The organism is Thermotalea metallivorans, from assembly GCF_001562415.1.
Lineage (GTDB): Bacteria > Bacillota > Clostridia > Peptostreptococcales > Thermotaleaceae > Thermotalea > Thermotalea metallivorans.
This window is the reverse complement of record NZ_LOEE01000031.1, coordinates 1-57,671: the sequence shown is the minus strand read 5'-3', so window position 1 is coordinate 57,671 and position 57,671 is coordinate 1. Positions and strand designations below refer to the sequence as shown.

The window sequence follows — 57,671 nt, the reverse complement described above, 5'->3', positions numbered from 1 at the left end:
ATTCGCCATGATGACAAGCTCTCGGGAAAAGGTATCATATCTGGCTTCCCCTTTTATTTTCACAAATTTTCCTACAACCAGGGACTGGCTTAATAATTCCCCTTGTTCCTTCTTGGCAAATACTTTGACCGCAATCGAACCGCCATAATCCGTTACGCTGCATGTAAACAAGGTCTTGTTGTTCTTCAAATCCTTTATTTCGATATCAAAAATTTCGCCTTCAATGGCAACAGTTCCGGACTCCTCTGTAATACCAGAAATAGGTATGCTAACATCTGTTATTTTTTTACCGAATATGATACCGGACGTGTTGTGGGATGCATCCTTCGTGCCTTTCCCTTCTGTAAATTTCTTTTCCCCAAGATTTATGGAAGGGTGGATCAATTCCTTTAGCAAATTTTGCGTCTCTTCTTCTTTTTGTCTTAGATATTCCTCACTGCATTTTTCTTCCGATGGAGTTTCACCAATCAATACGACTTTAATCGGCAGATTCAACTCTCGTAGAAAAATCATCTCTATAAATTCGTCTACTTTCTTTTCCTTTAAATTTTCTACACCCAACGCACTTTCTATATGGATATACAAAACATTGCCTTCAAACTGAAAATCCGCATAATTTAGCCAACCTAATGTAGAAGGCATTGCCCGGTTCAATTCATACAGGATATTCTCCTTGTATTCCTTCAGAATTCTGTGCCTATCTATCTCTATATTTTTATATACCGTAAAAAAGTTAACCTCCCGAACAAAGGGAATATTTTTTGCGATTTCCTCTTTTAGGCATTCAAGGCTCTGTTTTGGAATGATTCTATCCGGTACAATGATGAAATCCAATCTCTTTTTTTCTTTACTGTATCGTATTCTTTCAATGGTAGCTTCCCATGGCACGGGTATATTCGGCAATAAGCCACCGATAACCTCACTGAGTAAACTGCTCATTTAAACCACCCTTAGCTATGAAATTGATAGAAAAAAATAACGCTAGAGTTTATCGATTTCCTCTAATAAAACTTGTTCAATTTGACTTTCCTCAATTTTTTTTATGATTTTTCCTTTTTTAAACAACAGAGCTGAGGATTTGCCTCCGGCAATACCGATATCTGCTTCCCTAGCCTCTCCGGGCCCGTTTACCCCACATCCCATGACGGCTACCGTAACGGACTTGTTGATTTTTTGCAGTTTTTCTTCTATTCGATTTGCCAATTGGATTAAATCAATTTGGCATCTTCCACACGTAGGACAGGATACCAACTTTACGCCAAAGTTTCTCAAACCCAGTGATTTCAAAATTTCCCTGGCAACTTTAATTTCTTCTACAGGGTCCCCTGTCAAAGAAACCCTAAGGGTATCCCCTAAACCGTCCAGCAAAAGGGCTCCTATGCCAATGGCAGACTTGATGGTTCCTCCCCAGATAGTTCCGGCTTCTGTAATGCCGATATGGAGAGGATAATCTACTTTTTGTGAAAGCAGTCTATAGGCATCTACCGTAAGCTGAATGTCTGACGCCTTTAAAGAAACGACAATATCTTCAAAATTTAATTGTTCTAGAATCCCAATATGTTCCAAAGCGCTCTCTACCAGAGCTTCTTTGTTGACCTCTCCATACTTGGCTAGAATTTTTCTATCTACAGACCCTGCATTTACGCCGATTCGGATGGGAATCTTCCTCTCCTTGGCTTGTGCCACTACCTTCTTTACCCGTTCTGCATCTCCAATATTGCCCGGGTTAATTCGAAGTTTGTCGATACCATTCTCTATACAGATTAATGCCAATCTATAATCAAAATGTATATCTGCCACAAGAGGAATATGCACCTGGGATTTAATCTCTTTGATAGCCCTGGCTGCCTCTTCGTCAGGTACAGCAACCCTTATGATTTCACAGCCCGCTTCCTGAAGACGCCTGATCTGGGACACAGTGGCAGGGATATCTCTGGTATCTGTATTCGTCATGGACTGAATGGTAATGGGTGCATCTCCGCCGATTTTTATATCTCCGCATAGCACAGTTCTTGTTTTTTTTCTATGGATCGTCACATCTCTCCACCTGCCTAAAATAAGTCAAATCTATTAATATCCTTATAGACGATAAAAATCATCAACATCATCAGCAAAATAAAGCCCACCAAGTGTATAAACCCTTCCCTTTCCGGATTCACAGGCTTACCGCTTATCCCTTCGAAGATTAAAAAGAGCAATCGCCCTCCGTCCAGTGCAGGTATGGGAAGCAAATTTACAATCCCTAAGTTAATACTGATGAGGGCTGCAAAGGACAGCACACTAAATATGCTGACCTTCGCTGCCTCACCTACCAGATGAATGATCCCCACAGGACCAACCACATCCTCTGCAGATGCTTTTCCCCTAAATAAATTACCCAAAAAGTCTAACATACCCTGCATTACAAAGATAGTTCTGTTAAAGCTTGCCTTCACCGATCTGGGAAAGGATTTTTCAATCACAGGTGAAATCCCTATCACCGCTTGTTTCATTCCTGCTTTCATCACAGGCTGAACCTGTACCTCCTTTTCCTCTCCTTTGGGACTTATCAAAGCTATATGCAGCAATCGATTGTTGCTGCTGTTAATGATTTGAACGATTTCATCCCAACTATCAATAGTTTTTCCGTCAATGCGCAAAATTTGGTCTCCAGCTTCTATGCCGGCTGCCTCTGCTGGAAGACCAGGTGTAACTTGACTAATTTTTGTAGTAGGAAATCCGATGGCATAAAAAATAATGATAAACAGCAATACGGCCAGTATAAAATTCATCAACGGGCCTGCCACAATCACAGACATCCTTGCCCATAAAGGTTTGTTCCCAAAACTTCTTTCATCTTCCGAGGATTCATCTTCCCCCTCCATTTTTACATAACCACCGATCGGCAATATTCTCAAGGAGTATTCCGTTTCTTTGCCTTTTATTTTCAAAAACCTGGGTCCCATGCCTACTGCAAATTCATGCACTTTAACTCCTGCTAATTTTGCCGCAATAAAGTGACCCAGTTCATGAAATATAACCAAGAGACCAAATACAAGTATCGCCGTAATAAATGTTCCCATATTCACACCACCTAAATTGTCATGTTTTGAATCCATTTTCTGGTCCAAAGATCAATTTCCATAATCTCATTTACATCGAATCTATGCACCACTTCATGTTTCTCCAGTACTTTTTCCAACCTCTCGGAAATCTCATGAAATCCTATCTTTCCTTGAAGGAATAACTCCACCAATACCTCATTGGCAGCATTCAGCACCGTGGGCATGCTGCCGCCGATTTTTAAAGATTCGTAGGCAAGCCTTAGGCAAGGAAAACAGTCTGTGTCTGGTTTTTCAAAGGTTAGACTGCCTACCTTCAACAGATCCAATTTTTCATAATGATTTTCCAAGCGATTCGGATAAGTCAATGCATACTGAATCGGTACCCGCATATCAGGATATCCCATTTGGGCCAAGACAGAGCTATCCTTGTATTCAACAAGGGAATGGATAATGCTTTGGGGATGAATTACAACTTCAATCTGTGCTGCATCCACATCAAACAGCCATTTTGCTTCAATTACTTCCAATCCTTTATTCATTAGGGTCGCCGAATCAACGGAAATTTTCTTGCCCATATTCCATCTGGGATGCCTTAAGGCTTCTGCAACAGTAACCTTTTGCAGTTCATCCTTGGAGTAACCTCGAAAGGGCCCTCCCGATGCAGTTAAAATGATTCTCCTTATATCCTTCATCCGATATCCTTGAAGACATTGAAATATGGCACTATGCTCACTATCCACAGGGATAATTTTTACCCCGTGTCTGCGGGCTTCTTCCATCACAATCTCACCGGCAGCAACCAAAGTTTCCTTATTCGCCAAGGCAATATTTTTCTTTCCTTGTACTGCCCTAATCGTAGGCAGAAGACCAATCATCCCTACAACAGAGGTTAATACCAGATCCACCTCCTCTAGGGTAGCAACAGCAATCAACCCATCCAGACCCCATACAATTTCTGTTTTGCTTTTTCCTAGCCTTTTCCATAATTCTAAGGCTTTTGCCTCATCCATTACGGCAGCAATCCGGGGGCGGAACTCCCGTATCTGCTGTTCCAGCAATTCAATATTATTGTTTCCACTTAGTCCCGATATATGAAATTCTTCTTTGTTGGATCTCACTACATCTATCGTTTGTCTTCCAATGGAACCTGTAGATCCTAAGATGCTTATATTTTTCATTCCATCATCCTTTCATTTCTCGTAAAACAATTGCAATCTGGGTAAGAAGATAAACTCCATCATTTTTTTGTCGCTGCTGTCTTCCATCTATTATTTATTAGCTATCAGCCATTTTGAATAAATAGAATGACATAATAATATACGACGGGAGCCGTAAAAAGTATACTGTCAAATCTATCTAATATGCCGCCATGGCCGGGCATTATTTTTCCATAGTCTTTGATTCCTACATGCCTTTTAAAAACAGATGCCGTTAAATCCCCTGCTTGTGCAAATATACTGCCCAAAAATCCTAAAACCATGCCATGAAAAATAAGATCTGGTACAAAATATTTTGCAAAGATACCACTCACCATGGTGCTTCCAATGACTCCTCCAATAGCGCCCTCCACCGTCTTTTTGGGACTGATGGTGGGGCAAAGCTTTGTCCGTCCAAAGAAAACGCCTGTAAAATAAGCTGAGGTATCTGTTGCCCATGCAGTAATAAAAACCATCCAAACAAGGTTAGGATAGGTACTGTCTGCAATAAAGATAATATGGAACATAAAAAACACAATATAATATATCCCCAAGGCAGTAATCCCTGAAGACAGGACATTGACACTTCGATTGAATAAATTATAAGCTAGAATGAACATCATATTGATAAAAAACCAAAGCAAAATCCATTCCCTTTGTGTTCCAACATATGTAAAAATCCCAAGCAAGATAGCACTCGAAATCCCTATCATTTTTGAAGGGTAAACACCGATATTGCTGAAGGCGTTAAAAAACTCATCCATTGCTATGATCGTTAATGCCAGCAGGGAAACTTTTAATGTAATCCCACCTTTCGTCACTACAAATAATAATAGGGGAATCCCTAAAAGAGCGGATATAATTCTTGTCAACATTTGAATCTCCTCCTATTTAACGCCTCCGTATCTTCTGTCTCTCTTTTGATAGTCAATAATGGCTTCCACTAGATTTTTCCCGGTAAAATCAGGCCAATATATATTGGAAAACCAAAACTCGCTATAGGCAATCTGCCACAGCAAAAAATTGCTGATCCTTAATTCTCCACTGGGCCGAATGACCAGATCCGGGTCCGGAATGCCCTTTGTATATAAAAATTTAGAAAAAATTTCTTCGTCAATTGCCTCTATATCCAGTTCGTTTCTTTTTGCCCGTCTGGATATTTCTTTGACTGCCTGTATGATTTCAGCCCTTCCCCCATAATTTAATGCAATATTTACGACCAATCCATCATTATTCTCGGTTCTGGCCACTGCAGCCTCTACTTCCTGCCGGGCATTCTCAGGCAAACCTTGAATGTCCCCAATCACATTGATTTTTACATGATTCTCATGGAGCTCTTCTACTTCCTTCCTTAAATACAATACCAAAAGCTGCATGAGCCCATTTACTTCTTCCTGGGGCCTTTTCCAATTTTCTGTAGAAAAAGCATATAAGGATAAATACTTGATTCCTAATCGCGAACAGGTACGGATGATATCCCTTAATGCTTCCACTCCTGCCTTATGCCCTGCCGTTCTGGGCAATCCTCGTTTTTTCGCCCAGCGACCGTTTCCATCCATGATAATTGCAATGTGAACAGGTAAATTTTCTAAATCTATATTCCCTACATTGTATGTATTTTCTTGTTTCCAAAATAAATTTTTAAAAATCTTCATGCCGATATGCCCCCAATGCCTTTCGTTAAAACAAATAATGGGAAACCCCCTTGAAACGGGGGCTTAGAAAAAACTTACAGTCAGTTCAATTTGATCACTTATTTGTGTTTGTTTCACTACTCTACATTCACCGATAGGTTCCTTTTCTTTCGGTGAAAAGGTTTCTAGGATAACAACCCCAAGACCTAATTTTGTTAACTCATCCTGAGCTTTTTCCAAAGGAAATCCAACCACATCCGGTATATACACGTAGCGTTATACCTCCATAATTTCTTTTTCTTTTTTCTCAATTAATTCATCAATAATATCAATATATTTATTTGTCATTTTTTGTACTTCATCTTCTGCTTTCTTTAAATCATCTTCTGTAATCTCGGCATTTTTCTGCATCTTCTTTAGTTTATCGTTGGCTTCCCTTCGCTCATTTCGAATAGCAACCTTCGCATCTTCTCCAATTTTTTTTGCTAATTTTGTCAGTTCTTTTCTTCTTTCTTCCGTTAATTGGGGAATGGCCAGCCGAATAATCTTTCCATCGTTAGATGGATTGATGCCTAAATCCGATTGGGTAATGGCTTTTTCAATTGCTTGCACAGCAGATTTATCAAAGGGCTGAATCACCAGCAATCTTGGCTCCGGTGCAGAAACTGTAGCAATCTGTTTTAAAGGGGTAGGTGTTCCGTAATATTCAACGGTAATTCGATCCAATAATGCCGGATTTGCCCTCCCGGCCCTGATGCTGTGCAACTCTTCTTTTAATACTTTAATAGTTTTTTGCATTTTTTCATCCAGTTCCTTGTGAACGCTCAAATTCATTTGTTATTCCTCCTTTACCAAAGTTCCAATTTTTTCCCCTAAAATCACTTTTTTAATATTTTCCGGTTCGTTTAGACCAAATACCACAATGGGAATCTTGTTATCCATACATAAAGAAGTGGCAGTGGAATCCATAACACCCAATCCTCTATTCAATACATCGATATAAGTTAATTCATGGATTTTTTGAGCATTTGGATTGGTTTTCGGATCAGAATCATACACGCCGTCCACTTTTTTCGCTAGCAAAATCACTTCTGCCTCAATTTCAGCAGCCCTCAGTGCAGCCGTCGTATCTGTTGAAAAATAAGGATTTCCTGTACCCGCAGCAAAGATCACAACCCTACCCTTCTCCAGATGCCTTACTGCCTTTCTTCGAATATACGGTTCTGCAATTTGCCGCATTTCAATAGCCGTTTGTACCCTTGTTAACACACCAAGGCTCTCCAATGCATCTTGTAAGGCCAAAGCATTAATGACCGTTGCCAACATTCCCATGTAATCTGCTGTTGTTCGATCCATCCCCTTGCCACTTCTGCCACGCCAGAAATTGCCTCCCCCAACGACAATGGAAACTTCAACCCCTAAATCAAATATTTCTTTTACCTGAGCGGCAATTGAATCTAAAGTTTTTTCATCCAATCCAAAACCTTTTTCTCCAGCCAATGCTTCTCCACTTAACTTCAATATAATTCTTTTATATTTTGGCCTCACAATTACAGCCTCCGTTCTAATTATTCTACACTTATTTGAAAAACCCTTTTTCAGCATGCTCAACAGTATATTTTAAAAAAGAGAACACGGCCAGTGTTCTCTATGTTTAATTGTCGGATTAGCTATTTATTTGTTTCGCTACTTCTTCTGCAAAGTTTTCTTCTTTCTTCTCAATACCTTCTCCAACTTCATAACGAACAAATCTTCGTATGGATAAATTTTCCCCGATTTTTGCTATCTTTTCATTCAATAAATCCTGAATAGTAATCTCCGGATCTCGAATGAAGGCTTGTTCTAATAAGCAAACTTCCTTAAAGAACTTCTCAATTCTTCCTTCTACCATCTTATCAACAATCTTCTCCGGCTTGCCTTCGTTTAGGGCCTGAGCTCTCAAAATCTCTCTTTCTTTTTGAATAACCTCTTCCGGCACTTCTTCTCTTCTTATGTAAAGGGGATTCGCCGCTGCTATCTGCATGGCCACGTCCTTTACAAATTGCTTAAATTCTTCATTTTTCGCAACAAAATCTGTTTCGCTGTTTACCTCTACCAATACGCCGATTCTTCCGCCATGGATATATGCTTCCACTAACCCTTCAGCGGCAATTCTGCCAGCCTTTTTAGCGGCTTTTGCCAATCCTTTTTCCCTAAGGATCTCAATAGCCTTATCCATATCGCCATTGGATTCTTCCAGTGCCTTTTTACAGTCCATCATACCGGCTCCGGTTCTTTCTCTCAAATCTTTAACCATTCCTGCTGTAATCGCCATAAGAACGCCTCCTCACGTGTTTTCAGTGTATATTATAAATGGTAAGAGCAGTAAGGGATAAAATCCCTTCTTAACCCTTACCATCCTTCGTTACTCTTCCATTTGTTCGCCTTGTCTGCCTTCAATCACTGCATCAGCAATCTTCGCAGTGATCAGTTTTACAGCTCTGATCGCATCATCGTTGGCCGGAATTACATAGTCAACTTCATCAGGATCACAGTTTGTGTCAACGATGCCTACCACAGGTATGCCTAATTTTTGAGCTTCCTGCACAGCGATTCTCTCTTTTCTTGGGTCTACAACAAACAGTGCCCCTGGAAGTTCATTCATTTCTTTAATTCCGCCTAGGAATTTTTCAAGTTTCTCTTGCTCATTTTTCAGCTTGATTACTTCCTTCTTCGGCAGAACATCAAACATTCCTTCCTCTTCCATTCTCACTAGTTCGTGAAGACGGTCAATTCTTCTACGAATTGTCTTGTAGTTTGTCAACATTCCCCCGAGCCATCTTTGATTGACGTAATACATGCCACATCTTTTTGCTTCCTGCTCGATGGATTCTTGAGCTTGCTTCTTCGTACCTACAAATAGAATTGTCTTATTGCTTGCTGCAATTTCTTTGACAAATGCATAAGCTTCTTCAACTTTTTTTACAGTCTTTTGCAAGTCGATAATGTAGATACCGTTTCTTTCTGTGAAAATGTACTCAGCCATTTTAGGATTCCATCTTCTGGTTTGATGCCCAAAATGAACACCTGCTTCCAAAAGCTGTTTCATTGATATTACTGACATTTTCTTCACCTCCTTGGTTTTTTCCTCCACTCTGTTCATCTTTTTAAAAGACCCGCAGGCACCAATTTAAAAATTCCAGAGCGTGTGTATTCAATCACCTTATGTAGTATAACATAGGAAGAATGGATTTGGCAATAAAAATTTGCTTATAGATGTATCACCATTTTTCCCTGTCAATTCTCTAAATATACTATATATGGAATAGGTTTCCCGCCTATTTTTTCACAAATATACCCTGTGGGAATGCTACAGGGCTGATGCATAGACTTTTTCCATATTTACTCAAAGTCACCATTGATGATTTTTTCTATAATTTCATCCTCAGAAGAATCCGATGAAAATTCATATTTTCCCCATCTTATTTTGCCCGTCATCCCTTTGGCATATACTTTATTCAGAAAATTTTCCTCTGAGACAATCAAACGATTTTCTTTTAATATTTTTGCGATTTCCTTGCTGGTCGTTCCTTTGGGGATCTTGATGGTAATCCTGTGATTGGCAGCAGGAAAAGCTAAGTCATTCCTTTTTTCCTGTGATGGGGATTCCTTCTGTTTTTCCATGGCCGATTTGTCAAAATAATCCTTAGGGTCAATCATTCCCAGTTTTCTTGCTTCCCGTCTGATAAAATCTTCAGTAATTTTCGGTTGCGTCAATACATTAAGAGAGGAAGAAATTATGATCCCTATGCCAATACCAAGCATCCACACCCATAATATCCTGTTTTTCAACCTTTCACCGCTTTCTCAAATTTAATATTAACTGTACTTCACCAATCCCCTTGTTTAATTGTTTTGCTATTTGAGAAGAAGTATACCCTTGATCATGGAGGCTGAATATTTTATTGACTTCCATGGCATCAGCCATTTCTTCTTCATTCTCTCGATCTCCTTTTTCTATTCCCAATCGGCCCCCTCTCCCTTCGGTTACTTCGCATTTTACGGCTGCTATATGCCCTAATGGCTCAGATATGTTTTCCAAAAAAAAGTCTGTCTGGTTCTTTCGGATTTTATCTGCTTCTTCTAATATTTGGCATATTTCCGCTGCCTTTGCATCAATGTTTTGAATAATATGATCGCTGACTGCATTTAATTCCTTGATAATATCTTCAGCGATCTCTATGCAGTCTATCAATTTTTTTTCCTCTTCTTTGAGAGCAGCCATAGGATCGGAAAAAAAAGAACCCTTATATTTTTTTAAAAAAAGAAAAGATACCAGCACAATCAATGCGCCTATAAAAAAAAGAATATAGTTCAATAAAGTATTTGTCATTTCTACCCCCAACATCAGATTGTGATATCAATTTTTATACCTTTTCCATCTGCAGACTTTGGCCTGTCTTTGAAAAAATTTTTTTCTTCCTTTTCCTGTTTGCCGTCATCCTTTGAAGGATGATCTCTCCCCTGTTTACCTTTATGGCCCTCTTGGTTTTTAATTTGGGGATGATCTTTTTTCTCAAAGGCATTGACTCTTTGAAGCTGATTTTCAACATTTTTTTTGTCCGCCATGACAAGGTGTTGATGTTCCATTCTTTCTTTATTATTTAGCCATTGATTTTCTTGAGATAGTCTGATATTTTTAGGAATCATTGGTTGAAGGTCTACGGGTCTGATAGCCATACATATTCCACCCTCTTTTTTTTATTTCAAATAGGGGATGATTTTGATCTCACCATCTTCCCGAAGAATGGTGGCCCGTTGAATTTCATCCCTCACATAATAAAAGGAATTTCCAATAGAAATCTTTACTCCGGGATAAATAACATTTTCAGCATGAATTCTTCCATTGGACAAAGACTGAAGGATCTGCTTCAAATTGACAAGCTCCTGGCTGACACTTTCTATTTTCACTTCTAAATATTGTTTGGTATTCAGCGATTTTCTCAATATCTCTTCCTTGTCGGGAGGAAGGGCAGCAATCTTAGCCATTTTTGTCAGTAAATCAATGGCCTTGTTTACATGATCCATATTTTTCGTCAAATGATCCATTTCTTCTTTCAGATGATCATATCGTTCTTTCATTTCAGGGTCGATGCCTACTTCCAGCTTCGTTGCCGTCGCCATACTGGACCCTATAATTTTTGCGGAAATATCCTGATTTGCTCTTATTTCCCCCCCTACAATCAATCCCTTCTTGCCTGTAACAATGACCTGCCCTTTCGATTCCAATTTGCAGTGCATCACTACCTCCGCCTGAATATTGCCATAGGCCTTGGCATAACAATTTTCCATATAGCGGGCAATAATGTCTTGCCTGCTGAATAACCTGCCGCTGTTATTTCCCTGGATTCCCTTGTGCAATATAATATTCCCTTCCGCATGAATCATAGCTCCTTCGACTACACCATATACTTCCACATCTCCATCACAATGGATTTCAAAACCCGTTGCCACATTTCCTTTTACTATCACTTTTCCGTTAAAATGGATATTCCCCGTTGAATTATCCACATCCCCGTTGATTTCACAGACTTGCAGGACCGTCACCTTATCGTCCAACAGTTTTACTTGTCCGTTTGCATCTGCAATCAGTTGCAGTCCGTCGGGACTTTCCACTACATTTTTTCCCCTTTTAAAATGCACAGGCTTTCCTGGCTTTGCCGGCAATGCCCGCCCCCTTACGGTTATGCCTTCAATACCGTCTGTGGGCAAGGTTCTAATGGCCAGTACATCTCCTTTTTTTACATTCTGAATCAAATTCAGTTCTTTAAAATTCACCGATCCGTCTTCTAAAATTTCAGGCTGTATTTTTGCATGTATATCAAAAAGATACTGTATGGTTCCATCTAAACCATGGATTGCCTCTTTTCCCCGGGCTACCTCAATCTTATGATGAAAGTTGTTTTGTATAATGGCATTTTCAATTGCCATGGAATCTATTCCATAAACGACATCCGCCGCAATAAGCGCATTTGTTACATCTTCCTTTGTAATCATTTTTCCGCCTTCAGGCGGTATCATGGTCATAAAGGCCTTCATTTCATCCTTACTCACTTCAATCACTACTTGACCATCCGTGCATTCCTTCTCCCTATCCCTAAGCGCATCCTTCGTTAAAGGATCTTCTTGAATATTTTTTTTCTTTATTTGAATTTTATAATGTTTTGTGGTGAAATGAAATATTGATTTTCCTTCTTCCAAAACTTCAATGTCCACATTTTCTAGGGTTGTGTTCAGTTCTTTTAAACCCTTTTCCACTGCTTCTTCATAAGTCTTTCCCTCGGTTATGATATACTCTTTTTTCAATTGCAATCACCACCTTTTTATGAATTAACCTGTTTTTTCCAATTTTGCCTTCAGTCGCATGATTGCCTTCGTATGCAATTGTGAAATCCTTGATTCTGATATCCCCATAATGTGAGATATTTCTTTATAAGTCAATTCTGAGTAGTAGTATAAACTGATAATTTTCCTTTCCCTCTCGGGAAGGCTATTGATCGATTCAATTAAAATCCGTTTCATCTCCTCCTTTTCAAAATATTGTTGCGGCTCATTATTTATATCGTCATCAATGACAGAAAAGTTTGCATTATTTAAAATTTTTTCTTCCAAGGAGACGACGGTAAAAGAATGAACATCCGCTAACATTTCATTCAGCTCATCTAAAGAAATTCCCAGTATTGCTGCAACTTCTTCGTCATCCGCACTTCTTCCCCTTTGATTTTCAATGGACTTGTAAGCATCTTCTAATTTTTTGTATTTTTGCCTGACAGACCTGGGAATCCAATCTAGATTTCTCAATTGATCGATAATCGCCCCCCTGATTCGGATATATGCATAGGTTTCAAATTTTACATTTTTTCCCGGGTCAAATTTATCGATTGCATCCAAGAGTCCAAATATGCCATAGCTGACAAGATCCTCAAACTCTATCTGGTTTCCATAATTATTATATAGTCTCCCTGCAACGATCTTCACAAAATCGATGTAGGACAAGATCAATTGATCCTTAATGGATTTATCTTTCGTTTTGGTATATTGATCCCATAAACGATGATTCGACATAACTCTATTCCCCCTTAAGACCCATTGGTTTTCCCATAAGGTTTCGAAGAATAATTTGTATCATAATTCTTAAAGTCTATCGGTATAAAATCTGTTTGTTCGTCATCTTTTTTGTTATATAATTCCGGTTGTTCAGAGGGAATAATAAGGTCTATCTGTTGTACAGAACTGTCTTTAGCCGTATTCTGTGTTATTTTTGCTTTCAATACATTGGATACACCCATATAAGATCCTAAAAATATTACTACATAAAACAGGATGGTTCTTTTTAAAAATGAAAGAAAAGTTATATTTGCCAGCATCCCGACCAATGTACTGATAAAAATAGATAAAAACAGCAAAATATAGGGTATTTTTCTTAAGATCTCCATATAATAACTCCATTCATATTTGTTTCATTCCATGGCCTATGGTTTTTACAAGAAGTATTCCTGTATCAGAGTAAAGTTCTATGGTTCTGCCAAAATTGCCCCCCGTATCCTCTGCTATAATTGGAATCTTCAACTCGCCCAAAACCTCTTTGGTGGCCTGTACATTTCTTTCCCCAATCTTCATGATATCGTTTTTATTTGAAAAAGAAAACATCTGTGCCCCACCGGCAATTTTACTGACAAGTCTGGATTTACTGGCACCTAACTTCAATACCTCTTCTAAAAGCAATGGGATACCTGTGTCGGCAAACTTAGCCAAATTGCTGTTGTTTTTAATGGCTTTGCTGGAAGGCAACATAATATGAACAAGTCCGCATACCTTTGTCAAAGGGTCATAGAGGGTGATTCCTACACAAGACCCCAATCCCAAGGTCGTTAATACTCCCGGATGTTTTGTCACATTGAAATCTGCCATTCCAACCTTTATGATTCCCGCGGTCATTGTAATACACCCAAGCTTTTCAATAGAATTTCAAATGACTCGGCATCAGGTATTAAGAAGAAAAATCCTTTGACATCATTTTTGTCCTCATGAAATTCTGTTTCAATGAGCAAAACATGATCTCCTACTTGTCCAAATTGAATGATGGGTACGCTTAAAATAGCACCTGCCATATCGATGGCCAGGGAAGGAATTGATATCTTTATACTTAATCCTGTCAATGAAGAAAGGGAAGAAACATAGGAACCTGATAGTATGTTTCCTATTTCCTGCAAGGCCGATTGATCAATTTCATCAAATATTTCCGATTCATCTTCCTTCAGCATAATCATATTGGCTAAAACCTTAGACGATTTTAAAGGCAGCAAAAACATAATACTTCCGCTGATATCTCCCTCTACGCGGAAATAAATGCCGCAAACAGGCACTTCGGCCCCCCCTAGGAGTTCTGCTACTTCTTTAAATTCCAAAATTTCTACTTTCGGGACATTCATATCAATTTTTCGATCCAACATCTTTGCAAGGGCAGTTGCTGCATTGCCGGCACCAATATTTCCGATTTCCTTTAATACGTCAATTTGCATGCTATTCAGCTCTTCAATTGAAATACCCATGGGCCACTCTCCCTTCTTTATTCCATAGGGTCACTATGTTCAGCGATATCCAACACCTTTTTCAGATCAAGCAATATAATCATCCGATGACCATTTTTGCCGATTCCTTTCACAAACCCATTTCCTGTGTTGTCAGCAATATTGGAGGCATCATCAATTTCATCGCTGCTTAATTGCAAAACTTCTGAAGATGCATCCACCAATAGACCCACAACAATATCTTCTACAGAGACAATAATGATTCTGGATTCATCGTTGACAGATACTTCGGGCAGATTGAATCTCTTTCTCAAGTTAACCACCGGTACAACTTCTCCCCTTAAGTTAATCACACCTTGTACATAATCTAAGGCATGGGGTACCCTTGTAATATCCATCACCCTTTCAATGGTTTCCACTTGAAGGATATCAATGCCATAGTATTCATTATCCAGTTGAAATAATACATATTGATTTTCTGATGCACCTACTTTGTTTTCCATATATCTTCTCCCCTTTTACCCAGGATTCTATTTTAAAAAAGTGAGTTTGTATCAACGATGAGTGCCACCTGTCCATTGCCCAGGATTGTTGCCCCAGCAATAACTTTTATGCCTGAGAGGAACTTTCCTAATGATTTGATAACAATTTCCTGCTGTCCTATTAAGTTATCAACAATAAATCCCGCCGTTTTTTCCCCTTTTCTGACCACCACCACGGTTAAATCTTCTTTCTCGTGATTGGATGCAGGTACTTGCAATATTCGATTCATTCTTAGAATTGGCAGCGTCGTATTTCGATAAAGTACAACCTCTTGGTTTTGAACTTTTCGGATACTGGAAGCCTTCATGGTAATAATTTCCTTAATCCCATTCAAAGGAATGGCATATTTCTCCACGCCCACATTTACCAATAAAGCTTGAATAATGGCTAATGTCAAAGGCAATCGAATAATAAACTTGCTTCCTTTGGATTTGAGCGTCTGGACTTCCACAACGCCGCCAAGGGATTCAATTTTTGTTTTCACCACATCTAAACCGACGCCTCTGCCGGAGATGTCCGAAATCTTATCGGCTGTGCTAAAACCAGGGCTGAACAACAGGTTTACAGCCTCCTTATCATCCAGATTTTCAGCCTGTTCTTTTGTTAATAGTCCCTTCTGGACAGCTTTATTTTTTACTTTTTCGATATGAATCCCTTGCCCGTCATCTTCCACTTCAATCACAACACTGTTTCCGTCTGGGTAAGCTACAAGCTTCACCGTTCCAAACTCAGGTTTGCCGCTGGCCCTTCTGATTTCAGGTTCCTCAATGCCATGGTCTATGGAATTTCGAATCAAATGAATCAACGGATCTCCTATTTCATCTATCACAGTCCTGTCTACTTCCGTCTCCTCACCGGACATGAATAATTCTATCTCTTTTCCTAATTCCTTGGATAAGTCTCTGACCATTCTGGGGAATCTGTTAAAGACCCTTTCAATGGGAACCATGCGGACCTTCATGACCGCATCATGAAGACTGGTGGTAATTCGCTCCAAATATTCGATGGCCTCATTCATATTATGCTTTTTCCCTGAATCGTCAATATCTTCCAGTCTTGTCTTGATAATAATCAATTCACTTACAAGATTCATCAAGTTGTCCAGACGGTCAATATCTACCCTTACAGTCTTTCCTACCTTAGGTTTTTTCGATTTTGCCATCTTTTTTTCATCCGGGGATTCTTCCTGCTCCTCATGTCCATCCACGTGATACTGTTCTGCAATGGCGTCTTTTCTTTCTTCTTTTAATTTCACCAAAATAGGTTCAATATGCACTTCTTCAATTTCAGAAATCGATAATATTTCCTTTTTTATATCTTCCATTGACAGTTGTGTAATAACGATCAATTCAAAGGACAAATCAAAATTTTCATCTTCTATATCCTCTACGGAAGGACTTGATTTAATAATTTCACAGTCTCTTTCCAGGGTATTGAAAACAATAAAGGCCCTTGCCGATTTCAGCATGCAATTAGGATTCAATACAATTTTTAATTTAAAGCAATGGTATCCTTCCCGGGATGCCTTTTCAATTGCACTTTTTGAAAAATCTTCAACTTCAATACCAATTTCATCATGCACGGAAGAAGTATCGAAAGGTTGGGTTTGTATCCCATTATTTTCCGTTTCCTCGTCTTCCGACATGATCTGATTCAGTTTTTGAATTAAATGGCGGGAATCCCCGTCTCCTTCATCCCCTGTTTTTTCAACTTCCCCGATATATTCTTCCAGTGTATCCAGACACTCAAAGAGGACATCGATAATGTTTTCAGAAATTTGAAGCTCACGATTCCTTAAAGACTGCAGTACATTTTCCATTTCATGGGTCAGCATTGCAATCTTGTGAAACCCCATAGTACTTGACATGCCTTTCAGGGTATGGGCAACTCTAAAAATTTCATTCAAAAGATTTCCATCTCTATGATCATTCTCGAGATCCAATAGGCTTTGATTCATGTTTTGCAGATGCTCTTTGGATTCTTCAATAAATATTTCTAGATATTGGCTCATGTCCATAAATTTACACCCCCACAGCTTTTATGATTGATTCTGCGATATCCTCTAATGGAACTAATATATCTACACAGCCTAAACTAACTGCCGATTTAGGCATCCCGTATACAACACAGGTCTCTTCATTTTGCCCGATTGTGATGCCCTTTTGAAGTTTTATGTTTTTCATCCCTTCCGCCCCATCGGATCCCATGCCTGTCATAATGACGCCGATGACATTGCTTAATTCCAACTGTGCCAGAGAATTCATCATATAATCGACAGAAGGCCTGTGCCCGGATACCGGACTATCTTTGGTAAGCTTTATTTTAAAAACATTGGATGATCGAATAATTTTCATATGATAGTCCCCAGGGGCAATATATGCATGTCCCGGTAGCAGTATACTCCCGTCTTCTGCTTCTTTTACTTCAATTTCCGATAAATTGTTCAATCTTTCAGCCAATGACTTCGTAAACCCCGGGGGCATGTGTTGAACGATTAAGATGCTGGCCGGAATATTTTTCGGCAAATATGGAATTACGCTTTGCAAAGCCCTAGGTCCTCCCGTAGAAGTACCAATCGCCACGATATACTTTACATTTGTGTTTTTTTCTTGGGCAAATGCGTTTTTGTTGATGGTTGCAATATTTTGGGGTTTCAGGACATGTTTTGACTTCATATTTGCCTTCGAAGCCATCTTTAACTTTTCATGAAGCTGTGCCTTTATCTCCTCTGTATTCATCTTAAATATACTGGAAGGCTTTGTAATAAAATCTACAGCCCCCAGTTCCAAGGCTTTCACCGTAGCATCGGCGCCTTCCTTCGTTAGGCTACTAAGCATTAAAACAGGCAAAGGCATTTCCTCCATAATGGTTTTCAGTGCTGTAATCCCATCCATCACGGGCATCTCAACATCCATCGTAACAACATCAGGCGAAAGCTCCTTAATTTTTTCAATTGCTTCCTGTCCGTTTTTGGCAGTGCCTATCACCTTGAGGTCATCGTCCAATTGAATTATATCTGCAATGACCTTTCTCATAAAAGCAGAATCATCCACAACCAGAACGTTAAGTTTTTTCATCTAAACCAATCCTTTTTTCTTCATTTTTCTTTGATAGCCAAATATAAAGGATATAATTTGCGTTCTTACACTTTCAGAGATATTCTCGAACATGATGGCAACATCATATTCATCCCGGGAGCCGTCATAGGACGCGCAACGAATGATTCTTCCCCTTGCACGAATAGGATTTTCGCCGGTCTTTATGATAATATCCGCAACATCATTGGCAGATAGTTTTGTTTTGGCGATAACCCTTAACCCGCCTCCACTAATATCTTTACTAAGTCCATGGATAATTTTTTCATGATCGGCATCGCCAGGCTTGATGATTTTCATCTGAACATCCAATACTACTTCCAGCCGGTAGTAATCCCTCCTTTGTACTTTTTCTACATCACTGATCCTTTCAATTTTCATATATGCCAACTGCTCACTATGTTTTCGAGAAACCACCCTCGCCCGAAATACAAATATCCCCACGTTTTTTTGGGCATATTTGATTCGAATAATTTCCCCCACAGGGATCGGCACCATCACATTATTGATAATGGGCATGGCAATAAACATTACCTGTTCGTCAACTTTGTCCAATACCTGGCTGATCAGTGCTGAACCCCTCTTAGAAATTGGCGTGTTTTCTATTTCAATTCTGTCACCAACCTTTGGCAAATCATAGCTGCTCATAAGTACGCATCCTCTTCCCCCTTCTGCAAAAAATTCCTGTGCCTTTTCGCCTATGGAAGCCTATCTAAATAGATTTCATATGTCCATAAAAAAGTTTGTTGATAAACTTTTTGAAGCCGCTTGCCTTGAAAATTTCCGTTGTTTGTTCATTAATAATTCTAGAAGCAATAGATTCTACCCCTTGACTGATTAAACTGTTGGGATAGCTTAAAATAAAAGGTTTTTGGGATTTAACGGACTTCGATACAACCACATCATCATACAAGTAGCCCAACCGCTCCAGAGTAACATTTAAAAATCTCTGGGCAGCCGTATTCAATTTATTATATATTTCTACGCCTTCCTGATTATTTTCCACGCGATTGATCAGCACCCTGATTTTTTTCTCCCTATCTTCCGCCACAATATTTTTAATCATGGCATAGGCATCTGTAATGGCCGTAGGTTCCGGAGTAGTAACCAAAATCACCTCATGGGTAGCTTTTACAAATGAAAGTACAGAATGATTAATGCCGGCACCCGTATCAATCAAAATAAAATCCGTAGTTTTCCCTAAAATTTTTAGATTTTCAATTAAATGATTGAGTTGCTCCTCCGAAAGATTGACCAGTTCCCTCAATCCTGAGCCACCGGAGATGATCTTTATCCCCTGGGGTCCTTCTGCCATAATTTCCTCAATTGTCTTTTCTTTCCTGATCACGTGGGCCAGGGAGTATTTCGGGATTAATCCTATGATCACATCAATATTGGCCAGACCTAAATCCGCATCCAGAATTGTTACCTCAAAACCAAGTTTTCTTAAGGCCAAGCCTAAGTTAATGGTAAAATTTGATTTGCCCACGCCGCCTTTGCCGCTGGTAACTGTTATAACTCTGGCATCCTTCCTGCCCGGATCGCTTATCTCATCGGGCCCGTGACTTTGAAGATGCCGATTCTGTTTCTTTATATTACTTACAATCTCCCTTAATTTCTGTGCTTGATCATTCATTGCTTTCACCTACTATAATACTGGCAATTTTCTCTGGATTTGCAAGCTCGATATCATCCGGCACACTTTGTCCTGTGGTCAGGTAGGAAAGATTCTTTCCCGTGAATATTTTTGTGTTCAATATATTCCCCTTTGTACTGCATTCATCCAGCTTGGTAAATAATAGTTTATAATCTTTAATAAATCCATAGGCATGAACAATATTCTTAATATCTTTATACCCCGTTGTTGCACTAATGACCAAAAATGTCTCTGGATTGGGAATATGGCGGATTAGTTGTTTTACTTCTTCTAACTGTTCGCCATTTTTATGATTCCTTCCTGCCGTATCCACCAAAATAATATCTTTTTCTTTAAAATTCTCCAGGGCATCTTTCATTTCTTGAGGTTCATATACAACTTTCAAAGGAATTCCCAATATTTCACTATATGTTTTTAATTGTTCTACAGCCGCAATTCTATAAGTATCGGAAGTAATGACTCCTACAGATTTCATCCCGTTGATCGACAGTTTTGCAGCCAATTTTGCCAACGTTGTCGTTTTTCCTACACCTGTAGGACCTATAAAAACAATTACTTTTTGCCCGTCCCTTATTTCTTCTACCGGTGACGGATATCCCAGATATTCTCTTATTTTGATTTTGATTGCATTTTTCACTGCCTCTTCGTTTTCCTTAGAAAAGCTCATTTGCTTCTTTACAATAGACAATATTTTTTCTGCAACTCCTGTATCCACATCATTTTGCAAAAGTATATTGTAATATTTTTCATATACTTCATCCTTTTTAGGGGCTTGAAAGCTCTTGGACGTATCTATATGCTCCATTTTCGTCAACATATTGTTTAAAAGCTCATGGATGCTGCCCATCTGATTTTGCAACTGATCGATTTTACTTGATTCAAGAACGCCCTGCCAGTTGGTTCTATGAGAATTCTCCAATAAAGGGTTCACCTTTTTTTCGCCATTTTCTTCTATGGCAGCCACCATTTCAATGAGTGGCTTTTTAAAAAAACCAAGAACGCCAGGTCTTCGAATCTTTCTGGAATGCAAAATTACCGCATTGTTTCCCAATTCTGCCTTCACCTTCAGCATCGCTTCCTGGGCATCATTGGCTATGTATCGTTTTACTTTCATTTTATGCACTCACCACCCCTACAGACTGGACTTCTACTTTTGTATCAATTTCATTATAGGATAAAACGATCAATTCCGGTGCCAATTGTTCAGACAATCTTTTAAAATAAAATCTGACAATAGGAGATGTCAAAATAATGGGTTGTTCTCCTATAGACATCAACTTTTGCACCTGCTGGGACAAGTTCGTGAGAATCCTTTGGGTAAGCATGGGATCCAAGCTTAGGTAGGATCCGTGTTCCGACTGCTGGATGGACTCCATAATTTTCTGTTCCAAGCTCGGTTCCAATGTAATGACCTTTGCCTTTTTCCCTTCGATAAACTGTTTGGTAATAGCCCTTGACAGGGATTGGCGCACATATTCCGTCAGCATATCCGGATCCCTGGTAATGGGTCCGTAATCAGCAAGGGTTTCTAGAATTGTTACCATATCTCGAATAGAGACTCCCTCTCTTAACAGATTAGCCAATACTTTTTGGATTTCTCCGATCGATAATATTTTCGGAACCAATTCATCCACAAGGGCTCCATGATGTTCCTTCACGCTGTCCAATAAAGTTTTGACCTCTTGTCTGCCCAATAATTCAAAGGCATGTCTTTTAATAATTTCCGTCAGATGGGTAGAGATCACAGAAGATGGATCTACCACTGTGTAACCGAATATTTCAGCTTTTTCCCTTTCTTCCTCGGAAATCCATTTCGCAGGCAGCCCAAAGGCCGGCTCAATCGCATCAATTCCCATAATATCTCCTTCGGCTGTTCCAGGATTCATTGCCAGATAATGATCAAATACGATATTTCCGTCGGATACCTCTACCCCTTTAATCTTGATGACATATTGATTTGGCTCCAACTGGATATTATCTCTTAGTCGAATCATAGGAACAATGATCCCCAATTCTAGGGCACATTGTCTTCGGATCATCACCAGCCGATCAAAAAGATCGCCTCCCTGGTTCGGGTCTGCCAAAGGAATAATTCCATATCCAAATTCAAGCTCGATAGGATCCACTTGAAGCAACGGAATTACATTTTCAGGTTTTCTGATCTCCTCTACTTCACTACCTTGAGCAATCTCCTGTTCTTGGATTTCTGTTTCCTTCATCGTCTTTCGCAAGACAAATCCCAAATAAAAGAACATTCCGCTTAAGGCAAAATATGGCACCTTCGGTAACGGCGTTAAACCTAAGACAAGTAATACGCCGGAGATAATAAACATAATTCTTGGCTGGTTGAACAATTGCTTGATAACGTCATTTCCCAGATCAGAATCTGAAGCAGCCCTCGTTACCACTATGCCGGTACCCGTTGAAATCAAGAGTGCAGGAATCTGTCCCACAAGTCCGTCTCCGACGGTCAGCAGTGTATATTTGGCTAATGCCTCTTGAAAGGTTAAGCCCCCGCCTGCCATCCCCAGTACAAAACCAGCAACAATATTGATAACAGTAATGATGATGCCTGCTATGGCATCCCCCTTTACAAACTTGCTGGCACCATCCATAGCTCCATAAAAGTCTGCCTCCCTCTGGATGCGCTTGCGCCTTTCCCTGGCTTCTTCTTCACTGATCAGACCGGAATTGAGATCTGCATCAATGGCCATCTGCTTTCCTGGCATGGCATCCAGGGTAAATCTGGCAGCTACCTCTGAAACCCTTTCAGCGCCCTTTGTAATGACAAGAAACTGAATGATGGTAATAATTAAAAATATAATAAAGCCCACAATCGCATTTCCGCCGATCACAAACTCCCCAAAGGCCTTGATGACATCTCCCGCATATCCACGGGAAAGAATATTTCTTGTGGTAGAAATATTTAATGAGAGCCTGAATAACGTAGTCAACAGCAACATGGAAGGAAAAATTGCAAATTGCAGGGGTTCTTTATTATAAATGGCTATCAGGAGGATCAGCAGCGATAACGATATGTTGAAGCTTAGCAGTATATCTAATAATGGCAATGGAATAGGAATAATAATGATCATAACAACTGCGATAATGGCAAGTGATACAACAATATCACCAAATTTCATTTTTTTTCCTCCTAAATCATGTTTTTCAATTTATAAACATAGGCTAAAACTTCAGCAACAGCTTGATATAAATCTGGAGGAATATAATCTCCGATTTCCACCGTATGATATAAAGTCCGTGCCAAAGGCTTATTTTCCACAATGGGTATTTCATATTTTTCTGCGATCTCCCGGATATTAGAAGCAATGAGATCCTGTCCCTTTGCTAAGACAATGGGCGCATTATCTGTTGTTTGGTCATACCGGATGGCCACAGCATAATGGGTAGGGTTTGTAATGATCACGTCTGCTTTCGGGACATCCTGCATCATTCTTCCCATGGCCATTTGCCGCTGTTTTTCTTTAATTTTCGATTTGATTTGAGGATCCCCTTCCGTCTGTTTATACTCTTCCTTAATTTCTTGCTTGGACATTTTTAACTCATTCTCATATTCCCATTTTTGATAAAAATAGTCCAATACGGCCAAAAGGATTAGCACAATTGCAGCCCTCAATCCCACATTTATTGTAGCTTTTCCTAAAAACGATATGATGCTGATTAATTCCATATCCAGAATATTCATTACAGATCGAGATTGTTTCAGAACATAATTAAAGGTTACATAGCCCACGGCGCCAATTTTCATCAGTGACTTTACGAACTCCACAATAGATTTCTTGGAAAATATTTTTTTAAATCCGCTGATGGGGTTGATACGATCCCACTTCGGCACCAAGGGTTTCGTTGTAAATAAAAACCCTACTTGCATATAACTGCTAAATAAGCCGATGACAAAGGCACATCCCGCCATGGGAGCAACCAGTTTTACCGATTCCCCCACCATGAGAAGAAATAGTTTGTGCACTCCGTTAATAGTAAATAAATTCTCATCATGGATGGTATCGGTAAATATCCTTTGCATATATAGGGACAAATTGCTGTAAATATATTTGCCGGCCAGTTGTAAAGTGAAAAAAGTAAACAATAGGATTAGGGCTGAGTTTATTTCCCTGCTCTGCAAAACCTGTCCCTTTTCCCTTGCTTCTTTTCGCCTTTTGGGCGTAGCCTTTTCAGTTTTTTCTCCTGTAAACAGCTGCAAGTTTATATCAAAAAGGTACATTCTATCATCCTTTTCCCATGGCATTGAGAAAGTCTTTTAAATTTTCAAACATACGATCGAATATATACTCGAAAAAACCAGCATATAGGGGCATTATGATCAAAAGTACCAAAAGGCCCAACAATATCTTCAGAGGCATACCTACTACAAAAACATTCATTTGGGGCATTGTCCTGGCCAATATTCCCAACAAAACATTTGCCAGAAATATAGACACAACAATGGGTGCTGAAAATTTAAATGCAATCACAAAAATTGTAATAAATATGCCTATTATCTGATCCACCATCCATACATTGATATGGATTTTCCCCATAGGAACCATGGCAAAGCTTTGCTTCATGGCTTGAATCAAGAAATGATGTCCGTCAATGGATAAAAATATTAATACTGCCATGATGAAAAACAAATTGGCTGTGAGAGCAATTTCTTCATTTTCATCCATGGGGTTGATGACGTTTGCTATGGAAAATCCAATTTCCATGTCAATCATATGGCCCGCCAAATATACCGTACTGAAAAACAAATAGCATATAAAGCCGATGATCATTCCTATGAGAAATTCCTTTGCTGCAAAAGCCAATAATGCATAAAAGCTGTCCAATTGCAAGCCTGCTGGAATATCAATCATAGGAAACAATATAAAGGTCAGAAACAAAGAAAATCCTAATTTGATATAAGCAGGGATATGATTCAAATTCAAAATGGGTGCCGTAATAAACATGCCTACGATTCTTGCAAAAACAAGCAGAAAAATAGCCAGATTTTCCAATAATTTTCCTATGATTTCCAAATTAACTCATCCTATCTACTGTATGAACTTGTTCAAATTTAGAAAAAGTTCCTCTGTATAATCTATGGCCGTAGTCAGTAGCCATGGCCCAAATATAATAAATGCAATCAGCACAGCAAGTATTTTCGGAACAAAGGCTAAAGTAGCCTCCTGAATCTGGGTCGTCGCTTGAAAAATACTGACAGCAAGCCCCACAATCAAGCCCAGCAGCAGCATAGGCGCCGATAAAATAATTACATTGAACATTGCCTGTTGAAACAATTCTACAACTACACCTTCACTCATCCTTCAAACACTCCTATTGAAATCCCATAATGAGAGATTTGATAATCAGATTCCATCCATCCACCATAATAAACAACAATATTTTAAAAGGCAATGAAATCATCACCGGCGGGAGCATCATCATTCCCATGGACATGAGGGTGCTTGCCACAACCATATCAATGACAATAAATGGAATGAACAATACAAATCCTATCTGGAAACCTGTCTTTAATTCACTAATCATAAAGGCAGGTATTAGTGCCTTTGTAGGCACATCCCCAAGCCGATGGGGCTTTTGGCTTCCGGAAATATCAATGAAAAGGGCTAGATCCTTTTCTCGGGTATGCTTAAACATAAAGGCCCGCATAGGTTCCATGGCTCTCACGAGGGCAACCTCCTGATCAATTTCCCCTGCAAGATAGGGCTGTATGGCTTTATTATTTATCTCCGCCCCAATAGGTGCCATAATAAAAAAAGTGAGGAACAGCGCCAAACCAATAAGCACTTGATTGGGTGGCGTGGTTTGGGTTGAGATTGCTTTCCGAATGAACGATAAGACAATAATCATTCGGGTAAAGCAAGTCATCATCAACAAGATAGACGGTGCAAGGGCCAAAATGGTTAAAATAAACAGTATCTCAATGCTATTTGCCACTTCCCTTGGAGAATTTGCTTCTTCTAAGCTCAATCCTATTTTAGGAATAGGAAGTTTTGGCTCTGCAGATACAGCGGCAGAAGAAAACATAAAAAAGAATAAAAAGACAACTATGAAAATGCTGACACGAATCGTTTTCTTTGTGATCTTGTTTTTCATTCATTTTCATCCTTATCTGTATATTGATGGAGCCCTTGATTTTTTCGCCGAATCTTGTTTAATTTGGCCATCAGATCCTCCTTGGAACCAAAAAGATTGCTGTCTTTGACATCTTTTTCGGATTGAACTTTGTGTCCGTGGATAAACTTGGCAAGATAAGCATCAAAGGGCTTCACAAAATTTTCATCTTTTCTCTCCTGCTGAAGCATTTTTATGTCTTCTTTCTTGATTTTATCTATCAACTCTACTGTATGCTTGCCAGCGGCAATCAGATAGTAATTCTCCCCTATGGCAATGATATATAGGGCCTTGTCTATGCCCAGATTCATTTTTTCAATCACCGTCAAGTTTCTATTGCCTGTGATGACTGCACCCTTTTTTCCGATAAATCTTGTTGTAACATATGCTGCAAACAGAATCAATAAAAATATGCCCATGAGGGATATGATTTGACCCAATAGGCTCCATCCCCTTGCAGATGCAGCATATACAGGAATGCCTAAGTTATGAGACATATGGAAGATCCCCTTTCAGATTAGCCAAGAACCTTTCTGACGGCCTCAATGACACGATCCGCTTGAAATGGCTTTACAATAAAGTCCCTGGCCCCTGCTTGAATCGCCTCAATCACCATCGCTTGCTGTCCCATGGCAGAACACATTATCACCTTGGCATTGCTGTCAATCTTTTTAATTTCCTTTACAGCCTGTATTCCGTCTACCTCTGGCATTGTAATATCCATAATCACAAGGGCCGGTTGAAGCTCTTTATATTTTTCAATGGCTTTCAATCCATTTTCTGCTTCTCCTACAACCTGAAATCCATTTTTCGTAAGCACATCCTTGATCATCATTCTCATAAATGCTGCATCATCAACGATTAAGATTCCTTTTGACATAGATCTTTCCTCCTCATTATTTTATCTTGCTCATTTTCTTTTCTTGACTTAAAATATCTGTAATTCTGATTCCATAATTTTCGTCAATTACTACCACTTCGCCTTTTGCGATAAATTGCCCATTGACCAAAATATCCAAAGGTTCCCCTACCAATCGATCTAGTTCTATCACGGCTCCCGGGGATAAATCCAGGATCTCACTGATGCGCCTTGTAGTTCTGCCTAATTCCACTGTAATTTCCAAAGGCACATCCTTCAGCAAAGCAATATGTTCCTTCTCACCTCTCCCCCCGTCATCATCAAAAGACTGGAACTGAACCGGTTGCACATGAACCGGTGTATTGCGGCTGGGATTGCTGCACATGCCTGTCGGTATACTCCTGTCTTCCCTGTGGTAGGCTCCTCCGTTTCGACCCATATATTCTCTGTTATCAGCCAAATCATCATCTGGCCCAGGAACGGCCGAAGATTCCCCATGAACAACATTTTCATCACTTCCTCCCCTATGGTCGGTAGTCCCTTCGAATAAATTGTTGACCAGGGTTTTGGCAAAACCAATAGGAATCAATTGCATAATTTCACTGTCAATGATATTGCCGATGACCATCCGAAAGGCAATTTTTACCACCTTGTCGTGGGGCTTAAATAAGTCTAGATCGATATTCGCATTGGAAAAATTGATTGCAAATGCCTTGGGTGGTGATATATCAATTTTTTTATGAAACATTTCTGCTAAAGAAGTAGAGGCAGAACCAATCATTTGATTCATAGCTTCGCTAATGGCGCTTAAATGAAGTTCTGTTAATTCACCAGTAAAGTTTGTGCCATCGCCTCCCATCATTAAATCGGTAATAATTTTTACATCATCTTCTTTGAGAACCAGCAGATTGACTCCTTCAAGTCCTTCCCTATACTTTACTTCCACAGCAACAAAGGGGATAGGGTAAATCTCTCTCAGTTCTTCAATAGATAGAATCGATACCTTTGGGGTGGTGATTGTAACTTTCTGCCCCAATAGGGTAAACAGCGTGGTAGCAGAAGTACCCATGCTGATATTGCCAATTTCTCCAAGGGCGTCTTTTTCGTTTTCATTCAATACCTCTTCTGTTGTTTCACTTAGGTGTGATGTGCCTCTTAATAGAGCATCTATTTCTTCTTGGGAAAGCATATCGCCCATGTTAGATTTCCTCCTTTCGCTCAACGCCTACAATCTGCACAGCCAGTTTTTTCTTCTTCATGCCTGGTTTTCCTCTATATTTCAGTTCATTACCTACATAAATCTTTATATCTTCATTGATCGTCGTATCCAATTGAATTACGTCACCCACTTGCAGATCCAAAAATTCGCTGATTGTAATATGGGTTTTGCCAATTATAGCCCGAATGGGGACATAGGCCTTATGGATTCGACTTTCTATTATTTTCTGATCATCGGGAGTAGATTCTTTGCTGGAGCTGTTGAACCAATACTTAGTGCTCAACTGAGATAGGATCGGTTCAATGACAAGATGAGGAATACATATATTCAGCATGCCCTCTACCTCTCCTATCTTGACATTCAAAGTAATGAGTGCAATGGTCTCATTGGGAGAAATAATCTGAGCAAACTGTGAATTTGTCTCGATCTTCTCCAGCTTAGGTTCTAAATCTAGTACATTTTCCCAAGGTTCTTTGAATAGCCGAATCATTTGTTTGATCACGGTTTTCAATAGGGTAATTTCAATCTCTGTAAAATTTCTCGTTTCCTCCATGGGTTTCCCGCTTCCGCCTAGGATACGATCAATCAACGTAAAGGCAATATCCGGTGTAATATCCAATATTATTTGACCGGACAAAGGCGAAAAGTCTACAATTCCTAAAACCGCAGGATTGGAAATAGAATTGCTGAATTCATAATAGGTCAACTGCTCCACAGTAAAAACATCCACTTGAACCAAACATCTGAGATAGCCTGACAAATAGGTATTCAGCAATCGTGAAAAATTTTCATGGATAACCTGAAGGGTACGTAATTGATCCTTGGCAAATTTATCCGGCCTCCTAAAATCATATTTCTTGACTTTCTTTTCGTGTGTATCTTCCTTCATTTCTTGTACATTTACTTCACCAGTACTGAGAGCCTGCAGCAGTGCATCTATTTCACTTTGGGACAATACATCGGACAATTACGTCACCTCCCTTTATTGGACAATAAATTCAACAAAATAGACATTGGTAATCTGATCGGAATGAATAACTTGTTGAATAGATTTCAAAATTTCGGCCCGCAAAACCTGTTGGCCTTTATCTCCCGATAAATTGTTCTCATCCTTGCTTCTCAACAGCTCAATGATATTGTTCGTAATCTTCGACTTATTTTCCGTCAGTTTTTCAACAATTTTTTCATCGGTCACTTCAACTACAATATTTGCCTTTAAAATTCTTCTGCTGTCCCTTACGTTGGAATAAAGTTCTCCGATAGGAAAACTATAGGTCTTAATTTCCTTTGCAGCTTTTTCTGGAGTTTTATATACAGCAAAATAAAAGACTCCTCCAAAAACAATTGCCGTCACTAGAAAACCTATGATACTGAATAGAAATATCTTTTTTACAGTCATACGGTTACGCCCCTTTTGAAATTCTAATAGTATGGTTCTGATTTCACAAAATCAGAACGAAGAATTACAATATCAACCCGTCTATTCTTGCTTTTATTGTTATCGGTATCATTGGGTGCAATGGGATGATACTGGCTGTAGCCAGATGCCGATAGCCTGTCCGGCTGCAACCCGGCTTCTTCAATTAAGAATCTTACAACATTGGAAGCCCTTGCCACCGACAATTCCCAATTGGTTGGATACTTCTGGCTTCTGATGATCGGGTCTGTGTCGGTATGTCCTTCTACACGAATATATTTATTTGCAAATTCATCCTGTTTCAAAAGATCTGACAGAAATAGCAGCGTTTGACCTGCATTTCCCTTTAGATCAGCCTTCCCGGAATCAAACAGAACATTATCCTTGAATCGGAGGAGCAAACCCCTTGGTTCCAAATCTACCAGGATTTCATTTTGAAAACCGTTTTGCTCCAGATACGCTTCGATCTTCTCTTGCAATTTTTTAAAGTCTTCCAATTCCTCCAGTTGTTTTGTGGTTTTCTCTTCTTCTAATGCCTCATGGATGTACAGGTTGTTTTCAATGGTTTTGCCGCCTTTCATCACTCCAAGGGAACCTTGAAAAGATTGCATAATTGCTCTAAATTTCTGTGCATCAATGGTGGAAAGTGCAAACAGCAGCACAAAGAAGCACAGCAGCAATGTAACCATATCTCCATATGTAGTCATCCATTCCGGTGCACCGGTTTTCGCTTCCTCTTGACCTCTTTTTCTCCCCATTATACTTCAGCACCTTCCCCTTTGCTATTGTGAAGGCTCTTTCTCATCGTCGGCGGAAGGAATGCCTTTAGCTTTTCCTCAATAATTCTGGGATTCTCCCCAGCCTGAATCGATAAAAGTCCTTCCACCATGATTTCTTTGATTAATATTTCTTCCTTGCTTCGAATCTTTAGCTTGGTAGCTATGGGAATAAAAAGCAGGTTGGCCAAAACAGACCCGTAGAAAGTAGTAATCAGTGCAACGGCCATACTCGGTCCCACAGCCTTTGGATCATCTAATTTCTTAAGCATATTTACCAATCCTATCAAGGTACCGATCATACCAAAAGCAGGAGCCAAACTCCCCATGGTTTCAAACAAACTCCTTCCGGAGCCATGTCTTTCTTCTAGGAATGCCAATTCCGTCTCCAGAATATTTCTGACCAATTCCGGATCCGTTCCATCCACAATCAGCATAACTCCTTTTTGCAAAAACTCGTCATCAATGTTTTCTGCCGCTTCTTCCAATGCCAGCAGTCCTTCCCTTCTTGCCGTATTGGCAAGTTCAATGATCCTGCCGATGGTATCCCCAGGAGCCAAATCCTTTGAGGAAAAAGCCTTCCTTACAATGGTAATGGATTGAGCTACTTTTTTCAAGGGATGGGCCACCAATGTTCCAGCAACCGTTCCTCCCAGTACGATAACAATAGAGGGTACATCCCAGAAGGATAGTATGCTGCCACCAAGAAATATTCCCCATACCATGAAACCAAAACCAAGAAGTATTCCGATTAAAGTTGCTAAATCCAATAGCTACACCTCTTTTCTGAAAAAGCTGTCTAAAATTGCTGCTTGTGTAAAAATTTTTTGCTTATATGCAATAATCCTTCGAACAATTTCATCGACACTTTCTTTCACAACAATTTTTTTCCCTGTGGTAAGGGTGATCACCGTATCCGGTGTGGCCTCAACAAATTCAATCAACTCACCGTTGACCATATAACTTTCTCCGCTTAATCTTGTCACTTGAATCATTTTATCACCTTTAAAAGAGGGGAATTATAATCTATGGTTCAAGCCATAGATTATAATTCCGGATGATTAATTATCTTTTTAGGTTCACCAGTTCTTCCAGCATCTGATCTGTTGTGGTAATAACCCTAGAGTTGGCTTGGAATCCTCTTTGGGTTGTAATCATAGTTGTAAATTCCTTGGACAAATCCACATTAGACATTTCCAAAGCTCCGGCATTTAAGGAAGCAAAGCCGCTATCGCCCGGCTTTCCGATCATGGGTTCACCGGAGTTTGCAGTATTTACATACATATTGGCCTGAGTTTTCAATAAACCGGCCGGGTTTTTAAAGTTTGCCAAAGCAATTCTGCCCAAAGGCGACTTCAGCCCATTGCTGAAGATGCCTTCAATGGTTCCGTCAGGCCCAATACTGAAACCGTCCAGGGTTCCCTGCTTATATCCATCCACACTGGTAGCACCCGCCGTTGAATCGTTGTCAAACATTTTAAGATGATCATACTGCACTTCAAAAGATAAATTGCCGGCGCCATTGGTCAAGCTGCCATCAATCGTTAGGGTTAAAGGCCCTCCTGCCGTTAAATTCCCGCTCGTATCAAACTGTAATGTAACGGCGCCTCCGGTAAATGGCGCTCCCGTAGCATGGAGCATGCTTCCATCAGGTTTTACATAAAAAGTTTCCACCTGGAATTGATTCGCTCCTGTTTTTATAAAGCATTGCTTGATTCGATGAATCCCGCCCAATTTATCATAAACATCAAAGGTAGTTTCCCTGGCTACTGCATCCGCATAATCCGGATTTACCTCATATTTTGCATTTGTTGCTGCATCAAAAGGTTTGCTCGGATCCGCAGGCTTTGCCAGATATACGGAATCTGTAACAGTATCATCGGCTCCTACGATAGTACTGGGCACTGTGGCATAAGCCGTTGTACTTTTCGTCCCACTGTTCAATATTCCCTCAAATCCCACCTTGGTGGTTGCCTGGGCCGGTACACTGGCCGCCCTGTTGATGACCAAACCCTCCAGATTAGTTTTAAATACAGGATTTTGCCCGTAAGTTTTCTCGTCTACGCGATAGCCGAGGACCCGGTATCCATCAGCAGTATTTAAGTTGCCTGCCGCATCCACATAAAAGTTGCCGGCCCTGGTATAACTCCTGTTTAGAAAGTTGGTATCATTGGACACAATAAAGAATCCGTCGCCGTTAATCATCACATCCGTAGGGACATCGGTTCTTTCCACAGCCCCTCTTGTGTGAATAGTGTCCATGGAAGCCACATTGATTCCCAATCCTATTTGTTGAGGATTGGTACCGCCTCTACCTCCTTGGGCTGCAGAAGCACCTCGGATAGTCTGGCTGAACACCTCTTGGAAAGTTACTCTGCCGGCTTTGAAGCCAACAGTATTCACATTGGCAATATTATTGCCGATTACATCCATCTTCGCCTGATGGGCACTTAAGCCCGATACGGCAGAAAACATAGATCTCATCATAATACATGACCTCCTCTTGATTGGTGCATGATACCTCTTCTGTCGGTCCGAGATATGGCAGCCTCCTCGTAAAGGTCCGGCTAAACAATCACTGCACCATCGATATTGGTAAACACATTCTCTTTCAATTGTTCATCCAAGGCAGCCGTAATGATGGTTTTGCTATGGACGTTGGCCACAAAGGCTTTATTGTCCATCAAAATCAGGGTTTCTTTAATTCCCTTTTGGCTTGCCTTTTTTAAGCCGTTGTGGATTCGACTGATTTCTTGGCTGTCTAAACGTATGTTCCTAGCTTCTAACCTTTGCAATGCATGTTTGGAAAATTTCACTTCCTGCTGGTGAATTATGGTATCCAATACTTGGGCAAAAGATTGCTTCCCCACAACTTCATGGGAAGGCGTCCTTGTACCGGTTCCGCGAGGATTCATGGGCCTTGTGTGGTGAATCCAAATTTTATTCATTTCCCATTCCTCCTTTCTAAGCCTCCAGAATCATATCCTTTATTCTATTTTCAAACCGTATTCTTTGATAGCCTTGCTCAAATTTGCCAATTCCTTGATAATTTCTTTATTGCTTTCCAGGAGCTTATCATTGGATGATTTAATTTGATTGACTACCGCATTGTTTAAATCCACCATTAAATCCTGTGTTTCACCCATGATTTTGTTTAGGTTTTGCATCTGCTCCAAAGTGCTAAACTGAGCCATCTGGGCAATAAACTCCTTGTCCTCCACCGGATTTAGGGGATCCTGATGCTTCAGTTGGGAAACCAATAGCTTTAAAAAAGCCTCCTTGTCTAATTGTTGATTTGGCGTCTTGTTCCTTTCCGGATAGATTTCATTTTGGCCGATTTTATAGATTCCATCGGACATGTTCCATACCTCCTAGGCAAAAAAATCAATTTTAGAATCATTCCATGGCGCGGACTTCTGTGAAACAGTTTCCTCAGGCAAATTTCCATATCCTGTTTCATGGAAAGAAATTTTTCTATTTCCCATCTTTTTTCTAAAGGACATAGAATTTTGCTGGTAACGAAAATTAGGGTCATCTCCCACAGATACACTCAGTTCCTGAACGCCCAGTCCCTTTTCATTTAGTGCATTTTTCAATGCCTGAAAGTTAGACTCTAAAATTTCTTTGACCCTATGGCTTTCTGCTACAAACTTAGCCATGACAATACCTCTTTCAATAGATATTTTCATGGACAATTTGCCGAGGTGATCGGGCTTCAAATGCAGAGACATCTCGGACCCTTCCTCACCCACATGCACCTGGGCTTTCCCTAGGAATTGCTCTAGGATGTTTTCAAACTTGATTTGCTGCGTTCCAGGCAATATCGCTTTCAATGGTTCTGACGGATGCACGTCATTGTGAGGTATGGGCTGCTGCGTACTGATCTCTGCCAGATTGTTTCGGAAGTTTTGATAATGGCTTTCCTTTTTTGCAAGGCCATGGAGAGTATCGGAATCAATCCTATCCTTCCCATTTCTTCCCTTGGCCCTTTCATCCCCTTGGTTTTGAAGGTTAGGAATATCTTGGCTCTTTTCCTCGTAATCCTCTTTTTCCTCACCGGCAACATTTTCAATGGATTGATGATCTTCATTGGCAACGGGTATCTTTCCATTGTCTTGATGCAGCTTAACATCTAGATTTTCCATATATTTCCCTAAAGTTTCCTGGAGTTTCAGCAAGGCCTGCTGCAAATCCTCAGGTCGGCTATGCTGCACCGCTGGATTCCTCATGCCCTCCAAAGCATACAAAAGTGTTTCCTGTAAAGCACGAAAATCTATGATGCTATTTGGCAACCATGCTGCCGTCGATGCCAAGGGCTTCATTGTTGACAACAACTGCTCCAACTGAAGCTTCATATTCTCAAGGATATTGGCGGGCAAACCCTCAATGCCAGTGCCGTCTTCATGGGAAAGCTTGTGGATTTGTTCTATAAAACTTTCCATGGTTTCAAGAAAAAGAAGGAATTCCCCCGCAGCCATGAGCTCTTGATTTTTCTCATATCTTTCATCTTCTGATTCTTGTTTTGCATCCAAGTTTTTTTCTGTTTTCTTCCCTTGATTGAAAGAAATTTTATCCCTCTCAGGGTCATGTCCCGCAGTTTCTTCATAAAATCTGTTCATTTTTGATGGCTTTGCATTTTGAAGCTTATCCTCAAACAGTTTGTCAAACTCACCGGCAGTAGTTTTTGTGCCATGGATGGTCCTTTTGACAGGCTGCAGATTTTGCATCATGGCAGAAAAAGCATAAATATTTGAATGACTCATTTTCTCACCTCCTTTCCCTTTCTCCATTGAATTTTTATCCATTGGGCAATGCCAATGTTTTTGATATTTCTGATGCCAAATCAGCATCTAAACTTGCCAATATTTCCGCTGCTAATTTTTGCGGCAAATTTTTCATCACATCGATGGCGATATCCCGATCCCCAATCACTAAATTTTCTCCATTTTCTAAGGTGTATTGTTTAGATGCTTTGCTGTTTTGAAAAAGCTTTGTCACCATATCGGCAACCTGTTGTGGCTCCATTTTTTTATAGATACCCACCAACTCTTGCACCTTTCGATCATACTCACTATAAATTTTCATGGCCTTGCTCAAATCAGGGGTAATGAAATCTTTGCCCTCCCTGATGACTTCATCCTCTTTTATCCTGTTGAAAAGACGGATGATAAAATCTTTGTCTTCAATTTTGGAAAGGACCTTTGCCCCCTGCAGTATACTCATATTTCTATAAATGACAGACAACTCTTCCATTTTGAATTTCTTTTCGCTGCCTAAATCCTCAATTAATTTATCGGGCTTCTCCGTATTATATATTTGGGCCATATGGATCAAACTTTTTTCTTTATCCTTCATTTGATTGACAATTTCTTTAAGCCTTTGTCTCTTTACCCCAGATTCGAAATAGGACGTCAGCTTCGTTGAAATCTCTTCATCGAAACTGCTTAAAACTTTTACTGCAGTTTTTTCATTCATTTGTTCTACAATTTTTCCCATATCATGAAAGGAAATGATGCCACTATTTAATGCACCATGGATCTCTTCTATTAAATTGGGCAACGACAGCGTTTCGTAATATTTGGCCTTATCTGATAAGCTTGTCTTTTTTTCATTATCGATCTGCTCTAAAGTAGATACTAAAATATCTTTCTTTATGGAGCTGTCCCGGATCAGTTCTAATATATTGCCTGTCTTTTTTGCATTTTTTTCGGCCATGATCTTTACTAAGGCTGAATATAATGCTTCATCTTCTTTTTTGATCAAAATTAATTTATCAACAGCCCGAGGTAAGTCCAAATCAAGCAAATAATTGGCCACTTTCCGCTTTTGTTCTTCCCTTTCCTCTCTCGTAGGAAAGCTTTGAAAATATTTTCCTATAAGTCCCGGACCATTGCTAAGATGCCGATTGGCAATATATTGAAAATTTTCGTTGGTCAAATATACAATGCTTAATACGCTGACGGGAACAAAGGTAAACACAAGTACGACAATGGATATAATTTTTCCTATGCTTAATTGTTGTTTTTCGCTTTCAATTGACTTAGATTTTGCCATTTTTGCCCCCTAATTACTCTTATAATTCTTAAATGTAACCAATTGATCCACAAATTTTTCCTCTTCTCTTTTTTCTTTATAGCTGAAGATGTCCAATTCCTTTTCCTTTAGTTTCTCAAAAGTCTTTCTTTCTTGGGATGCCTTTAGCAAATCGGCTCTTAATTGATTTACATCACGATTGCACTTTTCAACGGTTTGCATTTGGTGGAATATTTTCTTATCCAGGCTTCTTATATACATATCACAAACCCTTATCGCTGTGAGAGCAGTTCCCTCCTGAATTTTGGCATGAATCATGTATTGATACACTTCTTTTGTTTTCTCATATTCCATCAGCCTTTGTTTTTCATCCTCCAACCGCTTCAGAGCAGTACTTAGTTTCCCCTGGATCCGTTCTTCATGTTTCTCCTTGACCCCCAAAAGACTTTGATATTTAAAATGGAATTTGTTCATTGGTTACACCCCTATTCCATGAGTTCTATGAGCATTTGTCTTGCATCTTCATACTGAATCTTTTCATGAGTTCCCTGCCGCAAATAATGATTGAATCGATCGATCATTGCAACTGCCTGGTCAATTTCTTTATTGCTGCCTTTGACATAGGCGCCGATATTGATCAGATCCTCGGCTTCTTTATAGACGGCCAGCAAATTTTTGAACTTGTCCGCCGCAAGCCTATGCTGGTCGTCGATAATATTGGGCATTACCCTGCTTACACTGGCCAAAATATCTATGGCCGGATAGTGATTTTTATTGGCTAGTTTTCTCGACAATACAATATGTCCATCTAATATTCCCCTTACTGTATCTGTGATGGGTTCATTGAGATCATCCCCGTCTACTAAAACCGTATATAATCCCGTGATGGATCCTTTATCCGAATTTCCAGATCTCTCCAAAAGCTTTGGCAATGCAGCAAATACCGAAGGCGTATATCCCTTTGTTACTGGAGGTTCGCCAACGGCTAATCCGACTTCCCTCTGAGCCATGGAAAATCGGGTTAAAGAATCCATTAACAGCATAACGTTTTTTCCTCTATCCCTAAAATATTCTGCAATAGAGGTTGCCAGCAAAGCCCCCTTCATCCTTACCAGAGCCGGCTGGTCAGAAGTAGCTACCACAAGGACAGATCGTTTCAAGCCTTCTTCCTGTAAATCATTTTCGATAAATTCCCGAACCTCCCTGCCCCTTTCCCCAATCAAGGCAATGACATTGACATCTGCCTTTGTATTTCTAGCGATCATTCCCAAAAGGGTGCTTTTTCCTACACCACTTCCTGCAAAAATACCAACCCTTTGCCCTATACCGCATGTCAGCAGCCCATCAATCGCTTTTACCCCCAGGGACAGTACCTCTTGTATTTTTTTTCTTTTCAATGGGTCGGGCGGCTGGTTGCTTACAGGATATTTTTTATTCAATATAATGTTTGCTTTCCCATCCATTGGATTTCCCAGACCATCCAGAATCCTGCCCAGCAGCTCATCGCCCACATTGACGCTTAAAGCCTCTCCTGAAGCAACTACCTTGCTTCCCGGGCCTACCCCGTCCATCTCTCCCAAAGGCATCAGCAATACCTTCCTGTCTTTAAAGCCTACGACCTCTGCTTTAATCCGTTGAGAACCCTTCAAGGGATATATATAGCACAACTCACCTAACTTTACGGCCGGTCCGTTGGATTCAATGGTCAATCCAATGACCTGGGAAACCCTGCCGCTATATCGAATTAGATTTGCATTTTCTATTGCCCTTCTATATTTGCTGAAATCTAATGCCATCAACCATCACTCGCTCTCCAGCAATTCTCTGAGCACTTCCTTCATATGCTGCAGTTGGGTTTCTATGCTCGAATCGATGCTTCCCGAAACTGTATCGATCACACAGCTCCCTTTTCTGAGGGACGCATCCTGCTTAATCTCCATATCGCTGATATTTTCAGCAAGGCAAAGTATTTTATCCTTGATGCTTATTAGATACCCGTAATCCTCAGGACTTACCCTGATCACCAAAGCATCTGTATAGGTGCATTTTTCCAATCCCAATTTTACGAGGCCTAGGATAATTTCATCACAGTCTTCCAATTTTATATTTAAAATTTTTTCTACAATTTGAACAATGAGGGCATGGATCTCCTTTTCAAATTCTCTTGCTAAAACTTCCTTTTTTTTGAATATTTCCATCTTAATTTCCAGGGCTTCCTGAATTAAGGCATCGGCTTCCCTTTTTCCTTCCTCGTAGCCGATGGCTTTTCCCTCTCCATAACCTTCCCTCTTTGCCTGTTCATAAATTTGTTTGGCATCTTCATAGGCGTCCCTCAGAATTGCTTCTCCCTGTCTTTTGACTTCCTCTAATTTTTGGCTTGCTATTTCCTCAATTTCTCTTAACTTTTCCCTATATACATCTTCCCAAGACACATCTCTATCCTCCTTGGGAAGCGCCTCCATAGCTTGCTGGTTGTATGTAATTTCTTTGGGAATCCTAATTTCCTTTGTTTCTCCGATATTTACGTAGGATGATTTGAAAATCCTAGACAATGATTTCATCTCCTCCTCCGCGGGAAATAATAATTTCACCAGCTTCTTCCAGTTTTCTAATGATATTTACAATCTTCTGCTGTGCTTCTTCCACATCCCTTAGACGCACCGGCCCCATAAAGTCCATGTCTTCCTTGATCATTTCCGCCATTCGCTTCGACATATTATTAAATATAACTTCTTTTACTTCTTCTGTAGCACCCTTCAATGCAATTGCCAATTCATTGTTTTCAACCTCTCGAATAAACCGTTGTATGGACGTATTATCCAGGGTAATGATATCTTCAAATACAAACATGCGCTTCTTAATTTCTTCTGCCAATTCCACATCTTGAATTTCCAAGGTTTCCATAATAAACTTCTCAGTCCCTCTATCTACAGCATTTAAAATATCCACAATGGATTGAATACCTCCTGCCGTCGTATAGTCCTGGGTAACCATTGCTGATAATTTTCTTTCCAGCACGGCTTCAATTTCCTTAATAATTTCCGGAGATGTCCTGTCCATTGTGGCAATCCGTTGAGCTACCTCAGCCTGTTTCGCCTGGGGCAGGGCAGACAAAATTTGACCTGCCTGCTGTGGATTTAAATATGCCAGAATCAATGCGATCGTTTGGGCATGTTCATTTTGGATAAAATTCAGCAACTGTCCAGCATCTGCCTTTCTCACAAAATCGAAAGGCCTTACCTGCAGTGAAGCTGTCAATTTGTTGACGATATCAAAAGCTTTCTGGGAACCAAGAGCCTTTTCCAATATTTCCTTTGCATAATGAATGCCGCCTTCGGAAATATATTCTTGGGCCAAACATATTTGATAAAATTCCTCCAAGACTTTGTCTTTTTCTTCCTGCGAAATTTTACGCATGTTGGCTATTTCTAAGGTAAGTTCTTCAATTTCTTCTTCTTGGAGATGTTTAAATATTTTGGCTGATTTATCAGGTCCCAAAGCTATCAACAAGATTGCTGCTTTTTCTTTTCCCCTAATTTCTGCTTTACGAACCATAAATTACACTCCTAATCTTCATTTAGCCATGTTTTTAACAATTGGGCCACAGCCTCTGGCTTCTTGTCTACAAATTTTTCAATTTCTTTCTTATATCCTGATCTTTCCTTTCCTTCTATATCAATTTCATTGATGGTCTGTTCAACAGTTACCGGCTGTTTTTGCAGCAATTCATCAACTTCATCCTTTCTCTTTCTCATGCGATAAACTCCATAACCTGCTCCGCCTAGCAATAAAGCTCCAAGGATGCCCACAGACCATAGGGGAATACTTCCGAAGATCCCTTGATTCTGCCTCATGGCATTGGCATTTGCAAATTGCTCGCTTAAGGTATTGTCAAAATCCTTGGCCATTACCTCTACAACCTTGGTATCTAAGCCAGCAGAAGCTGAAACAAGATTGATGATTTCCTGTTTATGCTCTTCACTTAATTCCTGGTCCACCAAGGCCTTTTTATTGATGAGCACTGCAACCGTTATATCCTTAATTTGCCCTTGGGCCTTTACGATTTTCCTTTTTAGTTCATTCATTTCATAATTAATGGTCTTATTGGCTTTGTCATATTTTGAAGCCTCGTTGCTGCCCTCTACGTACTGGGTAATATCTTCTGAATTGGTATCAGTTCCCGGTGCTCCCCCTGAAACCCCATTGATTACCTGTTCTTTCAATTCGCTCATACTCCTAATCAAACCGGTGGTTTCTCCCTCAATGGGCGGCGAAAATTCTTGAATATCCGTTACCTCGCTATCAAAATCCATTTTTACATTGACCATGACAGCCACATTGCCAACGCCATATACCGTAGATAAAAACTGCTCTAAACTTGCCTTCAAGTCATTTTGGACCTGCTGCTGCAATCCGATTTGGGTTGTAGCATCAAAATTGTTTGTATTATTTTTTTTATTCAGCAAGCGTCCCTTGTTGTCAACAATAGAAATATTTTCCGGATCCAATCCTTTTACAGCATTTGCAACGAGCATCACAATTCCGTTTGTTTGCTCTTCCGTCAGATTTTTACTTTCCTCTAAGGTAACAAAAACGGAAGCCTTCGATTTTTGAGGATCTACCAGAAAATTTGTATCCTCTGCCACACTTAAGTTGACTACGGCGCTTTTCACACCATCAATTTCTTCAATAGTTCTAGCTAAAGCATTTTGTTGGGCAATTAAAAATCTTTTCTTTCTTTCATCGTTTGTCATGGACAAACTACTGCTATTCATCATTTCTTCGTAGGAAAAACCTTGCTTAGGAAGTCCTTCGATGGCCAAATTCATCTTTGCCTTGTTTTGGTATTCCTGAGGTACCAGCAAAGTTGTCTTTCCTTCCTCTTGTGCATCTTGGCTTTTCCAAGGGATGCCCAGCTCATCTAATTTTTTTGCCATTTCTCCTGCATCTGATACTGTTAAATTACTATACAAAGGAACATATTCAGGTCTTGATGTGAAAAATACCATGAGTGCAATCGCTGTAATTACCAAAAGTCCGCTGACACCGATTTTTATTTTCTGGGATGTATTTAAGGACTGGTAGAATTCATTGAGTTGCTGCTTCATCTGCTGTATTGTGTCCCCCATTAAGCCACCTCATTTCACTCTTCATCCAAATTCCACGTTACACTTGAAGCCTCATAATTTCTCTATAGGCTTCCATGATCTTATTTTTGATTTCCATTGTAAACTGCAGGGCTACTTCCGCCTTTTGGGCAGCAATCATAACTTCGTGAATATTTTCTATCTCGTCGATGGCCAATAGCGCATCCGCTTTTTGAGACTGGATTTCTAATGCATTCACCTTACTTATTGCATCTTTCAAAAATGTCCCAAAATCTATGGGCGATTTATTTTCTCTAACTTGAAAATCTTTATAGGTTGAAGAAAAAACTTGATTGACCTTCATTGATAATCCTCCCTAATGATTTAACGTCCAATCTCTAAGGCCTTCATCGCCATACTTTTCGTAGAGTTGATGCATGTTACGTTTGCTTCATAAGCCCTCGTGGAGGAGATCATATTGATCATTTCCGCTACAATGTCCACATTGGGCATCTGTACATATCCATCTTTATCCGCATCGGGATGGCCTGGCTCATACACCTTTTTAAAAGGGGATTTGTCCTCTTTCACAGCAATAACTTCTACGCCGTTTCCTCTCAAGATGCCCTTTTTGGCAGCATCTAAATGCTGTTGGAAAGTCAAATTGGAGGAGGCTTCTCTAAAAATCGGCACCTGTCTGCGGTAAGGGGTTCCACTGCTTGTCCTGGTGGTATTGGCATTGGCAATGTTTTTTGAAATAATATCCATCCTCAACCTTTCCGCAGTTAAGCCCGATGCACTGATATCAATCGATTTAAACATGCTCACCTGATTTACCTCCCATCTTTCATAATTTGCTTCAGCTTATTGAATTTTCCGGAAATTCTCTGGGCCATCATGTTATATCGAATCGTATTTTTTGCTAAATTTGCCATCTCCACATCGATATTCACGTTGTTTCCATCTCTCCGATACTTGCTGGTAAAGTCCTTCTGGATGACAGGACCAATGTGGTCAATACCTAAATTTCCTAAAGGAATATGCTTTTCATGGGTTAATTTTCCTTCTATCCCTAAATGCATCAGACTATCTTTTAAAATGGATTCGAATTCCACCTTCTCTCTTTTATAACCGGGAGTATTTACATTGGCAATATTATTAGATATTGCTTCATTTCTAAGCCATGCAGCATTTAATGATTTTTCCAATATTTTTATATTTCCAAAGGATCGATCCAGCATCGTTATCCACGCCTCCTACGCTAAACCTATATAATACGGAAGTTCGACATTTTTTGTGTCCTCGTAGAATAATTCAACAAATTTTTTTGTTTTCCTTCTTTTTCCCACAATTATTGTACTATAAATATGCTGAAATTTGTATGAAAATATGTTTATTTTTGGCATTTAGTACCAAAGACCTTGATGATTTACATAATATATTTATGATATACTTTTGTGCCGCTACAATCTCACTTTTCTGGCAAAAAAAACAAGGCAACCACATGGGCTGCCTCACAACAAAATCATATTTATCGTTTTAATCTTTTTAGTTCTTCAATGAGCTTATCGTTTAGTATTTTAATATGAGTACCCTTCATCCCCAAAGATCTGGATTCAATCACCCCTGCGCTTTCAAACTTTCTTAGGGCATTTACAATAACAGATCTAGTAATGCCTACCCTATCGGCAATTTTGCTGGCCACCAATAGCCCTTCCGTGCCTTCCAGTTCCTCGAAAATATGTTCCACGGCCTCCAATTCAGAATAAGAGAGGGTGCCGATCGCCATTTGCACAACTGCTTTTTTTCTTGCCTCTTCTTCAATCTGCTCACTCTTTGCCCGAAGAATTTCCATTCCTACAACTGTTGCGCTATACTCCGCCAAAACCAGGTCCTCATCATGAAAATTGTTTTCATGTCGGGCCAATATTAAAGTACCTAATCTTTGACCGCTTCCGTTAATCGGAACAATAGTTACCAATTTATTATAGCTTTCAATATCATACTTAAATATTTCCAGCAGCTGTTCTCCCGTGATGTTATATTTTGTTTCGGTAATTTTCAGCAGTTCCTCGTTATATTCATCGGGGAATTTGTTCTCACCGGTATCTGGATCTACGATAATAGGACAATCAGAGGCATCTGCCAAACTTACGCCCAATACCTTTCCTTTTTTGCTTGCCACATATACATTCGAATCTAAAATTTCACTTAAGGTTTTACATATTTCCGCAAAAGACACCGGTTCGTTGCCTGATTGTTGAAGAATTCTATTAAGCCTTCTGGTTTTTTCTAATAATGTACTCGCCATTTTATTCCTCCTTCGTTCATTCATTTTACATTTTACTAAAGTATACATTTATTTACATTGCGGGCAGTAATGCTGTCTTTCAACTTTAATTTTACATCATGGTCATCCATCGTCACTTCTTCATCATCTAGGTCCGCAATCTCAAAAGACAGCTCCTCTAGTAATTTTTCCAATACTGTATACAATCCTCATACACCAGTATTTTCTGTCTCCTTATGAATAAGGTAAGGGCCACTTGCAATCTCATCTATAGCTTCTTCAGTAAAATGGATTTTTATTCCTTAACCTTGGAAATATGAAATGGGCCTACAGTAATTTTTTTCTGGCTTCCTTTACTGCCACTTTTCTTTTTTATTTTGGGTAAAATGATTTCTCCCAAAATATCCTGAATATTCATATTGATTCATTTCACAGCCACAATGGCCCTACCGCGGGACATAGTTTCACCCTTTAAGATATATTTCGGGAAACTAAAAGACATGTTAGCATATCTTGTCATTTTTTGCAAGATGAAAAAAATACAATTTTCATAATAAATTGAAAAAATTAATGTTCTTCTGCCATACGCTTGTACTTGCATTCCTTATTGGAACACTGAATCGTGACGCCTTTTTTTGAGTTTTTTTCTATCAGCAAGGATTGACAAAGAGGACATTTTTCATTCATCGGTCTGCTCCATGTCACAAAATTGCACTTTGGAAAATTGATACATCCATAAAATAATCGTCCTTTTTTCGATCTCCTTTCCACAAGCTCTCCTTCGCACCTTGGACAGGATACACCTATCTTTTGAACCAAGGGCCTGGTGTGCTGACATTCCGGATAACCGGAACATGCTAAAAACTTGCCGAATTTCCCATATTTTATCACCATCTGTTTGCCGCATTCTTCACAAATCTCATCCGTTACTTCTTCTGCTAACTCTATTTTCTCTATTTCTTCCTCTGCATGTTTTAAAACAGATTGAAAGGGTTGATAAAATTCGTCTATCACCTTGATCCAATGGAGGCTTCCTTCTTCAATCTTATCCAGTTTCTCTTCTAATTCTGCAGTAAAGTCCTCATCGACAATATCGCTAAAATACTGTTCCAATAACTCCGTAACAATGAGTCCCAATTCTGTGGGCTTTAATGCTTTCTTCTCTCTTTCCACATATCCTCTGCTCAAAATTGTTGCAATGGTCGGTGCATAGGTACTGGGCCTTCCTATTCCCTTTTCTTCTAATTCCTTTACCAAAGTCGCCTCGGTAAATCTTGGCGGAGGTTGTGTAAAATGCTGCTTTGGCTCTAATTTTTCCTCAATCAATTTCTCATTTAAAGATACTTCCGGAATTTCCGTATCGGATACAGTGGCATGGGTATACACCTTCAGAAAACCATCAAAGATTAACTTAGACCCGGATGCTTTAAAGATATAGCCATTGTTATTGATATCAACGGAATATGTGTCATAAACCCCACTTTTCATTTGGCTGGCTAAAAATCGTTCCCAAATCAGTTTGTACAGCTGGTACTGATCTTTTGTAAGGGAGTCCTTTATTTTTTCAGGCGTCCTTTCAATGGCAGTAGGGCGAATGGCTTCATGGGCATCTTGCCCTTCCTTTTTTGTCTTATACTGTTTTTCTTCCTCCGGCAGATAATCCTCCGAAAAATGATCAACAATATATTGCCTTGCCTTGGCCTTTGCCTCGTCGGATATTCTTGTGGAATCGGTTCTAATATAAGTAACTAAACCCACAGAACCTTCTTCCTTTAATTCTATGCCCTCATAAAGCTGCTGGGCAACCATCATAGTTTTTTTCGTGGAAAATCCCAATCGGTTGGCTGCTTCCTGCTGCAGACTACTGGTAGTAAAAGGGGGATAAGGATTTCTCTTTTTTTCTTTCCTTTTTACATCAGAAACAACATAAGCGTTTTTGTCCAGTTTCTCCAAAATCTTATCTACATCTTCTTTTGTATTCAATTCTACTTTTTCTTGCCCAAAGCCATAAAACTTTGCTTCCAACATCTCATGGGATTTTTCTTTTTTCAGATATGCACTGATGCTCCAATACTCCTGTGGAACAAATTCTTCTATTTCCTTCTCCCGGTCACATATTAATTTGGTTGCAACCGATTGGACCCTTCCGGCACTTAACCCTTTTCTCACTTTTCTCCACAGCAATGGACTGATGCTGTAGCCTACCAGACGATCCAATATTCTTCTGGCCTGCTGGGCATCAACTAAATTTTTGTTGATTGCCCTAGGGCTCTGTATAGCATTTTTGATAGCCGTTTCCGTAATTTCATTGAATTCGATCCTGCATTTTTCTTTCTCGTCAATCGATAAGATATGGGCTAAATGCCACGAAATGGCTTCTCCTTCTCTATCAGGGTCCGTCGCTAATAGGACCTTTTTGGCTTTTTTTGCTTCCTTTTTTAACTCCTGTATTAGGGACCCCTTGCCCCGAATTGTTATGTAATTCGGTTCGTAATTGTTATGAATATCTATGCCCATTTTACTTTTAGGTAGATCTCTTACATGACCAACGGAGGCTGAAATCTTATAGTTCTTACCTAAAAATTTTCCTATGGTTTTGGCTTTCGCAGGGGACTCTACAATAACTAAGGATTTTGCCACTTTCCCACCTCCATATATTGAAAACAATTGTTATTATATCAAAAACCCATGGACATTTCAAAATATGAAATTAAATCTTATTTGACTATTAATATTTTTCCCGGCAATAATTCAACTAATCCCTTTAATTGCAGAATGGTAATCATGCTGTTTATATGATGGATACTTTGTTTTGCCTTCAAAGCCAAGACTTCTATATGAATGGGCTGATGCTCCTGAATCATTGCATAAATATCATGCTCTTGGGAGCTCATGGCAATGGGTGCTCCACCATTGAACAATTGTTCTTCCATCCCCAGCTCTTCTAAAATATCCTCGACACAGGTAACCATTTTGGCCCCTTCCCGAATCAGTTGATTGGTACCAACACTAAGACTGCTGTTGATATTTCCCGGTATCGCCAATACGTCCCTTCCCTGTTCCAATGCACATTCCGCAGTAATAAGAGATCCACTTTTCAAATTTGCTTCTACAACCAAAACCGCCTTCGCAATGCCGCTGATGATTCGATTCCTAGCAGGAAAATGATTAGACAATGGAGGTGTCCCGATAGAATACTCCGACAAAAGGGCTCCCTTTTTTTGAATATTCAACATCAGAGAATAATTTGTCTTTGGATAGCATATATCCAAGCCGCATCCCATCACAGCGATGGTTCTTCCTCCGTTTTCTAGAGCTCCTTGATGGGCTGCCGTATCAATGCCATAGGCCATGCCGCTTACAACGGTAATACCCCGCCTTGCCAATTCTCCTGCAAATTTATAGGCTGCCCATTTTCCATAGGCGGATGCTTTTCTAGCCCCTACAATGGCTACAGCATGTTCATCCTGCTTCAGTATATTGCCTATCTTATATAGCATATAAGGAGGATCATGGATATTTCTTAGATTGCTTGGATATTCCATATCATCCTTCACCAAAACATCTATGCCCAATTTGCTCACTTGTTCAGCCAGCCTATCCAATTTTTTGCCATCTCTGCTCTGTATTATGTTATGAACAACGTTTTTATTTATGCCAGGGACTTTGAATAAATCGTTTGGGGATGCATCGTAGACTTGTCGGGCACTTCCAAAATATTCTAACAGTTTTTCAATTGTTTTTGAACCTATACCCTCTATGTGGCCTAACCAAACCAAATAATTCTTCTCATTCATTTTTTTCATCCTTTTATTGCATATTCCAAAACTTTTTATCTAAATTCCTGTACTGAATGGCTTCCGCAATATGGGAAACCAGGATCTGATCGCTGCCGCTCAAATCGGCTATAGTTCTGCTCAGCTTAATAATGCGATTATAAGCCCTTGCGCTCAAGCCCAACTTATGGAAGGCCTCTTCCAACAGGGCTTTTTCACTGCTCCCCAGTTTGCAATATTTTTTCAACAGCTTTGGTTTTAGCTGAGAATTAAAGAAGATGCCCTCATTTTTGTATCGCTCTATCTGAATTTTCCTGGCATGTTCTACAGCTATTTTTAATTGCTCCGTATCCTTTGTCCTGTGCTCTCCCTGTAACTCTGTATATTTTACCGGAAAAACCTCCACATGGATATCAATTCTATCCAACAAAGGTCCCGATATTTTGGACAAATATTTTTTGATTTGAGGAAATGTGCAGCTGCAAGGATGTACCGCATCACCATAATAACCGCAGGGACAAGGATTCATGCTGGCTACCAGAATGAATTTCGAAGGATAGGTTAGGGTTCCGTTGATCCTGGATATGGTAACGACCTCATCCTCAAGGGGTTGGCGCAGAACCTCCAGTACATTTCTCTGAAATTCCGGCAATTCATCCAAAAATAAAACACCATAGTGGGCCAAGGATACTTCTCCAGGCTTAGGTACCCGTCCCCCTCCTACCAGGGCAATACTGGAAATGGTATGATGGGGTGATCGAAAGGGCCTTTTTGTAATCAGGGAGGATTGATCCGTCAATAGCCCGGCAACACTGTAAATTTTTGTTACCTCTAGGGCTTCTTCATAGGTCATATCAGGAAGAATGGAAGGAAATCTTCTGGCAAGCATCGTTTTCCCCGAGCCGGGCGGACCGATCATCAGCAAATTATGTCCTCCCGCTGCTGCAATCTGAAATGCTCTTTTGATGCTTTCCTGTCCTACCACATCATCAAAATCTTCCAAATCCCTGTTGTTTTTATCATTGTGGATAGACTTCCCTCCCTGCAGGGGACTTAATGTCAGTTCTCCTTTCAAATATCGAATAATATCATTTAAATTAGAAAAAGGATATATTTCTGCATCCTGCACGATAGCCCCTTCTTCTGCGTTGGCTTCAGGCAATATGATTTTTCTGAATCCACTGTTCTTTAGCGCGATTACCAACGGCAGGACCCCGGCGATCCTGTTCAATTTTCCGTTTAAAGATAATTCCCCGATAAAGGCAAAGTCCCTGATTTTTTCATTTTCGATCTGCCCTGCGGCATCCATAATTCCCAACGCCATGGGCAAATCCAAATGGGTTCCCTCTTTTTTTGTATTTGCAGGAGCCAAATTAATCGTTATTCTCTTCATGGGAAATTCAAACCCTGAATTCTTAATAGCTGCCCGTATCCTTTCCTTTGATTCTTTCACCGCCGTATCTGGCAGTCCTACAATGGTTAGGGCAGGCAATCCGTTGGAAATATCTACTTCCACCTCTATGAGATTCCCATCCAATCCATTCAACACACAACTATATATTTTGGATAACACCAAGCATCCACCCCTATACCCCATGCAATCTCTATTCCTCTTTATAGTTCAATTCTTTTCTTAATTCTCCTCCTTTTTTCCAAAATTTTCTGAATCTCGTCAAAAAAATTGTAAACCCATAGGTGATTTCCATAGGCAAAGCCGGAGAATATCAAAAGAAAAAATGGACAGCCGATTACCACCACTGTGACTTGGCAATCATTGAGTTGTCCATTGGATTCATTTCCTATTTATAAAAAAGAGAGATTTTACTCTCTTATATCCGGTTTGCTGCTTGTAGCTCCGGCAGTGTTGACTTGATTTCCGTTGCCCAATATAGGACCAGACTTCGGCTCTTGAAATTTCACCTTTAACTCCTGTATGTCCTCTACTGCTCCCGGATCGGCAAATTTTTTCTCTATTACAATCTTCTCTCCTTTTGCGCGGTCTTCTTCCAGCATACCATCACCCCCCGGATTAGTGTTTGTGATGGCATGCAATTCTATTCAAGGAAAAAGTTTTATGGCATTTTAAAATCTAAGAAGCATTTTGAAGCTTATCCCCTGTAGGATTCCTCGTGGCACCCATTATACAACGGAAGGTAACAGCACCCAGAACAACAATTCCTCCTATCATCGCCCACTTGCCTGGAACCTCCCCAAGCATAATAAAAACCCAAATGGGATTTACAATCGGTTCAATTACAGGAATCAGTACTGCCTCTAAGGCGGAAACCGACTTGATGGCAATGGAATATAGAATGTAAGGCAAGCCCAGTTGTATAGTTCCCAATAGAATCAATCCGATCCAACTGGAAGAGGACGGTGCCGATTGAAGCATAAATGGAATCCCGATCATGGCCGTAAGTATATTGCCCAACAATACGGACTCCAAAGGTGAACCGTCTTTTTGCTTTCGCAGCAATAACACCATTGTAGCAAAAGACATGCCGCTGACAATGGCCCATACATTGCCCCAAAAACTTTTTGTATCAAAATCATCTATGAAGAATAACAACATTCCTCCAACAACAAAGATGATGGTCACCCAATCCAACGTTGTTGTTTTCTCCTTTAATACCACAAAACCAAAGAGGGCCACATAAATGGGCGCCGTATACTGCAAAAGAATGGCATTGGCTGCCGTTGTCATTTTATTCGCGATCACAAATAAAATGACAGTTGCAGCATAAGCAAGGGCACATAAAATCTGTTCTTTGGACCAATGAAACTTAGGTTTGCGAAGGACTATCCATATGAGTACCGCCGAAATAGCACTCCTCATGCCTGCAATAGCCACGGGATTCCATTGAATCCATTTGATAAAGAATCCGCCTAAACTCCAAAGCAGTGATGCCATGATCAAAAAGATAATTGCTTTCCACCTTAAATTCCTTTGTTGCTCCATATCTGATGGTTTCATATATGATACGCTCCATTCCACCGTATATTTTTTTATAACACATAGGAAATTCTGTGCTTTCATAAATTGTGGATAAGTCATAATTTCCGTCATGGGTTTCAACAAAGCCTTCCTTTAAATCTTCCAACGGAAGACTTTGTTATAAAAAATCAAGCTTAGTTAGTATCTTGATTTTAATATTTTTTTCTCCATCTCCTGCAGCAGGGCTTTTTCTTCTTTATCCAGCTTTTTCAATATCTCCCCCCGATAGGTTTTCCCCAGCTCATTTCTGCTTTTCGCTGTATTGTTTTTCTCTATTGCCCTGGGCCATTCTATTTTATTTCCTTTGTATATTAAATCCAAATCAATGATTCTCGTTCCATCCTCCAGGTGTTCCAAGCCTATAAGAATCCTTTTTATTTCAATAGGATCCAGAAGGGTAAACAGCCTGATCTGATAAACCATAACCGACATGAGAAATCTGGGATGATCTTTTCCCCATGATTCACCCAATATTAATCCCACATCCAGCACATCTAAAACAAAGGACAGTCTTTCATAGTGATTCATATATTGACTGTATCTGTCATAAATTCGTATCTCAAGATCGTACCAATTCTTATCCTGAAAACCTTCATTAAAAAATCGCAAAACTTGGCTTCGCATCTTTCTATAGAGTTTATGGACATCCATGTCAACCAAAACATGCTTTGGATGGATATCTTTCAGGCTTAATTTTCTATTGACAGGCTGATTTGTAAAGCTAATGATTGTCTGGTTGGATGTTCCCCTATTGAGACATTCGCTAAAAGAAAGAATTTGTCCATGATAGGTCTCACAAACACTTTCAATGATCTTTTCATGATCTCCTACCGTCCGCATAATCAGCAGCCCTGGAGATATATGAGAATCTTCAATATACTGAGTTGCCTTTATATTGATAAGGGCTGAAAATAAATCATCCGATGGCAAGGGGACAACAATCGTTGATTTTACATCGGAAAGTTCTGCTTTTTTCTTCCCTGGATCCGTCAAAAAAACAATCGTATCGTCCTCCCCGGAAATTTCAAAGGCACTGTCAATGTCTGCCACTACTCCATGAAAATGTTCAATCATTATCTTCGTCAGCGCATCCATGTGAGAGCTATTGAATACAAGCATTTTCGGTCCATTTCTAAAAATTGATATCATTGATTACCCGTTACAGAAAACTTATAAAACTTTATAAAGTGATCAGGAAACCTTATAAAGTCTATGTTTCCTTCCTTGTTCATCGTGTCCACTTTCAGATAAACCTACTTGTGTTTCTCTGACACTCCAAAGGCTTAAATTCCCCACCAACGTATGGGTACATATCAATAGTGGCTTTATGTGCTATGCTATTGATTTGCCATAATTCTCTAGGTTTATACTTGCATTTAAGTCCCTATCTATTCTATAGCCACATTCTTCACATGTAAAAACTCTTTCTGATAGAGATAATTTGTCCTTTATACTGCCACAGTTGCTACAAGTTTTACTTGAAGGATAAAATCTATCTGCAAGTATAAACTTAATTCTATTCCAGGCACATTTATATTCTATTTGTCTTTTTAATTCGTGGAATAACTGTTCTTGTATTGATTTTGATAATTTCTTATTCTTCAACATTCCACTAGTATTTAGGCTTTCCATAACTACATACGCTGGTTTGGTTCTCACCAAAGATGCAGTTATTTGATGGATGTAATTATGCCTTATGTTTTTAAGCCTTCTTCGTTCTTTTAGAACAAGGATTTCTAATTTTTTAATGTTTTTAGTTTTTCTGTAACGGCATTCACCTCCTTCGGTTTTCATTTTGTTTAATTCATATTTTTTAGATAATTTTCTTTGTAATTTTTTAAGTCTCTTTTCTAATTTTTTAACCTTTGATGATTTGTTTATGTTTGTGAACTTTTGTCCATTGCTTACTATTGCTAGATCTTTTACGCCTAAATCTATGCCTATTCCTTCTGTATATTTGTCATTTTTTATTTCCTTTTCTTCTATTCCAACGCTTAGCCACCAATGAAGTCCATTAAATGTTATTCTTGGGTTAGAATATTTGATATTTTCGCCTATCGGTATCTTACCTTTTTCAGCTAACCTAATCCAATTTAGTTTTTGTTTATTTTTCTTTTTAGATGTAGTTAGCTTTTCTAACTTTACATCAGTATCCGTTACAACTATTTTATCTGTATCTTGATAAAAACCTATTTCACTTCTTTTCTTAGATTTGAACTTTGGAAATTTAGCTCGACCTTCAAAGAAATTCTTAAAAGCTATGGAAGCATCTTTTATGGCTTGTTTTGTGATATTGTTTGAATAGTTGTTAAGCCAAGTATATTCTTCTGTTTGTTTAAGCTCAGTTAACTTTTTTCTAAGTTCACCATCACTTAAAAACTTACCACCATTTTTATAGTTAGTTTGTTGTTGTTCTAATGCCCAGTTGTATGCCCATCTTGCAACTCCAGCACATTCAAATAGTTTTGTTCTTTGTTTATTGTTTGGTAGTAACATAACCTTGTATGTTTTAATCATTTTCAGTCAGCTCCTTAATCATCTTCTTGGCTTTATTGGCTCTTTGACCTTGAAGCTTACAACTAAATATTGTTATTATTTGCACCAAATCTTCTACAAGTTCTTGCTCTTCTGTTTTTTCTGTAGTATCTATTATTTCAATAGTAGTTCCATATTTGTTGCATATATTTTCTATAAGCTCAAATCCAAATCGAACAAGTCTATCTTTATACAAAACTACTATTTTTTCAATTTCTCCATTGGTTATCATATCGATAAGTTTGTTTAAACCATTTTTGTTATAATTAATTCCACTTCCTATATCAGTTATTATTTCAAATTGATAACCTTTGGCGATCATGTACTCTCTAACATATTGCATCTGTCTTTCTAAATCGTCTTTTTGTTTTTGACTTAAAACTCTGCAATATCCTATCACTTTTTTATTTGTATTTTTTTGTTTATGCCAAGAATTTGATTAAGTTGCTCATCTGAATAATACCTAAAACCCGACGGTGCTATATAAGCAGGCTTTAAGTATCCACTTTTATCCTAATTTCTTAATGTTTGTTGTGTTTTAGCTATTAGTTTTGCAAATTCTCCAATGCTGTAATATTTCATTAATATCACCTCTATATACAATAATATCATGAAAAAATTGCAAATTGTATATAGAGTTTTATATAATTTTATAAATATTATCTAACAGTTATTTCGCCCCCCCTTATTCTCGGTAGCCCCGTGACAAAGAACCGTCCCCTGTCACGCTGTCACGTTATATCCCCATTTTGCTCCTCCTTAGCCGATAATCATCTGTTCCTGAAGGATAGAACAGTTTAATTACTTCTCGATTCTCTACCTTTATAATGTTTATGTGATGGATTCCATTTAAATAACTTTCATCCCCTATACATGTTTTACAATGTCCATACATATAAAAATCGCATGTCTCGGGAAGCCGCTCGCACCGATGGGCCAGTCCGATTTTCATGCCATAAAGTTCAAGGACCTTTCCTTCTTCATAAACCTCCATATGGGGTATAGGATGTAATACTTCTCTATGATCATGGTTTCCCAAAGCAATAATCATTCGATCCTGCACATGATGGCTTAGGGCCTTCAAGAAATAATTGGCCCTGGCTTTATATTTTTGAACATGCTGGGGCAGCAATTCCAGCTTTACGTCATCCACGATATCTCCCGTATGAATGAGTATATGGGGCTTTACAATCTTTACAAGTCCTATGAGATCGTTATAAATCATCGATGGCGTATCACTTATATGCAATATTTTCACAGAGGAATCTTTTATTTCATTTGGTATATATATACCACCGGTTAAATAATATAAAACTTTCCATAATTCTCCCATCTGATTCACCTTTCCATCTATAACCTAAGCAACCGACTTGAAAAATAACAAAGTCTTTCATTGGAAGATTTGAAGGAAGATTTTGTTGAAACACATGACGGAAATCATGATTTATCTACAATTTATAAAAAGTATTATAAAAAGTACATAATTTCCTATGTGTTATAAAAAAACGAGAAATATTTCCCTGCAAAGTCAGTTGCTCATATACACAAAACCTAAAAAATATTTTTTATATGGTTTATTTCCGTTATTCTATCTGCAGAGCCAATAATTTCGATGGCATCGAATCGAAAATCATAATGGAACAATCTTTTAGATTGAATATACATTTGGGCCGCTTTGTAAAGGTGGCTTTGCTTTTTGAAATTTATTGCTTCGGCGGGTCTGCCATAGGATCCATTGGATCTGGTCTTGACCTCAATAAATACATAAGTTTCCTTTTCCTTGGCGATAATGTCTATTTCTCCCAGCTTGCAACGGTAATTTGTTTCGATGATGGCATAACCATGACCCGATAGATATTTCACAGCGGCTTTTTCACCAAATATACCTATTTCCCTTCTTCTACCGGTCATCGGGTCCATCCTCTTTCATATCCAATTCCACAATAAATGCCAGTATTTCTGCAACTACCTGGTATAGTTCCGGCGGAATTTCCTCCCCCAAAGACAGATGATACAGTTGCCTTGCCAATTTTTCATCTTGATAGGTAGGAATATTCAATTCCCGAGCAATTTCTTTAATTTTTCGGGCAATATCTCCTTGCCCTTTCGCAATAAGTTGGGGAGCCCCGTCCTTATTTGCCTCATATTTCAAGGCTGTGGCAATTTCCTTTTTCTCCTTCATACACTTTTACACCTTCAAATCAATAAAATTTCGCTTTTTGTCTGCGTCAATCCCTTCCACATCGAGGAGGTTCAATTTTTCTTGGGAAACGGCATACTTAAAATAAATATGGACAAAACCGTGGTTTTTAAGTTTCTCTGCCAGTTTTTCCTGATATCCTTTGATGATTCTTTTTATTTGCTCATTGGCAACCCTAAAATTACAAGTAATGGTTTTCTCCTGAATTTCTGCCAGGACTTGTACCACATCCATATTTTTTGTATCCAAAGAAACAAATATTTTCACATCGTGGGGATTGATTTTTTTGCTTTTTTTACTGTTTCGGCCTATGAAGATTTCTAGGTTTTTTTGGTCATTTCCTATGGCAATGGGTATCTGAAGAAAGGTCTGCCATTGATTGAGTTTCCCTATAAAATCAATGCCATTTTTTAGATTTTCCAATTGTTTTATCACATCTCCATGTTTATGCATATCTAATGATTCCAATTTATATTTTATCATTTCTGCCTTTGCATACAATTCCTTCAAAATTTCCTGCAAATCCCGCTTATGATGGGGCAGTCCATCTTTGAGCCTATGGGTTGTCTGTTCAAATTTTTCAGCCAGTTCTGCTGTATTTTCATCTCCGGCAAGGAATTCCATGATGCTCTCCAATTGTTTGGCTATGGGAAATTTCCGAAATACAATATCATTAAAACTGGACACATGCTTTATATTCATTTTTAAACCATGCTTCCATAAAAAAGCTAATTTTTCATAATTCATTTCATTTAGATTGCATCTAATAGTAGATTCCTGTCCCGCCACCTTTCCATTCCTTGCAGAAACTAAATCCTGTTCTTGCTCCTTCGAAAAATAAATGCCTTCTTCATCCGCAATAAAATTCTTCATAGGATGTTCATGATCAGGGTGTTTTTCATCAGCACGGACAGATATCGGCAAGCCATCTTTCAATAACCCTTTGAAAACCTCCTCAATATTCTTTTCAGCCAGCTCCTCATGGATTTTCACCATATTATTTTCCAACAAGTCCTTTAATTTTTCAAAAATGTGTTTTAATTTATTCATCTCATACAGCATTCTCTCATTTACGGGAATTTCATATTTTATCAACTGCTTTACCAGCTCAATCTTTTCCTGATCAGGGGTCATGCCCATTTTTTCTAAAAATCTGGCAATGTCCTGGGCTTCATCTGAAAAAGCCGGTACATCCTCCAAAACCGGTTGAATGACAATTTGCTTGTCATTTGCCGTTTTTACCACAAATTGATATTTCTGCCCCTCAACCAAATTGCCGCTGGCCATATCCGTATATTTGGCTTCCATGAGCTTTCCATTTTCCAATTCCAGCATCATGATGTCATGGAGCATGCTTGCGATTCTTGCTTTTATGACCTGACCTTCTTTCAAAGCCATAATTTCCAAAGTGCCTGTACTAGGCTGTTTTATTTCCATACCCCTAGTTTGAGCCCTCTTCAAAAGATTATTCAGATAATCCATGCGCATTTTGTCCTTCACCTACTATCTTTTTTAAGAAAGATTTTCTGTGAATACCCGTCAAACCATATTTTTCAATGCTTTCATAATGCTCCTTCGTTCCATATCCCTTATGCTTTGCAAATCCATATTGGGGATACATTTCGTCATATTTTCGAATGATTCGATCCCTGGTCACCTTTGCAATAATAGAGGCTGCCGCAATGGAAATGCTTTTACTTTCCCCCTTCACCAGGGCATATTGCTTTATATGTATATCGGCCAATTTTACCGCATCAATTAATAAATATTCCGGCTGTACCTTCAGATCTGCCACTGCCTTTTTCATGGCCAGTTTCGTAGCATTCAATATGTTGATTTGATCAATGACTTCATTCTCCACAATGCCGATGCCCACGGCTATAGCCTTTTCTTGGATGATATCAAATAAAGCTTCCCTTTTCGGTTCCGAAATCTTTTTTGAATCATCAATTCCCTCTATGAATAAATCTTGGGGCAAAATTACAGCAGCTGCTACCACGGGACCGGCAAGGGGACCCCTTCCCGCTTCATCAATCCCCGCGATTTGCCTTACTCCGCTGCGGATCAATTCATTTTCATAATGCCATAGTTTTTTTATTCGTTCTTTTTCTTTGAGATGTCGATCCAACTTTTTTTCTAAGTCTTTTCCAATTTTGTTCACAGAATTTCTTGCGTCCTTCAACAAATAAGGTATGAATTTTCCCGCTTCCTCTATTTTCATATTCTCCATCCATCGATGAATATCCTTTGCACTCAATTTTGCGATCTCCATTTTCTGTCTTTCCCTTCGCTAAAATTTATTTTATTATATCATAAGAACAGGATCATTTTATGTCCTATAACAACAAAAAATTGCAAAAGACACTATTCAGAAATAGTGCCAGATTGTAGACAAAGTAGTATAGATGTTCATAAAAAGGTCATAGCTGCCTGCTTTAAGGACGGAAAGAAACAGAAAATAAGATAATTTGGAACAATAACTACACCACTTTACAAGTAATGTAGTGATTTAAAAATAATTCCATAAAATAACAAAATCAGACACCTAAATCCTAGGAATACTAATCTTATGACAAACCAACACCCTAGGAGGCGTCTGATATGATTAGT

At 39.2% G+C, this 57,671-nt stretch carries 65 protein-coding genes and 1 pseudogene (1 of these 66 running past the window's edge); all 66 read right to left on the bottom strand.

Annotated elements, in window-relative coordinates:
* Nucleotides 1–939: the beginning of a PolC-type DNA polymerase III gene (locus AN619_RS07665; protein WP_068556140.1), read on the bottom strand. Its footprint begins 3,351 nt before the window's first position; the window shows 939 of its 4,290 coding nt (coding positions 1–939); the start codon lies at nt 937–939; its stop codon lies beyond the left edge, outside the window.
* A gap of 42 nt (nt 940–981) precedes the next feature.
* On the bottom strand, nt 982–2,037 hold the full coding sequence (gene ispG / locus AN619_RS07660; protein WP_198153261.1) for a flavodoxin-dependent (E)-4-hydroxy-3-methylbut-2-enyl-diphosphate synthase: 1,056 nt from the start codon (nt 2,035–2,037) through the stop codon (nt 982–984).
* A gap of 14 nt (nt 2,038–2,051) precedes the next feature.
* Nucleotides 2,052–3,062: an RIP metalloprotease RseP gene (rseP, locus tag AN619_RS07655; RefSeq protein ID WP_068556139.1), complete on the bottom strand. Its 1,011-nt coding sequence runs from the start codon at nt 3,060–3,062 to the stop codon at nt 2,052–2,054.
* A gap of 11 nt (nt 3,063–3,073) precedes the next feature.
* Nucleotides 3,074–4,222: a 1-deoxy-D-xylulose-5-phosphate reductoisomerase gene (locus tag AN619_RS07650; protein ID WP_068556138.1), complete on the bottom strand. Its 1,149-nt coding sequence runs from the start codon at nt 4,220–4,222 to the stop codon at nt 3,074–3,076.
* A gap of 104 nt (nt 4,223–4,326) precedes the next feature.
* Complete coding sequence (locus AN619_RS07645; RefSeq protein ID WP_068556137.1) at nt 4,327–5,115, bottom strand: phosphatidate cytidylyltransferase; 789 nt, start codon at nt 5,113–5,115, stop codon at nt 4,327–4,329.
* A gap of 12 nt (nt 5,116–5,127) precedes the next feature.
* The gene (locus AN619_RS07640) at nt 5,128–5,895 is read right to left on the bottom strand and encodes an isoprenyl transferase (RefSeq protein ID WP_068556136.1); all 768 of its coding nucleotides are present in this window, start codon (nt 5,893–5,895) and stop codon (nt 5,128–5,130) included.
* 63 nt (nt 5,896–5,958) lie between these two features.
* Nucleotides 5,959–6,144: a PASTA domain-containing protein gene (locus tag AN619_RS07635; protein ID WP_068556135.1), complete on the bottom strand. Its 186-nt coding sequence runs from the start codon at nt 6,142–6,144 to the stop codon at nt 5,959–5,961.
* A 6-nt stretch (nt 6,145–6,150) separates the two neighbouring features.
* Nucleotides 6,151–6,708, bottom strand: coding sequence for a ribosome recycling factor (frr, locus tag AN619_RS07630; protein WP_068556134.1), 558 nt, complete (start codon nt 6,706–6,708; stop codon nt 6,151–6,153).
* A 3-nt stretch (nt 6,709–6,711) separates the two neighbouring features.
* On the bottom strand, nt 6,712–7,425 hold the full coding sequence (gene pyrH, locus AN619_RS07625) for a UMP kinase (RefSeq protein WP_068556168.1): 714 nt from the start codon (nt 7,423–7,425) through the stop codon (nt 6,712–6,714).
* Between the two features lie 115 nt (nt 7,426–7,540).
* Nucleotides 7,541–8,188: a translation elongation factor Ts gene (tsf, locus tag AN619_RS07620; protein WP_068556133.1), complete on the bottom strand. Its 648-nt coding sequence runs from the start codon at nt 8,186–8,188 to the stop codon at nt 7,541–7,543.
* A gap of 90 nt (nt 8,189–8,278) precedes the next feature.
* Nucleotides 8,279–8,977, bottom strand: coding sequence for a 30S ribosomal protein S2 (rpsB, locus tag AN619_RS07615; protein WP_068556132.1), 699 nt, complete (start codon nt 8,975–8,977; stop codon nt 8,279–8,281).
* A gap of 278 nt (nt 8,978–9,255) precedes the next feature.
* Nucleotides 9,256–9,705: an endolytic transglycosylase MltG gene (locus tag AN619_RS07610; protein WP_157064952.1), complete on the bottom strand. Its 450-nt coding sequence runs from the start codon at nt 9,703–9,705 to the stop codon at nt 9,256–9,258.
* 4 nt (nt 9,706–9,709) lie between these two features.
* Nucleotides 9,710–10,246, bottom strand: coding sequence for a DUF6115 domain-containing protein (locus AN619_RS07605; RefSeq protein WP_068556130.1), 537 nt, complete (start codon nt 10,244–10,246; stop codon nt 9,710–9,712).
* Nucleotides 10,247–10,260: 14 nt separating this feature from the next.
* Complete coding sequence (locus AN619_RS07600; RefSeq protein WP_068556129.1) at nt 10,261–10,593, bottom strand: hypothetical protein; 333 nt, start codon at nt 10,591–10,593, stop codon at nt 10,261–10,263.
* A 21-nt stretch (nt 10,594–10,614) separates the two neighbouring features.
* Complete coding sequence (locus AN619_RS07595; RefSeq protein WP_068556128.1) at nt 10,615–12,219, bottom strand: FapA family protein; 1,605 nt, start codon at nt 12,217–12,219, stop codon at nt 10,615–10,617.
* Nucleotides 12,220–12,243: 24 nt separating this feature from the next.
* Nucleotides 12,244–12,978 carry a FliA/WhiG family RNA polymerase sigma factor gene (locus AN619_RS07590; RefSeq protein WP_068556127.1) on the bottom strand — a complete coding sequence of 245 codons (735 nt, stop codon included), beginning with the start codon at nt 12,976–12,978 and terminating at the stop codon, nt 12,244–12,246.
* A gap of 14 nt (nt 12,979–12,992) precedes the next feature.
* Entirely contained in the window at nt 12,993–13,349 is a 357-nt protein-coding gene (locus AN619_RS07585; RefSeq protein ID WP_068556126.1) for a hypothetical protein, read from the bottom strand.
* Nucleotides 13,350–13,362: 13 nt separating this feature from the next.
* Nucleotides 13,363–13,851 carry a chemotaxis protein CheD gene (locus AN619_RS07580; protein ID WP_068556125.1) on the bottom strand — a complete coding sequence of 163 codons (489 nt, stop codon included), beginning with the start codon at nt 13,849–13,851 and terminating at the stop codon, nt 13,363–13,365.
* On the bottom strand, nt 13,848–14,465 hold the full coding sequence (locus AN619_RS07575; protein WP_068556124.1) for a chemotaxis protein CheC: 618 nt from the start codon (nt 14,463–14,465) through the stop codon (nt 13,848–13,850). Before AN619_RS07575 ends, AN619_RS07580 begins: the two co-directional genes overlap by 4 nt.
* A 17-nt stretch (nt 14,466–14,482) precedes the next feature.
* Complete coding sequence (locus AN619_RS07570; protein ID WP_068556123.1) at nt 14,483–14,947, bottom strand: chemotaxis protein CheW; 465 nt, start codon at nt 14,945–14,947, stop codon at nt 14,483–14,485.
* Nucleotides 14,948–14,979: 32 nt separating this feature from the next.
* Nucleotides 14,980–17,004: a chemotaxis protein CheA gene (locus tag AN619_RS07565; protein ID WP_068556122.1), complete on the bottom strand. Its 2,025-nt coding sequence runs from the start codon at nt 17,002–17,004 to the stop codon at nt 14,980–14,982.
* A gap of 4 nt (nt 17,005–17,008) precedes the next feature.
* Nucleotides 17,009–18,064 carry a protein-glutamate methylesterase/protein-glutamine glutaminase gene (locus tag AN619_RS07560; RefSeq protein WP_068556121.1) on the bottom strand — a complete coding sequence of 352 codons (1,056 nt, stop codon included), beginning with the start codon at nt 18,062–18,064 and terminating at the stop codon, nt 17,009–17,011.
* Nucleotides 18,065–18,730, bottom strand: coding sequence for a flagellar brake protein (locus AN619_RS07555; protein WP_068556120.1), 666 nt, complete (start codon nt 18,728–18,730; stop codon nt 18,065–18,067). It abuts the gene before it with no gap.
* A gap of 64 nt (nt 18,731–18,794) precedes the next feature.
* Nucleotides 18,795–19,718: a MinD/ParA family protein gene (locus AN619_RS07550; protein WP_068556119.1), complete on the bottom strand. Its 924-nt coding sequence runs from the start codon at nt 19,716–19,718 to the stop codon at nt 18,795–18,797.
* Nucleotides 19,711–20,853: a flagellar biosynthesis protein FlhF gene (gene flhF / locus AN619_RS07545; RefSeq protein ID WP_068556118.1), complete on the bottom strand. Its 1,143-nt coding sequence runs from the start codon at nt 20,851–20,853 to the stop codon at nt 19,711–19,713. Before flhF ends, AN619_RS07550 begins: the two co-directional genes overlap by 8 nt.
* Nucleotide 20,854: 1 nt before the next feature.
* Nucleotides 20,855–22,882, bottom strand: coding sequence for a flagellar biosynthesis protein FlhA (flhA, locus tag AN619_RS07540; protein ID WP_068556117.1), 2,028 nt, complete (start codon nt 22,880–22,882; stop codon nt 20,855–20,857).
* Between the two features lie 11 nt (nt 22,883–22,893).
* Entirely contained in the window at nt 22,894–23,982 is a 1,089-nt protein-coding gene (gene flhB, locus AN619_RS07535) for a flagellar biosynthesis protein FlhB (RefSeq protein ID WP_083525033.1), read from the bottom strand.
* A gap of 4 nt (nt 23,983–23,986) precedes the next feature.
* Nucleotides 23,987–24,775: a flagellar biosynthetic protein FliR gene (fliR, locus tag AN619_RS07530; RefSeq protein ID WP_068556115.1), complete on the bottom strand. Its 789-nt coding sequence runs from the start codon at nt 24,773–24,775 to the stop codon at nt 23,987–23,989.
* 15 nt (nt 24,776–24,790) lie between these two features.
* Entirely contained in the window at nt 24,791–25,060 is a 270-nt protein-coding gene (gene fliQ, locus AN619_RS07525) for a flagellar biosynthesis protein FliQ (RefSeq protein ID WP_068556114.1), read from the bottom strand.
* Between the two features lie 13 nt (nt 25,061–25,073).
* Nucleotides 25,074–25,856 carry a flagellar type III secretion system pore protein FliP gene (gene fliP / locus AN619_RS07520; RefSeq protein WP_068556113.1) on the bottom strand — a complete coding sequence of 261 codons (783 nt, stop codon included), beginning with the start codon at nt 25,854–25,856 and terminating at the stop codon, nt 25,074–25,076.
* Nucleotides 25,853–26,371: a FliO/MopB family protein gene (locus tag AN619_RS07515; protein ID WP_068556112.1), complete on the bottom strand. Its 519-nt coding sequence runs from the start codon at nt 26,369–26,371 to the stop codon at nt 25,853–25,855. Before AN619_RS07515 ends, fliP begins: the two co-directional genes overlap by 4 nt.
* A 20-nt stretch (nt 26,372–26,391) precedes the next feature.
* A complete protein-coding gene (locus AN619_RS07510; RefSeq protein WP_068556111.1) occupies nt 26,392–26,754 on the bottom strand; it encodes a response regulator in 363 nt (120 codons plus the stop codon).
* A 16-nt stretch (nt 26,755–26,770) separates the two neighbouring features.
* Nucleotides 26,771–27,931 (bottom strand): flagellar motor switch phosphatase FliY, encoded by a 1,161-nt coding sequence (fliY, locus tag AN619_RS07505; protein WP_068556110.1) that lies wholly within the window; start codon nt 27,929–27,931, stop codon nt 26,771–26,773.
* Nucleotide 27,932: 1 nt separating this feature from the next.
* Nucleotides 27,933–28,919, bottom strand: coding sequence for a flagellar motor switch protein FliM (fliM, locus tag AN619_RS07500; protein ID WP_068556109.1), 987 nt, complete (start codon nt 28,917–28,919; stop codon nt 27,933–27,935).
* 15 nt (nt 28,920–28,934) lie between these two features.
* A complete protein-coding gene (locus AN619_RS07495; protein WP_068556108.1) occupies nt 28,935–29,351 on the bottom strand; it encodes a flagellar basal body-associated FliL family protein in 417 nt (138 codons plus the stop codon).
* Between the two features lie 23 nt (nt 29,352–29,374).
* The gene (locus AN619_RS07490) at nt 29,375–30,127 is read right to left on the bottom strand and encodes a flagellar motor protein MotB (RefSeq protein WP_068556107.1); all 753 of its coding nucleotides are present in this window, start codon (nt 30,125–30,127) and stop codon (nt 29,375–29,377) included.
* A complete protein-coding gene (locus AN619_RS07485; RefSeq protein ID WP_068556106.1) occupies nt 30,127–30,915 on the bottom strand; it encodes a flagellar motor protein in 789 nt (262 codons plus the stop codon). Before AN619_RS07485 ends, AN619_RS07490 begins: the two co-directional genes overlap by 1 nt.
* A gap of 3 nt (nt 30,916–30,918) precedes the next feature.
* Complete coding sequence (locus tag AN619_RS07480) at nt 30,919–31,140, bottom strand: flagellar FlbD family protein (RefSeq protein WP_068556105.1); 222 nt, start codon at nt 31,138–31,140, stop codon at nt 30,919–30,921.
* Between the two features lie 70 nt (nt 31,141–31,210).
* Nucleotides 31,211–32,632, bottom strand: coding sequence for a flagellar hook protein FlgE (locus AN619_RS07475; protein WP_068556104.1), 1,422 nt, complete (start codon nt 32,630–32,632; stop codon nt 31,211–31,213).
* 80 nt (nt 32,633–32,712) lie between these two features.
* Nucleotides 32,713–33,093, bottom strand: a complete 381-nt coding sequence (locus AN619_RS07470) for a TIGR02530 family flagellar biosynthesis protein (RefSeq protein ID WP_068556103.1) — start codon at nt 33,091–33,093, stop codon at nt 32,713–32,715.
* A 39-nt stretch (nt 33,094–33,132) separates the two neighbouring features.
* Nucleotides 33,133–33,504, bottom strand: a complete 372-nt coding sequence (locus tag AN619_RS15595; RefSeq protein ID WP_083525032.1) for a flagellar hook assembly protein FlgD — start codon at nt 33,502–33,504, stop codon at nt 33,133–33,135.
* Between the two features lie 12 nt (nt 33,505–33,516).
* Nucleotides 33,517–34,908 carry a flagellar hook-length control protein FliK gene (locus tag AN619_RS07460; protein ID WP_068556102.1) on the bottom strand — a complete coding sequence of 464 codons (1,392 nt, stop codon included), beginning with the start codon at nt 34,906–34,908 and terminating at the stop codon, nt 33,517–33,519.
* A gap of 34 nt (nt 34,909–34,942) precedes the next feature.
* Nucleotides 34,943–36,199 carry a MotE family protein gene (locus AN619_RS07455; protein ID WP_068556101.1) on the bottom strand — a complete coding sequence of 419 codons (1,257 nt, stop codon included), beginning with the start codon at nt 36,197–36,199 and terminating at the stop codon, nt 34,943–34,945.
* Nucleotides 36,200–36,208: 9 nt separating this feature from the next.
* Complete coding sequence (gene fliJ / locus AN619_RS07450; protein WP_068556100.1) at nt 36,209–36,652, bottom strand: flagellar export protein FliJ; 444 nt, start codon at nt 36,650–36,652, stop codon at nt 36,209–36,211.
* An 11-nt stretch (nt 36,653–36,663) separates the two neighbouring features.
* Nucleotides 36,664–37,974 carry a flagellar protein export ATPase FliI gene (gene fliI, locus AN619_RS07445; RefSeq protein WP_068556167.1) on the bottom strand — a complete coding sequence of 437 codons (1,311 nt, stop codon included), beginning with the start codon at nt 37,972–37,974 and terminating at the stop codon, nt 36,664–36,666.
* A gap of 6 nt (nt 37,975–37,980) precedes the next feature.
* Entirely contained in the window at nt 37,981–38,730 is a 750-nt protein-coding gene (locus AN619_RS07440; protein WP_068556099.1) for a FliH/SctL family protein, read from the bottom strand.
* The gene (gene fliG / locus AN619_RS07435) at nt 38,723–39,733 is read right to left on the bottom strand and encodes a flagellar motor switch protein FliG (RefSeq protein ID WP_068556098.1); all 1,011 of its coding nucleotides are present in this window, start codon (nt 39,731–39,733) and stop codon (nt 38,723–38,725) included. Before fliG ends, AN619_RS07440 begins: the two co-directional genes overlap by 8 nt.
* 11 nt (nt 39,734–39,744) lie before the next feature.
* Nucleotides 39,745–41,307 (bottom strand): flagellar basal-body MS-ring/collar protein FliF, encoded by a 1,563-nt coding sequence (gene fliF, locus AN619_RS07430; RefSeq protein ID WP_068556097.1) that lies wholly within the window; start codon nt 41,305–41,307, stop codon nt 39,745–39,747.
* Between the two features lie 37 nt (nt 41,308–41,344).
* On the bottom strand, nt 41,345–41,629 hold the full coding sequence (gene fliE / locus AN619_RS07425; protein WP_068556096.1) for a flagellar hook-basal body complex protein FliE: 285 nt from the start codon (nt 41,627–41,629) through the stop codon (nt 41,345–41,347).
* Nucleotides 41,630–41,649: 20 nt separating this feature from the next.
* Nucleotides 41,650–42,093 (bottom strand): flagellar basal body rod protein FlgC, encoded by a 444-nt coding sequence (gene flgC / locus AN619_RS07420; RefSeq protein ID WP_157064950.1) that lies wholly within the window; start codon nt 42,091–42,093, stop codon nt 41,650–41,652.
* Nucleotides 42,094–42,098: 5 nt separating this feature from the next.
* On the bottom strand, nt 42,099–42,506 hold the full coding sequence (gene flgB, locus AN619_RS07415; RefSeq protein WP_068556095.1) for a flagellar basal body rod protein FlgB: 408 nt from the start codon (nt 42,504–42,506) through the stop codon (nt 42,099–42,101).
* A 290-nt stretch (nt 42,507–42,796) separates the two neighbouring features.
* Complete coding sequence (gene codY, locus AN619_RS07410; protein WP_068556094.1) at nt 42,797–43,576, bottom strand: GTP-sensing pleiotropic transcriptional regulator CodY; 780 nt, start codon at nt 43,574–43,576, stop codon at nt 42,797–42,799.
* Nucleotides 43,577–43,611: 35 nt separating this feature from the next.
* Nucleotides 43,612–43,761: a hypothetical protein gene (locus AN619_RS15905; protein WP_157064949.1), complete on the bottom strand. Its 150-nt coding sequence runs from the start codon at nt 43,759–43,761 to the stop codon at nt 43,612–43,614.
* 361 nt (nt 43,762–44,122) lie between these two features.
* Nucleotides 44,123–46,195 (bottom strand): type I DNA topoisomerase, encoded by a 2,073-nt coding sequence (gene topA / locus AN619_RS07405; RefSeq protein WP_068556093.1) that lies wholly within the window; start codon nt 46,193–46,195, stop codon nt 44,123–44,125.
* Between the two features lie 77 nt (nt 46,196–46,272).
* Nucleotides 46,273–47,352, bottom strand: a complete 1,080-nt coding sequence (gene dprA / locus AN619_RS07400) for a DNA-processing protein DprA (RefSeq protein WP_068556092.1) — start codon at nt 47,350–47,352, stop codon at nt 46,273–46,275.
* Nucleotides 47,353–47,365: 13 nt separating this feature from the next.
* Nucleotides 47,366–48,904 (bottom strand): YifB family Mg chelatase-like AAA ATPase, encoded by a 1,539-nt coding sequence (locus tag AN619_RS07395; RefSeq protein WP_068556091.1) that lies wholly within the window; start codon nt 48,902–48,904, stop codon nt 47,366–47,368.
* A gap of 248 nt (nt 48,905–49,152) precedes the next feature.
* Nucleotides 49,153–49,344: a hypothetical protein gene (locus AN619_RS07390; RefSeq protein ID WP_068556090.1), complete on the bottom strand. Its 192-nt coding sequence runs from the start codon at nt 49,342–49,344 to the stop codon at nt 49,153–49,155.
* A 76-nt stretch (nt 49,345–49,420) separates the two neighbouring features.
* Nucleotides 49,421–50,305 (bottom strand): DMT family transporter, encoded by an 885-nt coding sequence (locus AN619_RS07385; RefSeq protein ID WP_157064948.1) that lies wholly within the window; start codon nt 50,303–50,305, stop codon nt 49,421–49,423.
* Between the two features lie 159 nt (nt 50,306–50,464).
* Nucleotides 50,465–51,400, bottom strand: a complete 936-nt coding sequence (locus AN619_RS07380) for a hypothetical protein (RefSeq protein WP_068556089.1) — start codon at nt 51,398–51,400, stop codon at nt 50,465–50,467.
* 258 nt (nt 51,401–51,658) lie between these two features.
* Entirely contained in the window at nt 51,659–52,843 is a 1,185-nt protein-coding gene (locus AN619_RS07375) for an RNA-guided endonuclease InsQ/TnpB family protein (protein WP_068556088.1), read from the bottom strand.
* Nucleotides 52,836–53,443 (bottom strand): annotated as a pseudogene (locus AN619_RS15590) (IS607 family transposase). The gene AN619_RS07375 and the pseudogene AN619_RS15590 overlap by 8 nt, the downstream one beginning before the upstream one ends.
* Nucleotides 53,444–53,597: 154 nt before the next feature.
* Nucleotides 53,598–54,194 (bottom strand): metallophosphoesterase family protein, encoded by a 597-nt coding sequence (locus AN619_RS07365; protein ID WP_068556086.1) that lies wholly within the window; start codon nt 54,192–54,194, stop codon nt 53,598–53,600.
* A gap of 218 nt (nt 54,195–54,412) precedes the next feature.
* Nucleotides 54,413–54,772 carry a YraN family protein gene (locus AN619_RS07360; protein WP_068556085.1) on the bottom strand — a complete coding sequence of 120 codons (360 nt, stop codon included), beginning with the start codon at nt 54,770–54,772 and terminating at the stop codon, nt 54,413–54,415.
* Nucleotides 54,762–55,043: an EscU/YscU/HrcU family type III secretion system export apparatus switch protein gene (locus tag AN619_RS07355; protein WP_068556084.1), complete on the bottom strand. Its 282-nt coding sequence runs from the start codon at nt 55,041–55,043 to the stop codon at nt 54,762–54,764. The genes AN619_RS07360 and AN619_RS07355 overlap by 11 nt, the downstream gene beginning before the upstream one ends.
* 6 nt (nt 55,044–55,049) lie before the next feature.
* The gene (locus tag AN619_RS07350; protein ID WP_068556083.1) at nt 55,050–56,549 is read right to left on the bottom strand and encodes a hypothetical protein; all 1,500 of its coding nucleotides are present in this window, start codon (nt 56,547–56,549) and stop codon (nt 55,050–55,052) included.
* Nucleotides 56,527–57,333: a ribonuclease HII gene (locus AN619_RS07345; protein ID WP_068556082.1), complete on the bottom strand. Its 807-nt coding sequence runs from the start codon at nt 57,331–57,333 to the stop codon at nt 56,527–56,529. Before AN619_RS07345 ends, AN619_RS07350 begins: the two co-directional genes overlap by 23 nt.
* Between the last annotated feature and the right edge of the window lie 338 nt (nt 57,334–57,671).

Coding starts and splice junctions, on each gene's coding strand:
- AN619_RS07555 (WP_068556120.1), bottom strand. CDS start 18,730: ATGAGCAGCTATGATTTGCCAAAGGTTGGTGACAGAATTGAAATAGAA.
- AN619_RS07380 (WP_068556089.1), bottom strand. CDS start 51,400: ATGATTGAACATTTTCATGGAGTAGTGGCAGACATTGACAGTGCCTTT.
- fliY (WP_068556110.1), bottom strand. CDS start 27,931: ATGGGCGATATGCTTTCCCAAGAAGAAATAGATGCTCTATTAAGAGGC.
- AN619_RS07350 (WP_068556083.1), bottom strand. CDS start 56,549: ATGCGCATGGATTATCTGAATAATCTTTTGAAGAGGGCTCAAACTAGG.
- flgB (WP_068556095.1), bottom strand. CDS start 42,506: ATGCTGGATCGATCCTTTGGAAATATAAAAATATTGGAAAAATCATTA.
- AN619_RS07385 (WP_157064948.1), bottom strand. CDS start 50,305: ATGAAACCATCAGATATGGAGCAACAAAGGAATTTAAGGTGGAAAGCA.
- flhB (WP_083525033.1), bottom strand. CDS start 23,982: ATGTACCTTTTTGATATAAACTTGCAGCTGTTTACAGGAGAAAAAACT.
- flhA (WP_068556117.1), bottom strand. CDS start 22,882: ATGAAATTTGGTGATATTGTTGTATCACTTGCCATTATCGCAGTTGTT.
- AN619_RS07475 (WP_068556104.1), bottom strand. CDS start 32,632: ATGATGAGATCTATGTTTTCTGCCGTATCGGGCTTAAGTGCCCATCAG.
- fliJ (WP_068556100.1), bottom strand. CDS start 36,652: ATGAACAAATTCCATTTTAAATATCAAAGTCTTTTGGGGGTCAAGGAG.
- fliI (WP_068556167.1), bottom strand. CDS start 37,974: ATGGCATTAGATTTCAGCAAATATAGAAGGGCAATAGAAAATGCAAAT.
- AN619_RS07345 (WP_068556082.1), bottom strand. CDS start 57,333: ATGGAGATCGCAAAATTGAGTGCAAAGGATATTCATCGATGGATGGAG.
- codY (WP_068556094.1), bottom strand. CDS start 43,576: ATGGCGAGTACATTATTAGAAAAAACCAGAAGGCTTAATAGAATTCTT.
- AN619_RS07645 (WP_068556137.1), bottom strand. CDS start 5,115: ATGTTGACAAGAATTATATCCGCTCTTTTAGGGATTCCCCTATTATTA.
- AN619_RS07360 (WP_068556085.1), bottom strand. CDS start 54,772: ATGACCGGTAGAAGAAGGGAAATAGGTATATTTGGTGAAAAAGCCGCT.
- AN619_RS07565 (WP_068556122.1), bottom strand. CDS start 17,004: ATGGACATGAGCCAATATCTAGAAATATTTATTGAAGAATCCAAAGAG.
- AN619_RS07490 (WP_068556107.1), bottom strand. CDS start 30,127: ATGGGGAGAAAAAGAGGTCAAGAGGAAGCGAAAACCGGTGCACCGGAA.
- AN619_RS07560 (WP_068556121.1), bottom strand. CDS start 18,064: ATGAAAAAACTTAACGTTCTGGTTGTGGATGATTCTGCTTTTATGAGA.
- AN619_RS07640 (WP_068556136.1), bottom strand. CDS start 5,895: ATGAAGATTTTTAAAAATTTATTTTGGAAACAAGAAAATACATACAAT.
- dprA (WP_068556092.1), bottom strand. CDS start 47,352: ATGAATGAGAAGAATTATTTGGTTTGGTTAGGCCACATAGAGGGTATA.
- AN619_RS07650 (WP_068556138.1), bottom strand. CDS start 4,222: ATGAAAAATATAAGCATCTTAGGATCTACAGGTTCCATTGGAAGACAA.
- AN619_RS07515 (WP_068556112.1), bottom strand. CDS start 26,371: ATGTCTCATAACTTAGGCATTCCTGTATATGCTGCATCTGCAAGGGGA.
- AN619_RS07550 (WP_068556119.1), bottom strand. CDS start 19,718: ATGAATGATCAAGCACAGAAATTAAGGGAGATTGTAAGTAATATAAAG.
- fliP (WP_068556113.1), bottom strand. CDS start 25,856: ATGAAAAACAAGATCACAAAGAAAACGATTCGTGTCAGCATTTTCATA.
- AN619_RS07510 (WP_068556111.1), bottom strand. CDS start 26,754: ATGTCAAAAGGAATCTTAATCGTTGATGATGCAGCATTTATGAGAATG.
- fliQ (WP_068556114.1), bottom strand. CDS start 25,060: ATGAGTGAAGGTGTAGTTGTAGAATTGTTTCAACAGGCAATGTTCAAT.
- AN619_RS07575 (WP_068556124.1), bottom strand. CDS start 14,465: ATGGGTATTTCAATTGAAGAGCTGAATAGCATGCAAATTGACGTATTA.
- AN619_RS07585 (WP_068556126.1), bottom strand. CDS start 13,349: ATGGAGATCTTAAGAAAAATACCCTATATTTTGCTGTTTTTATCTATT.
- AN619_RS07455 (WP_068556101.1), bottom strand. CDS start 36,199: ATGGCAAAATCTAAGTCAATTGAAAGCGAAAAACAACAATTAAGCATA.
- AN619_RS07480 (WP_068556105.1), bottom strand. CDS start 31,140: ATGATTCAAGTGACAAGATTAAGCGGAGAAAGTTATATGGTCAACGGT.
- AN619_RS15595 (WP_083525032.1), bottom strand. CDS start 33,504: ATGTCCGATGGAATCTATAAAATCGGCCAAAATGAAATCTATCCGGAA.
- tsf (WP_068556133.1), bottom strand. CDS start 8,188: ATGGCGATTACAGCAGGAATGGTTAAAGATTTGAGAGAAAGAACCGGA.
- AN619_RS07495 (WP_068556108.1), bottom strand. CDS start 29,351: ATGACTGTAAAAAAGATATTTCTATTCAGTATCATAGGTTTTCTAGTG.
- AN619_RS07590 (WP_068556127.1), bottom strand. CDS start 12,978: ATGTCGAATCATCGTTTATGGGATCAATATACCAAAACGAAAGATAAA.
- rseP (WP_068556139.1), bottom strand. CDS start 3,062: ATGGGAACATTTATTACGGCGATACTTGTATTTGGTCTCTTGGTTATA.
- flhF (WP_068556118.1), bottom strand. CDS start 20,853: ATGAAAGTAAAACGATACATAGCCAATGATGCCCAGGAAGCGATGCTG.
- AN619_RS07600 (WP_068556129.1), bottom strand. CDS start 10,593: ATGGCTATCAGACCCGTAGACCTTCAACCAATGATTCCTAAAAATATC.
- AN619_RS07375 (WP_068556088.1), bottom strand. CDS start 52,843: ATGATTAAAACATACAAGGTTATGTTACTACCAAACAATAAACAAAGA.
- rpsB (WP_068556132.1), bottom strand. CDS start 8,977: ATGTCAGTAATATCAATGAAACAGCTTTTGGAAGCAGGTGTTCATTTT.
- AN619_RS07570 (WP_068556123.1), bottom strand. CDS start 14,947: ATGGAAAACAAAGTAGGTGCATCAGAAAATCAATATGTATTATTTCAA.
- AN619_RS07470 (WP_068556103.1), bottom strand. CDS start 33,093: ATGAATAAAATTTGGATTCACCACACAAGGCCCATGAATCCTCGCGGA.
- fliF (WP_068556097.1), bottom strand. CDS start 41,307: ATGGGGGACACAATACAGCAGATGAAGCAGCAACTCAATGAATTCTAC.
- AN619_RS07605 (WP_068556130.1), bottom strand. CDS start 10,246: ATGACAAATACTTTATTGAACTATATTCTTTTTTTTATAGGCGCATTG.
- frr (WP_068556134.1), bottom strand. CDS start 6,708: ATGAATTTGAGCGTTCACAAGGAACTGGATGAAAAAATGCAAAAAACT.
- AN619_RS07355 (WP_068556084.1), bottom strand. CDS start 55,043: ATGAAGGAGAAAAAGGAAATTGCCACAGCCTTGAAATATGAGGCAAAT.
- AN619_RS07580 (WP_068556125.1), bottom strand. CDS start 13,851: ATGACCGCGGGAATCATAAAGGTTGGAATGGCAGATTTCAATGTGACA.
- AN619_RS07365 (WP_068556086.1), bottom strand. CDS start 54,194: ATGGGAGAATTATGGAAAGTTTTATATTATTTAACCGGTGGTATATAT.
- fliE (WP_068556096.1), bottom strand. CDS start 41,629: ATGAAGGTCAATCAAGTTTTTTCTTCAACCTATAAAGATTTTCAAGTT.
- fliG (WP_068556098.1), bottom strand. CDS start 39,733: ATGGTTCGTAAAGCAGAAATTAGGGGAAAAGAAAAAGCAGCAATCTTG.
- AN619_RS07390 (WP_068556090.1), bottom strand. CDS start 49,344: ATGCTGGAAGAAGACCGCGCAAAAGGAGAGAAGATTGTAATAGAGAAA.
- AN619_RS07460 (WP_068556102.1), bottom strand. CDS start 34,908: ATGAGTCATTCAAATATTTATGCTTTTTCTGCCATGATGCAAAATCTG.